Origin of the sequence: Streptomyces sp. NPDC052225 (assembly GCF_040679615.1) — a bacterium.
Classification (GTDB): domain Bacteria; phylum Actinomycetota; class Actinomycetes; order Streptomycetales; family Streptomycetaceae; genus Streptomyces.
This window is the reverse complement of sequence record NZ_JBFAVD010000018.1, coordinates 55,057-108,930: the sequence shown is the minus strand read 5'-3', so window position 1 is coordinate 108,930 and position 53,874 is coordinate 55,057. Positions and strand designations below refer to the sequence as shown.

The following is a 53,874-nucleotide window of genomic DNA, read 5'->3' as shown; positions in this document are numbered from 1 at the left end:
CCTCGTCCTAGAGGGCGCAAGTCGCGGATGCCGGAAATGGCCCCGCGTTCACGTTTCTCGCAGAACTACGGGAATGCGATGTTCGTCAGGATAGATGCGGAAAGTCCGAGAGGGGTTCCGAGCCGGGTGCGGCGCATGATGCGCGGCCCGCGCCCGGAGTCCGTACCCGCCCTGATCGCCAGAGCCTGCATCCTGGTCGGCCTCCTGGACATCGCGGCCGGTGTCTTCCCGCGGTTCCGGCACAGCCGGATGCACACCCTCGCCGAAGTCCTGCCGGGCACGCTCGGCCCGTTCGCCGCCGCGCTCGCGCTGAGCAGCGGCGTCCTGCTGCTCCTGCTCGCGCACGGCCTGCGCCGCCGCAAGCGGCGCGCCTGGCGGGCGGCCGTGGTGCTGCTGCCCTTCGGCGCCTGCGCCCAGTTCGCGTACCGGCACTCGTTCGCGGGCGTCGTCATCCCGCTGCTCCTGCTGTGGCTCCTGGCCCGGCACCGCGGCCAGTTCGACGCGCTGCCCGACCCGCGCAGCCGCTGGCGCGCGCTCGCCAACTTCGTGCTGATGAGCGCCGGTTCGGTCCTGCTCGGCCTCGCCATCGTCAGCGCCCACCCGAACAAGCTCGTCGGCAGCCCGAGCCTCGCCGACCGCCTGGAGCACGTCCTGTACGGGCTCCTCGGCATCGACGGACCCCTCGACTACGCGGGCCGCACCTCCCACACCGTCGCCCTCTCGCTCGGCGCCCTCGGCATGGTCACGGCCCTGACCACGATCTACCTCGCCTTCCGGCCCGAGCACCCGGCCGCGCGCCTCACCCCGGACGACGAGGCCCGGCTGCGCGCCCTGCTCGACAAGCACGGCGCCCGCGACTCCCTCGGCCACTTCGCGCTCCGCCGCGACAAGGGCGTCGTCTTCTCGCCGAGCGGCAAGGCGGCCGTCTGCTATCGCGTCGTCTCCGGCGTGATGCTCGCCGGCGGCGACCCCGTGGGCGACGTGGAGGCGTGGCCCGGCGCCATCGAGCGCTTCATGGACGAGGCCCGCGCCCACTCCTGGACGCCGGCCGTCATGGGCTGCTCCGAGACGGGCGGCGAGGTGTGGACCCGCGAGACCGGCCTGGCCGCGCTTGAGCTGGGCGACGAGGCGGTGGTGGACGTCGCGGATTTCTCCCTGACCGGGCGCGCGATGCGCAACGTACGCCAGATGGTCAAGCGGATCGAGCGCGCCGGTTACGAGACGCGGGTGCGGCGCGTACGTGACCTCTCCCCCGGCGAACTGGCGCGCATCCGCCGCGCCGCCGACCACTGGCGCGGCACCGACACCGAGCGCGGCTTCTCCATGGCGCTCGGCCGCATCGGCGACGAGGCGGACGGAGCATGTCTGATCGCCACGGCGCACAAGAGCGGCGCGGAGGACACCGGCCCCTACGGAGACCTCAAAGCGGTCCTCCACTTCGTCCCCTGGGGCACCGACGGCGTCTCCCTCGACCTGATGCGCCGCGACCGCTCCGCCGACCCGGGCCTGAACGAACTGCTGATCGTGGCCGCCCTCCAGGCCGCCCCGAGCCTCGGCATCAGCCATGTCTCGCTCAACTTCGCGATGTTCCGCGCGGCGCTGGCCCGCGGCGAGAAGATCGGCGCGGGCCCGGTCCTGCGCGCCTGGCGCGGCCTGCTGGTCTTCCTGTCGCGCTGGTTCCAGATCGAGTCGCTCTACAAGTTCAACGCCAAGTTCCGCCCCCGCTGGGAGCCCCGCTTCGTCGTCTACCGCTCCTCCAAGGACCTCCCGAGGATCGGCTGGGCCGCGATGCAGGCGGAGGGCTTCGTGACCCTGCGCCTGCCGCCCCCGCTGCGCCACAGGGCGCCCGAGCCCCGCCCGTGCGCCCACGACCGCCGAGAACGGGAGGTACGGGCGGCGTAGGCATCCCCGTCGCGGCCCTACGCTGGACGCATGAGCACGTCGCAGGCCTCCCGTGGCCACGTAGCCCACCTCCCCGTCTGGGACCGCTGCGCGGTCATGGGGGTCGTCAACGTGACACCCGACTCCTTCTCGGACGGCGGCCGCTGGTTCGACACCACCGCCGCCATCAAGCACGGCCTCGACCTGGTCGCCCAGGGCGCCGACCTCGTGGACGTCGGCGGCGAGTCGACCCGTCCCGGCGCCACCCGCGTCGACGAGGACGAGGAGCTCAAGCGCGTCATCCCCGTCGTGCGCGGCCTCGCCTCCGAGGGCGTCACCGTCTCCGTCGACACCATGCGCGCCAGCGTCGCCGAGCAGTCGCTCGCGGCCGGCGGCGCCCTGGTCAACGACGTCAGCGGCGGCCTCGCCGACCCGGAGATGGTCCCGGTCGTCGCCGCCGCGGGCGCCCCCTTCGTGGTCATGCACTGGCGCGGCTTCCTGGAGGGGGGCAACGTCCGGGGGGTCTACGAGGATGTCGTCTCCGAAGTCGTCAGCGAGCTGCACGCGCGCGTGCAGGCCGTCATCGAGGGCGGCATCGCCCCCGACCACATCGTCGTCGACCCGGGCCTCGGCTTCTCCAAGGAGCCCGAGCACGACCTCGCCCTGCTCGCCCACGTCGACAAACTGCGCGCCCTCGGCCACCCGGTCCTGGTCGCGGCGTCCCGCAAGCGGTTCCTCGGCCGCGTCCTGGCCGCGGAGCAGGGCGCCCCGCCGCCCGCGCGCGAGCGCGACGCCGCCACCGCCGCCGTCTCCGCGCTCGCCGCGCACGCGGGCGCCTGGGCGGTCCGCGTCCACGAGGTCAGGGCCACCGCCGACGCGGTCCGCGTGGCCCGCGCGGTCGAGGGAGCCAAGTGACCAGCACCGACACCCAGGCCGTCGACACGGCCAACCGCTCCTTCTACGAAGCCATGGAGCGCGGCGACTTCGAGGAGCTCACCTCGCTGTGGCTGGCCCCCGAGGACGTCAGCTACGCCGAGGACGCCGATCCGGACGAGGCCGAGGACACCTCGATCAGCTGCGTGCACCCCGGCTGGCCGGCCCTCACCGGCCGCGGCGAGGTGCTGCGCTCGTACGCGCTGATCATGGCGAACACCGAGTACATCCAGTTCTTCCTGACCGACGTGCACATCAGCGTCGTCGCCGACACCGCCCTGGTGACGTGCACGGAGAACATCCTCAGCGGCGGCCCCGCCCCCGAGGACAGCGACGAGCTCGGCCCGCTCGTCGGCCAGCGCGTCGTCGCCACGAACGTGTTCCGGCGCACCCGCGACGGCTGGAAGCTCTGGTCCCACCACGCCTCCCCGGTGCTCGCCGAGTCGGATGACGAATCCGACACCGAAGGCAACCCGGACGACGACGGGTCACCCGCCTGAGTGGGCAGGCGCGCCTGAAAGGGCCGGGATTCCGGGCCGGGGGTTGGTTCGACGATCGTCTGGGTATGGGCGGCTACCAGCCTCGAGCCCTTGTGTCCATAGCCCCCGCGGGCGAGCGATGTCAGTGCTCGCAGGTAGATTCGATCGAGGCCGGCACACCGACCGCACATCGGTGGGACCGGCCTTCACCGACGACTGCAGGAGTGATTCGCGTGGATCGTGTCGCGCTGCGCGGCCTCAAGGCCCGCGGGCACCATGGCGTCTTCCCCAAGGAGCGCGAGGAAGGCCAGACCTTCATCGTGGACCTGGTACTCGGCCTGGACACCCGAGCGGCGGCGGCCGACGACGACCTGGCGAAGACCGTGCACTACGGCATCGTGGCGGAGGAGGTCGTGGCCGTCGTCGAGGGCGAGCCCGTCGACCTCATCGAGACGCTCGCCGAACGCATCGCCCGGACGTGCCTGAAGCACGAGGGAGTACTGGAGGTCGAGGTCTGCGTCCACAAGCCGGACGCACCGATCACCGTGCCCTTCGACGACGTGACCGTCACCATCACCCGGAGCCGAGCATGAACCCGACTCAGTTCGACCCCACCGTCCAGCCGGTTCCCTCCTCCGTGGTGGAACAGGTGGACGCGGCCGACACCACCCTCTCCAACCCCAAGCGCGCCGTCCTCTCCCTCGGCTCGAACCTGGGCAACCGCCTGGAGACCCTCCAGGGCGCCATCGACGCCCTGGAGGACACCCCCGGCGTCCGCATCAAAGCCGTCTCGCCCGTGTACGAGACGGAGCCGTGGGGCGTCGAGCCCGGCAGCCAGCCCTCGTACTTCAACGCGGTGGTGGTCCTGAAGACGACTCTGCCCCCGTCCTCGCTCCTGGAGCGCGCCCACGCGGTCGAGGAGGCCTTCAACCGCGTACGGGACGAGCGCTGGGGCCCGCGCACCATCGACGTCGACATCGTTGCCTACGCCGACGTCGTCTCCGACGATCCGGTCCTCACGCTCCCGCACCCGCGCGCCCACGAGCGGGCCTTCGTGCTCGCGCCCTGGCACGACGTGGAGCCCGAGGCCCAGCTGCCCGGCCGCGGCGCCGTCGAGGCGCTGCTCACCGCCCTGACCCGGGACGGCGTCGCGCCGCGCGCCGACCTGGAACTTCGGCTGCCCGAGTAGTCGTTAGGGTCTAGGCCGTGTCCGCAAAGTCCCTCCGTTCGCCCGGAGGGCGCGCCGCGCGGCGTCTGGTGCGTGCTCTCGGCGTGCCGGGTGCAAGGCCTCGTACTGGATGTACCTGGCCTTACGCCCGGTGCGGCGAGAGTGCGTGCCAGGCGTCGCGCGGCAGGAGGGACTTTGCGGACACGGCCTAGGGCCTAGCGGGCAGATCCGAACACACCAAGAGGGGCGACCAACGGGGATGAAGCAACTGCGCATCAGGACACTGGCGGGCCTGTTCGTCGTCGCCGGGATCCTGTCCTGGGCGGGCGCCCGCCTGTGGAACTCGATCGGCACGCTGCCGCGGGTCCCGCTGGCCGCCCCCATCGTCCTCGCGGTGATCGCCGCCGTCCTTCTCGCGACGGCGCTGTCCATCCGCGCCCGGCTGCGCGCCCAGCGCGAGCGCCGCCCCGGCGCCAAGGGCGTCGACCCGATGATGGCGGCCCGCGCCCTCGTCTTCGGCCAGGCGAGCGCGCTGGTCGCGGCCCTGGTCGCCGGCATGTACGGCGGCACCGGCGCGTTCCTGCTGGAGTTCCTCGACGTACCGGCCCGGCGTGATCAGGCGATCTACGCCGGGTTCTCGGTCCTCGCCGGTATCGCGGTGATAGCGGCCGCCCTCTTCCTGGAGCGCGTCTGCAAGCTCCCCGAGGACGACGACACCGAGGGCACCGCGACCGCCTGAACGGGGTGCCTCAGCGCCCGATGATCAGGCTCATCGCCTCGTTACGGGTCGCGGGGTCGCGCAGCTGCCCGCGCACCGCCGACGTGATGGTCTTCGCTCCGGGCTTGCGCACCCCTCGCATCGTCATGCACATGTGCTCGCACTCCACGACGACGATGACGCCGCGCGGCTCCAGGATCTCCATCAGGGAGTCCGCGATCTGCGTCGTCAGGCGCTCCTGCACCTGAGGACGGCGGGCGTACACGTCCACGAGCCGGGCCAGCTTCGACAGCCCCGTGATCTTCCCGTCGGCGGACGGGATGTACCCGACGTGCGCGACACCCACGAACGGCACCAGGTGGTGCTCACAGCTCGACTGCACCTCGATGTCCTTCACCAGGACCATCTCGTCGTGCCCCAGGTCGAACGTCGTCGTCAGCACGTCCTCGGGCTTCTGCCACAGGCCGGCGAATATCTCCCTGTACGCGCGAGCCACGCGCGCCGGGGTCTCCCGCAGTCCCTCGCGGTCCGGGTCCTCGCCGACCGCGATGAGCAGTTCACGCACGGCGTTCTCGGCCCGCTTCTCGTCGAACTCGCCGATCGAGCCCTCGCCGTCCAGCGTCACCGGGTCGGTCATCTGCTGCCTCTTCCTGTACGTACATCCGCGCGGCAGCGCAAAACGCCGCGTCCCCCACACCGTAAAGCGTGGGGGACGCGGCATGCATTCCGGGTCGGAAGGGACCCGCGGGTTCAGCTCTCGGGACGCTCTTCCTTCACCGTGTCCACCGGGGTGGTGGTCTCGATGGCGGGCGCCGATCCGTTCGCCCCGTTCGTCAGTGACAGCTCCTTGGGGGAGAGCACCGGCGGGCGGGTCGAGGGGGTGCGGCGGGAGGAGCCGGTCCAGGCGGGGCGGGCCGGGCGCTTCACGATCGGAGCGAAGATCTCGGCGATCTGCTCCTTGTTCAGCGTCTCCTTCTCGAGCAGCGCGAGGACCAGGTTGTCGAGAACGTCGCGGTTCTCGACGAGGATCTCCCAGGCCTCGTTGTGCGCCGTCTCGATGAGCTTCTTGACCTCTTCGTCGACGAGCGCGGCGACCTCTTCCGAGTAGTCGCGCTGGTGACCCATCTCGCGGCCCAGGAACGGCTCGGTGTTGTCACCACCGAACTTGATCGCGCCGAGTCGCTCGGTCATGCCGTACTGCGTGACCATCGCGCGGGCCGTACTGGTGGCCTTCTCGATGTCGTTCGCGGCACCCGTCGTCGGGTCGTGGAAGACGAGCTCCTCGGCCGCGCGGCCGCCCAGCATGTAGGCGAGCTGGTCCAGCATCTCGTTGCGCGTGGTCGAGTACTTGTCCTCGTCCGGCAGGACCATCGTGTAGCCCAGAGCACGGCCTCGGGAGAGGATCGTGATCTTGTGGACCGGGTCGGAGTTCGGAGACGCCGCCGCGACCAGGGCGTGACCGCCCTCGTGGTACGCGGTGATCTTCTTCTCCTTGTCCGACATGATCCGGGTCCGCTTCTGCGGGCCCGCGACCACACGGTCGATCGCCTCGTCCAGCATGTGGTTGTCGATCAGCTTCAGGTCCGAGCGGGCCGTGAGCAGCGCGGCCTCGTTCAGGACGTTGGAGAGATCGGCACCCGTGAAGCCGGGCGTACGGCGGGCGACGGCCGCCAGGTCGACGTCGGGCGCGACCGGCTTGCCCTTCTGGTGAACCTTGAGGATCTCCAGACGGCCCTGCATGTCCGGACGGTCGACCGCGATCTGGCGGTCGAAGCGGCCGGGACGAAGGAGCGCCGGGTCGAGGATGTCGGGCCGGTTCGTGGCGGCGATCAGGATGACGCCGCCCTTCACGTCGAAGCCGTCCATCTCGACGAGGAGCTGGTTGAGCGTCTGCTCGCGCTCGTCGTGACCGCCGCCGAGGCCGGCGCCGCGGTGGCGGCCGACCGCGTCGATCTCGTCGACGAAGACGATCGCCGGAGCGTTCGCCTTGGCCTGCTCGAAGAGGTCGCGGACACGGGAGGCACCGACACCGACGAACATCTCGACGAAGTCGGAACCGGAGATCGAGTAGAACGGGACCCCGGCCTCACCGGCGACGGCGCGCGCGAGGAGCGTCTTACCGGTACCGGGCGGGCCGTAGAGCAGCACGCCCTTGGGAATCTTGGCGCCGACGGCCTGGAACTTGGCCGGCTCCTGGAGGAACTCCTTGATCTCGTGGAGTTCCTCGACGGCCTCGTCCGAACCTGCGACGTCGGCAAACGTCGTCTTGGGGGTGTCCTTGGTGATGAGCTTGGCCTTGGACTTCCCGAAGTTCATGACTCGGGAGCCGCCGCCCTGCATCTGGTTCATCAGGAACAGGAAGACAACGACGATGAGAACGAAGGGCAGCAGCGACAGCAGGATGCCGACGAAGGCGTTCTGCTTGGTCGGGGAGACGGTGTACCCGTCCGGGATCTGCTTGTCCTCGAACTTGGCCTGGAGATCCTTGGCCACCTCGACGCCCTGGTCGCCGATGTAGCTGGCCTGGATCTTGCTCGAGCCCTCGACCTTCTGGCCGTCCTTGAGCTCGACCTTGATGGTGTTCTCATCGCCGGTGGTCAGCTTGGCCGACTGCACCTTGTTGTCGTCGATGGCCTGAATGACCTGGCCGGTGTCCACCGTCTTGTAGCCGCCGGACGAACCGACGACCTGCATCAACACGACCACGGCAAGGACGGCCAGCACGATCCACATGACCGGCCCACGGAAGTATCGCTTCACGTCCATCCATACGGAGCGAAGTCGCCCCGTCCCTCCTGCCATAGTGAGTTTGATAAGGCTGTTTGAAGCTGTTTGAAGAACTGTTCTTCGGACGGTACCCCAGCATTGTGACCCGAAGCCGCAGGGGACGGCCGACAATCTGCCCTTCGCATGCTCCAACGGCGGGAAACCCGTGAGGGTTCCCCACCGCTGTGACGGGCAATCAGCCGCCGTACACGTGCGGCGCGAGCGTGCCGACGAACGGCAGGTTGCGGTACTTCTCGGCGTAGTCCAGGCCGTACCCGACGACGAACTCGTTCGGGATGTCGAAGCCGACCCACTTCACGTCGATCGCGACCTTGGCGGCCTCCGGCTTGCGCAGCAGCGTGCACACCTCGAGGGAGGCGGGCTCGCGCGAGCCGAGGTTGCTGAGCAGCCACGACAGCGTCAGGCCCGAGTCGATGATGTCCTCGACGATCAGGACGTGCTTGTCCTTGATGTCGGTGTCGAGGTCCTTGAGGATCCGCACGACGCCGGAGGACTGGGTGCCGGAACCGTACGAGGACACCGCCATCCAGTCCATCGTGACGGGGGTGGACAGGGCGCGAGCCAGGTCCGCCATGACCATCACGGCGCCCTTGAGGACCCCGACGATGAGCAGGTCCTTGCCCGCGTACTCCGCGTCGACCTTCGCTGCCAGCTCGGCCAGCTTCGCGTCGATCTCTTCCTTGGTGATGAGCACCGACTTGAGGTCGGTGCCCATGTCTTTCGCGTCCACCCGCATCACTTTCGGTCGTCCCACCGGCCGCCGCGACGTGAGCCGCCGGATCAGCCTTGCCGGATGACCAGTCTGCCACCCTGCCGCTGGGCGACGACTTTGCCCGGGAGATTGATCTCTCCCTGACCGCGCCAGCCGGTGATCAGGCGGTCGACCTCTTCGATGTGGCGGGCGAACAGGGCGCCGGCGGGGGCGCCGGCCTCGATGGCGGCCTTGCGCAGGATGCGGCGGCGCACGGCGGGCGGCAGCGCGTAGAGCTTCGCGCATTCGAGGAGTCCGGCGGCGTCCCGTACGGATTCGGCGGCCTGCTGCGCCCAGGTGTCCAGCGCGTCGGCGTCGTCGCGGGACAACTGGGCCGTACGGGCGAGAGCCTCGACGACTCCTTTGCCGAGCGCCTTCTCCAGGGCGGGCAGCCCCTCGTGGCGCAGGCGCGAGCGCGTATAGGCCGGGTCGGTGTTGTGGGGGTCGTCCCAGACGGGCAGGTGCTGGACGAGGCACGCCTTGCGGGCGGTCTGCCGGTCGAGCGCGAGGAAGGGGCGGCGGTAACGGCCGCCGGCCCCCGAGACCGCGGCCATGCCCGACAGGGAGCGGATGCCGGAGCCGCGCGCGAGGCCGAGCAGGACGGTCTCGGCCTGGTCGTCGCGGGTGTGGCCGAGCAGGACGGCGGCGGCGCCGTGGCGCTCGGCGGCATCGTCCAGGGCGGCGTAGCGGGCGTCGCGCGCGGCGGCTTCGGGGCCGCCCTCGCGGCCTACTTCCACTGCGATGGATTCGGCGGGGGCCAGACCGAGGGCGGTCAGGCGCAGCACGACATCCTCGGCGCGGGTGTCGGAGCCGGGCTGCAGACCGTGGTCGACGGTGATGCCACCGGCGCGGATGCCGAGTTTGGGGGCTTCGAAGGCGAGGGCCGAGGCGAGCGCCATGGAGTCGGCGCCGCCGGAGCAGGCGACGAGGACCACGGGCGCGGGGTGTTCGGGGGCTTCGGGGTGTTCGTTGAGGATGTCGTGGAGGACGCGGCGGACCGCCAGGCGTATCGCCGCGACCGCAGGATGGGGACCCATGTCCGGTTCCCTTCATTCCGTTGTCTGGGGGGTGGGTGCGCCAACTAGGAATCAACTAGAACGGCTCAGTCGCTCAACGGTGACTCGGTGATTTCGGTCACGCAGAGTGTGTCGATGGTGACAGAGCCGAGCCGTTCCCTGAGCATTGCACGCCTACCCACGGCCTACGGTCCCTCGGATGGGTGATCCTGAGCAATTCAGGGCGTGGCTTACGGGGTGTCGTGAGCGCCGTCCGTCTTGTTGTGCACCCGCGCGACCCAGTCCGCCGGTTTCGCGATCTCCGCCTTGGTCGGCAGCGTGTTGGGCGACGTCCAGACGCGGTTGAAGCCGTCCATGCCGACCTCGTCGACGACCGCGCGGACGAACTTCTCGCCGTCGCGGTACTGGCGCAGCTTGGCGTCGAGGCCGAGGAGCTTGCGCAGGGCGAGGTCGAGCCGGGAGGCGCCCTTCTGCCTGCGCTGCTGGAACTTCTCGCGGATCTCGCCGACCGAGGGGACGACCGCGGGTCCTACGCCGTCCATCACGTAGTCCGCGTGGCCTTCGAGCAGGGACATGACGGCGGTGAGGCGGGCCAGGATCTCGCGCTGGGCGGGCGACTGGACCAGCTCGACGAGCGAGCGGCCGCCGTCGGCCGCCTCGCCGTCCTCTCCCTCCGGGCGTCCGCCGGCCAGCGACTGGGCGGCTTCGCGGATGCGCTCCAGGAACGTCGTCGGGTCGACCTCGGTCTCGGCGAGGAACGACTGGATTTCGCCCTCCAGGTGGTCGCGCAGCCAGGGCACGGCCGTGAACTGGGTGCGGTGGGTCTCCTCGTGCAGGCAGACCCAGAGCCTGAAGTCGTGCGGATCCACGTCGAGTTCGCGCTCCACGTGCACGATGTTCGGCGCTACGAGCAGGAGCCTGCCGCCGCCGTTCGGCGCGGCCGGGAGGTCGCGGGTGGCGGGGGCGAAGGTCTCGTACTGGCCGAGGACGCGGGAGGACAGGAACGACAGGAGCATGCCGAGTTCGACGCCGGTGACCTTGCCGCCGACCGCGCCGAGCATCGCCGGTCCCGGGCCCGAGCCGCGGCGCTCCTGCATCTTGTCGAGCAGGGGCTTGAGGAGCTCGCGGAAGCCCGCGACGTTGGCCTTCACCCAGCCGGGCCGGTCCACGACGAGGATCGGGGTGTCGTGGGCGTCCTCCGTGCCGAGGCGGGTGTACGCGCGGACGTGCTCCTCGGAGGCCTTGGCGTGGCGCCGCAGTTCCGAGACGACGGCGCGGGCCTCGTCACGGCTCACCTCCGGGCCTGGTCGTACGAGTCGGGTCGCGGTCGCCACCGCGAGGTTCCAGTCGACCATCCCTGAAGAGGCAGCACCGCCGATGCTCGTCATGCGTCAACGGTACGTGACCCTTCGGGTACGCGGAGGGGGTTGAACCCGGAGGAAACCCTGACCTTCAGCGGCAGCCGCAGTTGGCGACGGAGGAGGCGAGGCGGTCGAGTGCCGCCTGGGCCGAGCCGGGGATCGCCGTGCCCTCCGTCATGAACGCGAAGATGAGGAGGCGCCCGTCGGCGTCGACGACCGTGCCGGCGAGGGTGTTCACGCCGGTGAGGGTGCCGGTCTTGGCGCGTACCAGGCCCGTTCCCGAGGCGTCGGCCTCGTCCTCGTAGCGGCTGCTGAGCGTGCCGGTGAAACCGGCGACGGGCAGGCCCGTGAGGACGGAGCGCAGTTCGGGGCGGGTGGGGTCGGCGGCCTTGGTGAGCAGGGCGGTGAGCAGGTCGGCGGAGACCTTGTCGGTGCGGTCGAGGCCGCTGCCGTCGGAGAAGTGGGCGCCGGAGAGCGGCAGTTGGAGCGTGTCCAGCTGCTTCTTGATCGCCTGGCCCGCGCCGTCGAAGTCGTGGCTCTCGCCGGCGGCGATCGCGACCTGGCGGGCGAGGGCCTCGGCGATGTCGTTGTCGCTGTGCGTCAGCATCCGCTCGACCAGGGCGGACAGCGGCGGCGACTCGACCTTCGCGACGTCCTCGGCCCGGCCGGAGGCCTTGCCGGGTCCCGGGGTGCCCTTGGTCTTGATGCCGCGGTCGTGGAGCAGGTCGGCGAACTTTCCGGCGGCGGAGGTCGCCGGGTCGGCCGCGCGCGGGGCCGGGCCGCTGCTGGAGTCGTCGGTGCGGGCCTCGTCGACCATCAGGGCGCTGACCTGCGCGAGGTTCTCGTTCGGGCCGATGGGGTGGGTCGTCGGTCCGGAGTAGAGCGAGGTGTCGTACGAGAGGGTGACCTCGGTGGTGCCGTTCTTCTTGAGCGATGCGGCGGTGTCGTCGGCGAGGGTGCGCAGGTCGGCGGCACCGTAAGGATTCTTCTCGCGGGCCGTGAGGGTGGGGTCGCCGCCGCCGACCAGGACGAGCTCCCCGGAGTCGGGCTCCAGGGCGGTGCGGGTGGCGATGCGGTGGTCGGGGCCCGCGGCGGACAGCGCCGCGACCGCGGTGGCGAGCTTCGTGGTGGACGCCGGGGTGAGGGCGTCGCCCGCGGACTTTCCGTAGAGGCTCTTTCCGGTGACGGCGTCGACGACCGCGGCGGTGCGGTGGGTGCCGAGCGACGGGTCCTTCAGGAGCGGGTCGAGGACGTCGGCCAGGGCGCGCTTCGTCGGGCCCGGTACGGACGCTCCGGGGGCGGCGAGCACGGCGGGCGCGCTGGGTGCGGCGGACGGGGCCCCCGGGGACGTACGGCCGTGATCTGCGCCACCCCCGCCGCCCCGGGAAGCCGCCCGGACCACCTCGGCCTTACGCTGACCGGAAGAGTCCCAGGGGCCCGCCGTCGCCACCACGACAGCGGCGAGGGCCAGGCCCACGGCGGTGGCACCCACCGTGACGTGCTTGGTCTTGGACTTCGCAACAGACTGGGCAGCGGTCTTCGCCATCCCTGTCAGACGCTGCGAAGGCTTCGGCTCCGGCACCGCGGACCAGCCCCTTTCGCGATCACACACCTGCGTAGGGGACACTTAACCACCAGACGTTTGTGTTGATCATGGAGGAGCCACCGGTGGAGTTCGACGTTCTGATCGAGATCCCTAAGGGATCGCGGAACAAGTACGAGGTCGACCACGAGACCGGTCGCATCCGCCTCGACCGTCGTCTGTTCACGTCGACGGCCTACCCGACGGACTACGGATACGTCGAGAACACCCTGGGCGAGGACGGCGACCCGCTGGATGCCCTGGTCATCCTGGACGAGCCGACGTTCCCGGGCTGCCTCATCAAGTGCCGCGCGATCGGCATGTTCCGTATGACGGACGAGGCCGGCGGCGACGACAAGCTGCTGTGCGTCCCGGCGACGGACCCGCGGATGGAGCACCTGCGCGACATCCACCACGTCTCCGAGTTCGACCGCCTGGAGATCCAGCACTTCTTCGAGGTCTACAAGGACCTGGAGCCCGGCAAGTCCGTCGAGGGCGCCGACTGGGTCGGCCGCACCGAGGCCGAGGCCGAGATCGAGCGTTCCTACAAGCGCGCTCAGGACCAGGGCGGTCACTGACCCCGGTTGTTCCCGCACGGGCCGCACGACTCCGGAAGGGGTCGGGCGGCCCGTTCGCGTATTCGTGCGCATACTGAGGCGTACGGGAGGTAGACGCATACGCAGTCGCACGAAAGGCCAGAGGTGACGGAGCGGGAATCCGAGTCCGCCGAGGACCGCAAGCCGCAGTCCGACGAGGCGCGCAGTGCGTTCACCCAGCCCATCGGCGTCGTCTCCGCGCCCCCGGTGGTGGACGAGGAGTCGTCGACCACCTCGGAGTTCGCGCTCCCGCAGGGGCTGAGCGTGCAGCCGCAGGACGCCGCGGAGTCGGAGGGCTCCGCGTTCACGCCGCCGAGGACGTACAGCGCCCGGCAGTCGCCGCCCGCCTTCACGCCGCCGCACGGGATCCCCGTGGTCCGGCTGACGAAGGAGGCGCCCTGGCAGGACCGGATGCGCACGATGCTGCGGATGCCGGTCGCCGAGCGGCCCGCGCCGGAGCGGGTCCAGAAGGAGGACGACGCCGGGCCCGCCGTGCCGCGCGTGCTCGACCTGACGCTGCGTATCGGGGAGCTGCTGCTCGCGGGCGGTGAGGGCGCCGAGGACGTGGAGGCGGCGATGTTCGCCGTGTGCCGGTCCTACGGGCTCGACCGGTGCGAGCCGACGGTGACGTTCACGCTGCTCTCGATCTCGTTCCAGCCGTCGCTGGTGGACGATCCGGTGACGGCGTCGCGCACGGTGCGGCGCCGGGGCACCGACTACAACCGGCTCGCGGCCGTGTTCCGGCTCGTCGACGACATCAGCGACGAGGACATCGACGTCACGCTGGAGGAGGCGTACCGGCGGCTCGCCGAGATCCGGCGCAACCGGCACCCGTATCCGGGGTGGGCGCTGACCGCCGCGAGCGGGCTGCTCGCCGGGTCCGCCTCGATCCTCGTCGGCGGTGACCTGCTGGTGTTCATCGCGGCGGCGATCGGCGCGATGCTCGGCGACCGGCTCGCGTGGCTGTGCGCGGGGCGCGGATTCCCGGAGTTCTACCAGTTCACGGTGGCCGCGATGCCGCCGGCGGCGATCGGGGTGCTGCTCACCCTCGCCGACGACTACGTCCATGTGGGCGCGTCCTCGGTGATCACCGGTGGGCTGTTCGCGCTGCTGCCGGGGCGGGCGCTCGTGGCGGGCGTCCAGGACGGTCTGACGGGCTTCTACATCACGGCGTCCGCCCGCCTGCTCGAAGTCATGTACTTCTTCGTCGGCATCGTCGTCGGCGTGCTGATCATGCTGTACGTGGGGGTGCAGCTGCACGCGCAGCTCAACCCGGAGGCGGCGCTGAAGGTCGTCGACCGGCCGTACTGGCAGATCGCGGCGTCGATGGCGCTGTCGCTCGCGTTCGCCGTGCTGCTCCAGCAGGAACGGTCCACCGTGCTCGCGGTGACGCTCAACGGCGGTGTGGCGTGGGTGGTGTACGGCGCCCTGCACGACGCGGGCGGGATCTCCCCGGTCGCCTCGACGGCCGCGGCGGCGGGGCTCGTCGGCCTCTTCGGCCAGCTCTTCTCGCGCTACCAGTTCGCGTCGGCGCTGCCGTACGTCACGGCTGCCATCGGCCCGCTGCTGCCGGGTTCGGCGACGTACTTCGGACTCCTGGCCATCGCGCAGAACGACGTGGACGCGGGGCTCGTCTCCCTGTCCAAGGCGGCGGCGCTGGCGATGGCCATCGCGATCGGCGTGAACCTCGGTGGCGAGATCTCCCGCCTGTTCATCCGCTCCCCCGGGGCCTCGGGCCGCCGGGCGGCCAAGCGGACCCGAGGGTTCTAGAGGGCTCCGCAGAGAGCTCTCAAGGCCGCTACCGCTTGGCGTGGCGGCCGCGCTGGGAGCCGGCCGGCGGCGGGACCGTGCCCGGGTCGGCCGGGGCCGCCTTCTTCGACTTGCCGCGGGCGCGCAGGAACTCGATCGCGATCGGGACCACCGAGACGAGGACGATCAGGATCAGGATCGCCTCGATGTTCTTGTGCACGAACTCGATGTTGCCCAGCCAGGAGCCGAGCAGCGTCACGCCGGCGCCCCAGAGCACACCGCCGATCACGTTGAACGTGAGGAACGAGCGGTACTTCATGCCGGAGACGCCCGCGATGATCGGCGTGAACGTCCGGACGATCGGCACGAAGCGGGCCAGGACCAGCGACTTCGGGCCGTGCTTCTCGAAGAACTCGTGCGCCTTCTGCACGTTCTCCTGCTTGAACAGCTTGGAGTCCGGGCGCTTGAAGAGGGACGGTCCGACCTTCTTGCCGAACATGTAGCCCGCCTGGTCGCCGAGGATGGCGGCCGCGCAGATCAGCGCGATCGCCGCCCACAGCGGGAAGTCCAGCTGGTTCGACGTGATCAGCAGGCCGCAGGTGAACAGCAGCGAGTCACCCGGCAGGAAGAAGCCGATGAGCAGGCCCGACTCGGCGAACACGATCAGGAGCAGCCCCCAGATGCCGAACGTGTTCAGCAGATGGTCCGGGTCCAGCCAGCTTGGTCCGAGAGCAAGCGTCATCACGGGTCCGGGCTCCTGAGGGGTGGTGGGGCAGGCAAAAGGCAACGGCGGTGCAAAGTTATCAACGCCGGTCCGCCGTGCCAGGTTCCAGTGGCCCTCTCAGGATGCACTGTGCGTCAACTGTGGCAAACCTGTCCGTATGGGTATCGAAGAGTTCGGCAGCGGCCAGAACCCGCAGTCCGACGTGCTCGTCGTCACCACCAACGACGTGCCGGGCTACCGGGTGCAGCAGGTGATCGGTGAGGTGTTCGGGCTGACCGTGCGGTCGCGGCACCTCGGCAGCCAGATCGGCGCGGGCCTGAAGTCGATGATCGGCGGCGAGCTCAAGGGGCTCACGAAGACGCTGGTCGAGACGCGGAACCAGGCCATGGACCGGCTGATCGAGCAGGCGCGGGCGCGGGGCGCCAACGCCGTGCTCATGTTCCGCTTCGACGTGACCGAGGCGATGGACGGGGCCGCCGAGGTGTGCGCGTACGGGACCGCCGTCGTCATCGCCCAGGAGCCCATGGTGTAGCGGCTGTGGGCGGTGTCACGCTTCCTGGTGACGGGCCGCGTTCGCGCGGATCGCGTCGCGCAGGTGCTCGGCGACGCCCTCGCCCATGGAGTCGTAGTACGCCTTGAAGCGCTCATCGGCCACATACATGTCGCCGAAACAGATGTGCATCTCGTACGGGACCTCGAAGAACCAGCGCGTCACATGAAGGCGGTGTTCCTCGGCCATGTCCATCGCCTCGTCCGAGGCGGGCTCCGTGCCGGCCGCGACGAGGGCGGCGTAGCGCGTGCCCCAGTCGTCGACCTCCTCCTTCATGCGCGCCCAGTCGGCCTTGCTGTAGGTCGCGGCGCGGCGCTGCGACTCGGCGTACGCCTCGGTGCCGCCCCAGCGTTGCTCGGCCTCCTCGGCGTACTGCTCGGGGTCCTTGTCCCCGAAGACCTCGAACCGCTCCTCGGGGGTGAGCTGGATACCCATCTTCTGTGCCTCCATGGCGTGTTCGACGGCGTCGGCCATCTTCTGCAGTCGTTCGATACGGGCGACCAGCACGTCGTGCTGGCGCTTGAGGTGGGCGCGCGGGTCCGTCTGCGGGTCGTCGAGGAGGGTCTGGACCTCGTCGAGCGGGAAGCCGAGTTCCCGGTAGAAGAGGACCTGCTGGAGCCGGTCCAGGTCCTGTTCGCTGTAGCGGCGGTGGCCCGCGTGGTTGCGCTCGCTCGGCACGAGCAGGCCGATCTCGTCGTAGTGGTGCAGGGTGCGCACCGTGACACCGGCGAATCCGGCCACCTGGCCCACGGAGTAACTCATGGGTTCAGCTTGGGTCCTCACGTCACGTGAGGTGCAAGCCCCGGACTCTCCGGGTGTTATGTGGCGTATGTCCGCTTAGGGTGACGCCGTGAGTACTCCCGTCGACGCCGCGACGCCACCGGCTCCGCCCCCCGCCCCGCCGCCCGCGTCCGCGCGCACGCTGCTCCCGCTCGTCGTGCCCGCGATCGTGGTCGGCGTGGTGTGCAGCCTGCTGTTCCTCGCCCTGAGCTGGATTGCGGAGCGGCTCCAGGACGTGCTGTGGGAGCACCTGCCGGACGCGCTCGGCATCGGCGGCTACTCGGCGCTGTGGATCATCGTCATGCTCACCCTGACGGGCGTCGCGGTCGGCCTGATCATCTGGAAGGCGCCCGGACACGCGGGCCCCGACCCGGCGACGATGGGCCTCGGCGGCGAGGAGCCGCTGCCCCCGTACGTCCTGCCGGGTCTCGCCGTCGCCGCCGCCCTGATGCTGGCCGGCGGTCCGAGCCTCGGCCCCGAGAACCCGATCATCGCCGTCAACGTGGGCCTGATGTTCTGGCTCGGCCGCAAGCTCCTGCCGAAGGCGCCGGGCGCGCTGTGGGCGAACCTGGCGTCGGCCGCGACCATCGGCGCCCTGTTCGGCACGCCGATCGCCGCCGCGCTGCTCGTCTCCGAGATGCTCGCGGGCCGCCCGCTGCCGATGAAGGGCTCGCTGTGGGACAACCTCTTCGGGCCGCTGCTCGCCGCCGCCGCGGGCGCGATGACCACCACGCTCGTCGCCTCGCCCTCCTTCGACCTGGGGCTCCCGCCGCTCGCCGAGCCCGACTGGAAGGACGTCCTCGCGGCGATCGTGGTCGCCTGCGCGGGGGCGGTGCTCGCCATGGCCGCCGTGTACGCGTTCCCGTACGTGCACGCCGCCTTCCGCCGGCTGCGGCACCCGATGCTGATGCTGCCGCTCGGCGGTCTCGTGCTCGGCCTGCTCGGCGTGCTGGGCGGTGAACTCACGCTGTTCAAGGGCCTGGAGGAGGTCAAGGAGATCGCCGAGGACCCGGACGGCCGCTCGGCGGGGTCCTTCGCGCTGCTCGCCGTGGTGAAGCTCGCGGCGCTGCTGATCGCCGCGTCGTGCGGGTTCCGGGGCGGGCGGATCTTCCCCGCGGTCTTCGTGGGCGCCGCCTTCGGCCTGTTCGCGCACGCGCTCGTGCCCGGGGTGAACCCGTCGGTCGGGATCGCGGCGGGCGTGCTCGGCGTGCTGCTCGCCGTCACCCGCTCCGGCTGGGTCAGCCTCTTCACGGCCGCCGTCCTCGTCTCGTCCCCCGCGATCATCGCCCTCATGTGCATCGCGTCCCTGCCCGCCTGGCTCCTGGTGACGGGGCGCCCGCAGATGCAACTGTCGCAGGACGGCTCGGCGTTGCGCTGACACCGCGCCCCCTCACCCCCGTCCATGAAGGAGTTACGGCCATGGCACCGCTGCACCAGAGTCCCGCCGACCGGTACGGCAAGCCGGACGAGCGTCCGCTCTCCGTCAACCCCTTCTACGGCGAGGCGAATCCGGCGGCCGGGATGACCGACGCGCCGCCCAAGCACCGGCTGCCGGACGGGCCGCTCGCGCCCGCGACCGCGTATCAACTCGTCCACGACGAACTGATGCTGGACGGCAACGCGCGCCTCAACCTGGCCACCTTCGTCACCACCTGGATGGAGCCGCAGGCCGGTGTCCTGATGGGCGAGTGCCGGGACAAGAACATGATCGACAAGGACGAGTACCCGCGGACGGCCGAGCTGGAGCGGCGGTGCGTGGCGATGCTCGCCGACCTGTGGAACGCGCCCGATCCGACGACCGCCGTCGGCTGCTCGACGACCGGGTCGAGCGAGGCGTGCATGCTCGCCGGGATGGCGCTCAAGCGGCGCTGGGCGCTGAAGAACGCGGACCGGTACCCGTCGCGGGAGGCGCGGCCCAATCTGGTGATGGGCGTGAACGTGCAGGTCTGCTGGGAGAAGTTCTGCACCTTCTGGGAGGTCGAGGCGCGGCAGGTGCCGATGGAGGGCGACCGCTTCCATCTGGACCCGGCCGCGGCCGCCGAGCTGTGCGACGAGAACACGATCGGCGTCGTCGGCATCCTCGGCTCCACCTTCGACGGGTCGTACGAGCCGATCGCCGAGCTGTGCGCGGCTCTCGACGCCCTTCAGGAGCGGACCGGGCTCGACATCCCGGTCCACGTGGACGGCGCGTCGGGCGGGATGGTCGCGCCGTTCCTCGACCCGGACCTGGTGTGGGACTTCCGGCTGCCGCGGGTCGCCTCCATCAACACCTCGGGCCACAAGTACGGCCTCGTCTACCCGGGCGTCGGCTGGGCCCTGTGGCGCGACGCCGAGGCGCTCCCCGAGGAACTGGTCTTCCGCGTCAACTACTTGGGCGGCGACATGCCCACCTTCGCCCTGAACTTCTCGCGCCCCGGAGCCCAGGTCGTCGCGCAGTACTACACGTTCCTGCGCCTGGGCCGCGAGGGCTACCGCGCCGTGCAGCAGGCCACGCGGGACGTGGCGCGCGGCCTGGCCGAACGGATCGAGGCGCTCGGCGACTTCCGGCTGATCACCCGGGGCGACGAGTTGCCGGTCTTCGCGTTCACGACGGCGCCCGACGTCACGGCGTACGACGTCTTCGACGTGTCACGGCGGCTGCGGGAGCGCGGCTGGCTGGTCCCGGCGTACACGTTTCCCGCGCACCGGGAGGATCTGGCGGTGCTGCGGATCGTGTGCCGCAACGGCTTCTCGTCCGATCTCGCGCATCTGCTGATGGAGGACCTGGACCAGTTGCTGCCCGAACTGCGGTCGCAGCCGCACCCGTTCACGCGCGACCGGGACGCGGCCACCGGCTTCCATCACTGACGCGGTGCACGCGGCCTTACGCGTACGGGTTCCTCTCGCCCTCCGCGAGGACGCCCACGAACGGCTCGCCCTCGCCCGCGAAGGTGTACGCGCCGCCCTTGACGCGGGCGATCAGGGAGCGGGTCCACTCCGCGCCGGTGTCGGCCGAGTGGACCCAGTAGTTCATGATCTCGCCGATGTGGCCCAGCTGTTCGGGGCCCTCGGCGGGCGTGTAGTACTCGGTGACCGAGCGCCGCCACTCCTCGACGCGGCGCACCCGCTCCTCCAGGAGCGCCACGACCTCGTCGCGCGGCAGGTCGACCATGCAGCCGAGCGCCGCCGCGAGGTTGTCGGGCCGCTGGTCGTACGAGGTCAGCGCCTCGCGCACCAGGTCGAGGTACTCCTGCCTGCCCTGCTCAGTGAGCTCGTACTCGGTGCGCGGCGGGCCGCCGGCCGTGGAGGGCGCCGTCTCGTGGGCGTGCAGCAGGCCTTGCTTCTCCATCGCCTTGAGCGCGTGGTAGATCGACCCGGGCTTCGCGTTCGACCACTCGTGCGCGCCCCAGTACTCCAGGTCGGCGCGCACCTGGTAGCCGTGCGCGCGGCCGTGCTGGCGTACGGCACCGAGCACCAGGAGCCGGATCGTTGACATGCGCTCCAGAGTATGGCCTGCCGCATCGGCCCGGACGCATGCGTAGGGGATCCCCTACGTTTGACGCGTAGGAAATTCCCTACGTATCGTGGAGTGCATGAACAACGAGCGCACCAACACCATCACTCACGCCTCTTTCATCACCCTCCCCGTCACCGACCAGGACCGCGCCCTGCGCTTCTACGTCGACGTGCTCGGCTTCGAGGTCCGGGTGGACCGGGAGATGCCGCCCGGCCGCTGGCTCCAGGTCGCCCCGGCCGGGGCGCAGACCGTCTTCACGCTCTCCGGGCCCGGGATGGGGAATTCCGTGCCGGGCACGGCACAGGGGATCATGTTGGTGACGACCGATGTCGACGCCGACTGCGCGCGCCTCGCCGCGGCCGGGGTGGAGGTCACCGGGCCCGACGAGATGCCCTGGGGCCGGATGGCCGGCTTCCGCGACCCGGACGGCAACGGTCTGATGCTCATCACAGAGAAGGAAGGCGCCTGACCGCCATGGCCACCGCGAGCGCGCGCACGTCCGAGTCCGCCGCCGGGCAGGACCGGCTCTTCGCCGCGCTCGCCAACGGCACCCGCCGTGAGGTCCTGCGCCTGCTGCGCGAGGCGGGGCCGCAGCCGGTGCAGGCGATAGCCGACCGGTTCGACATGGCACGCCCTAGCCTCTCGGAGCACCTCAAGGTGCTGCGGGAGGCCGGCCTCGTCAGCGAGGAGCGGGCCGGGCGGCAGCGCATCTACCGCCTGGAGGCCGCGCCGCTCGCCGACGTGCAGGACTGGCTGCACCCCTACGAGCGGTTCTGGCGGCAGAAGCTGATGGGTCTCGGGGATGTGCTGGACTCCATGCCCGACGATGATCCTTCATGAGCCCCAGTGACGCCGATGACATCAGCGGCCTCGGTGAGAGCGGCGATCTCACCACCATCACCGTCGACCAGTTCTTCCCTCATCCGCCCGCCAAGGTGTGGCGCGCGCTGACCGAGCCCGAGCTGATCGCCCGCTGGATGATGCCGGGCAGCGAGGACTTCCGGCTCAGCGTCGGGCACCGGTACGCCATGACCGCCGTACCGCGGCCGAACACCGGCTTCTCCGGGACGGTCGACGTCGAGGTTCTCGCGTACGAGGACGAACGGATGCTCAGCGTCCGGTGGGCCGACCGCTCCCCCGCCAACTCGGCCGACTGGACGATCACTTGGACGCTGGAGCCGGAAGGGCGCGGGACGCGTCTCATTCTTGTGCACGAGGGATTCGATCCGGACGATCCGGCACAGGCGATGGCGCGGAAGATCATGGACGGCGGGTGGCGTTCGCATGTCATGGGCGCGCTGGGGCAGGTGCTGGCGGAGCTGTAACCGGAGGACCACCCCGCGTGCACGTGCATCTGCCCATGCATCTGCATATGAACGCAGCTATGATCCTGGACAGTTGGGCAGTTGATCTCTGCTGAGTCGATCCCTGCTCTCGCATCTGCCCCAGGGCAAGTTCACCGTCACAGCACCACCGGGAGCGAACCGTGCATCACGTGTACAACGGCATGGCGGCCACGGAGCTGCACGGCGTGACCTGGCAGAAGAGCAGGCACAGCAACTCCCAGGGTTCTTGCGTGGAGTTCGCCAAACTGCCCGGCGGGCGGGTGGCCGTCCGCAACTCGAACTTCCCCGACGGGCCCGCGCTCGTCTACACGCCGGCCGAGATCGAGGCCATGCTGCTGGGCGTGAAGGACGGGGAGTTCGACCATTTGATAGCCACCTGACCCGTCGTCAGGTGGCTTACGCGCGTAGATTTTCGGTGCGCGCGTGCTGTGCAGATCAGAGCGCGAACAGCGCCCAGACCACCTTGCCGCTCAGTGTTCCCGCCAGCGGATGCCAGCCCCAGCTGTCGCTGAACGAGTCGACGAGGAAGAGGCCGCGGCCCGACTCCGCCGAGAAGTCCTCCTCCACGGCGCCCCCGTCCGCGTACCGGTCCACCGGGCTTTCGTTGCTGGGGTCGCGCACCGCGCACACCACGCGCGACGTCCAGCGCATCAAGTGCAGCCGCACCGGCGGGTCCTGGTCGTAGGGGGTGTCCGCGGGGAGCGCGTGGCGCAGCGCGTTCGTCACCAACTCCGAGACGACGAGACAGATGTCGTCGAAGCGCTCCGGGACGTCCCAGTCGGCGAGCGTGCGGCGCGTGAACTCCCGTGCGCTGCCCACCGCTTCGTATCGCGCGGCCAGTGCGCACGATGCGGCGCTGGAGACGGCCGAGGGGTCGAGTGGGGGCAGGCCCTGCCTTAACGGCTCGAGCATGGTCGATCCATTCGTCCCCATGCGAGGCACTCCCCAGTTTCGCGTACGTAGCGAGCGGTGGTGGCGACCATCGTTCCGAATGCGTACAACGGATGCAAGGGCAGATGCACGTGCACGCGCCCGACTTGGAACCGCCCGTACCACTTCTTGACCATTTCTTCCTACGACTTCTTGCGCAGCCCTTTCGTGATCTTTCCGTTTCTGTAACCGAACGAGTACGGGCTGGAGCGTTTTAATGGCAGACTTCGGCCCTTGAACCGATGGGGAGGATGAAGAGACGTGACCGCTGGGGAGTCGAGCGGCTCGGTGGTGCGGCGCATTCTGCTGGGCTCGCAACTGAGGCGCCTGAGGGAATCGCGCGGCATCACGAGAGAGGCTGCCGGCTACTCGATCCGCGCCTCCGAATCGAAGATCAGCCGCTTGGAGTTGGGACGGGTGAGCTTCAAGGCGAGGGACGTCGAGGATCTGCTGACGCTGTACGGGGTCACGGACGGGGCCGAGCGCGAGGCCCTGCTCTCCCTCGTGAAAGAGGCCAACGTCGCGGGCTGGTGGCACAGTTACTCGGATGTGCTGCCGGGGTGGTTCCAGACGTACGTGGGTCTGGAGGGCGCCGCTTCGGTGATCCGGGGGTACGAAGCGCAGTTCGTGCACGGGCTGTTGCAGACCGAGGCGTACGCCCATGCCGTCGTCGCCCAGGGCATGCGGGGGGCCGCCGCCGAGGACATCGACCGGCGGGTCGCGCTGCGTCTCGCCCGGCAGAAGCTGCTCGTCTCCGAGCGGGCGCCCGACGTCCATATCGTGCTCGACGAAGCCGCGTTGAGGCGTGTGCAGGGTGGGGCCGAGGTCATGCGGGGGCAGCTCGAGCATCTGGTCGACGTCGCGCAGTTGCCTCATGTGACCTTGCAGGTCATGCCGTTCAGCCATGGGTGGCATGCCGGTGAGTCGGGGACCTTCACCATGTTGACGTTTCCTGAGTCCGATCTGTCCGATGTTGTTTTTCTTGAACAGCTCACCAGCGCCCTGTACTTGGACAAGCGGGAGGATGTCGCTCAGTACGAGAAGGCGATGGAGGACCTGCGGGGGCAGTGTCCGTCGCCGGAGGAGAGTGTCGTGCTGCTGCGGAGCGTCATGCGCGAATTTGGTTGAATGCAGCGGGAGTTGATCGGCTTCCTGCTGTAAGTGCCCAGTCTCGGACGTACGATGACGTCTCATCAGGTGACCGGCGCTGCAGCAAGGGATCTCCCCATGACCTCACAGTCCGCACACGCGTACTTCACGGAACTGGACCGGCAGTTCATCGACGGCTCGTGGCGCCAGGGGCGCGGGTCGTGGGACATCATCGACTTCAACCCGTACAACGGCGACAAGCTGGCCTCCATCACCATCGCCTCGCTGGATGAGGTCGACGAGGCGTACCGGGCCGCCGAGCGGGCGCAGAAGGACTGGGCGAAGACCAACGCGTATGCGCGGCGGGTCGTCTTCGAGAAGGCGCTGCGGCTGATCGAGGAGCGCGAGGAGGCGATAGCCGAGGCCATCGTCGACGAGCTCGGCGGGACGCGGGTCAAGGCCGGGTTCGAGCTGCACCTCGCCAAGGAGTTCCTGCGCGAGGCCGTGCAGTTGGCGCTGCGGCCGCAGGGGCGGGTCATTCCCTCACCCGTGGACGGCAAGGAGAACCGGGTCTACCGGGTGCCGGTGGGGGTGGTGGGTGTCATCTCGCCGTTCAACTTCCCGTTCCTGCTGTCCCTTAAGTCTGTTGCGCCTGCTTTGGCGTTGGGGAACGCCGTCGTACTCAAGCCGCATCAGAACACGCCGATCTGCGGTGGGTCGCTGGTTGCGAAGATCTTTGAGGACGCCGGGTTGCCGGGTGGGCTGTTGAACGTCCTCATCACGGACATCGCCGAGATCGGTGACGCCTTGTTGACGCATCCCGTGCCGAAGGTCATCTCGTTCACCGGGTCCGACAAGATCGGGCAGCATGTCGCGACCGTCTGCGCCTCGCAGTTCAAGCAGGCCGTGCTCGAACTGGGCGGGAACAGCGCGCTGACCGTGCTCGACGACGCCGACATCGACTACGCCGTCGACGCCGCCGTCTTCAGCCGGTACGTGCACCAGGGGCAGGTCTGCATGGCCGCGAACCGGATCCTCGTCGACCGCAAGGTCGAGAAGGAGTTCACGGAGAAGTTCGTGGCGAAGGTGAAGACGCTGCGGGCCGGGGATCCCCGCGATCCGGCCACCGTGATCGGGCCTGTCATCAACTCCGCGCAGGCCGAGGCGATCTCGGGCGTTGTCGAGCAGGCCGTCGCGGAGGGGGCGACCGCGTTGGTGCGGGGGTCTGTGGAGGGGAATCTCGTGGAGCCTGTGGTGCTGAGTGGGCTGCCTGCTGATTCTGATGTGCTGCGGCAGGAGATCTTTGGGCCCGTTGCTCTTCTTATTCCGTTCGACGGGGACGAGGAGGCGGTGCGGATCGCCAACGACACTCCGTACGGGCTGAGCGGGGCCGTGCACACCGGCGACATCGAGCGGGGTGTGGCCTTCGCCCATCGGATCGACACCGGGATGATCCATGTGAACGACGGGACCGTGCACGACGAGCCGCTCGTCGCCTTCGGCGGCGAGAAGCGGTCCGGACTCGGGCGGTTGAACGGTGAGGCGACCGTTGAGGCCTTCACCACTCAGAAGTGGATCTCCGTGCAGCACGGGCGGAGTCAGTTCCCGTTCTGAGCCGCCCCCTGTGTGAAGTGGGGCGGGGCCGCGGCGGGGTGCCTCCTCGGCCGGATGGGTGTCGTCGTCTCCGGACGACCGAAGTCGCGCATCCGGCGCTGAGTTCCTGCGGTGTCCTGCGGGGGCACCCCGCCGCGTCCCCTCGCGTTCGTTCGTGGCTGCGGGTGCGTGGTCTCAGGCTTCGGGTTGCAGGAACGTGTCGAAGGCCGGGGTTTGCTTCAGGTGGCGCCACGCTGTCTTGCCTTGTGCGTACTCCGCGTCCGTCAGGAGGCAGGAGTGCAGGAGTTGATCCAGGGCTTCGCGGTCCAGGCCCGGTGATGTGAAGACCAGGTGCTGGCAGCAGTCGCCGTGTTCGGGATGCCAGTCGAGGGCCGCGGCTGCTCGGCGCATGGGCGGGACCATGTCCCACGCGGCGTCGGGCAGCGCCTTGAGCCAGGGGCCCGCGCTCTCCACGCACAGGGCGCCGCCGGCCGCGTCCCAGTGCAGCAGGGTGTCCGGGCGGTCGGCCAGCCAGAAGCGGCCGCGGCTGCGGGCGGCCGCGCAGGTGAGGTCCTCCAGGGCCGCGTAGAGCCGCTCGGGGTGGAACGGGCGTCGGGCGTGCCACACCATCGTCGCCACGCCTGCTTCGTCCGCGTCGGTGGGCAGCAGGGCGCAGGCCGGGTGCTGGGCCGCTGCCGCCGCCTCCACGTCGAAGCTTCCGGTCAGTGCTGCCGGGGCCAACGTGCCGCTGCCCAGGCGTACTTGGTGGGCCGTGGGGTGCAGCTGGGTGAGCAGGGCGCGGTCCTCGTCGTCGGCCTCCGGTGAATCCGCGACGGCGAGTACGGGTGCGTACTCCAGCTGGCGTGCCCAGGTGTCGGCGACCGTGCGCTGGTCGGTGGCGGCCGCGGCGAGACCGGCGTCCATGAGGTCGTCGCCGTTGCCCAGGTAGGGCAGGAGCAGCGCCGGGTCCACCGCGGTGATCACGGTGGCGAGGGGGAGGTGTTCGCCGCCGTGGCCGGTCACCACCTCCGCCATCGCCTTGGGCTCCACCGAGTCCCAGAGTTCGACCACGGCCAGGCGGGTGAGTCCCGCGTCGGCCAGGCGTTCCAGTTCGGGGACCAGGTCCTCGCGCAGGGCGCAGCACGCGCAGTCGTTGACGAGGGGGGCCTCGCCGGTGGTGAGGACTCCGGTGGCGTCGCGGAGGGCTCTGACGACCGTGCCTTGTACGGCGGTGGAGAGGTCGTGGTGGAGGGCGACGCTGCCGGGAATGGATGTGAGCAGCTCGTCGACGGCGGCCCGCCGCGCATCCGCGTGCAGGCCGCCGACGATCACGACGGGCAGTCGGTTCACCGGCCCGACTGCTTCTGGCCGGCCTGCTTCCCGAACCGGCGCTCGAAGCGCTCCACACGGCCCGCGGTGTCCAGGACCCGCTGGTTACCGGTGTAGAAGGGGTGGCTGACGTTCGAGATCTCGACGTCGACCACGGGGTACGTGTGTCCGTCCTGCCATTCGATCGTCCCGCTCAGCCGGTCGCTCGTCATTGTCGAGCGGGTCAGGAAAGCGTGGTTCGCGGCGCGGTCCCGGAAGACGACGGGACCGTACGTGGGGTGGATGCCGTTCTTCATGAAGCTCAGCGCTCCTCTCGGAAGTCGACGTGGCGGCCCGCTACGGGGTCGTACTTGCGCAGGGTCATGCGGTCGGGGTCGCTGCGGCGGTTCTTGCGCGTCACGTACGTGAAGCCGGTCCCCGCGGTGGACCTGAGTTTGATCACCGGTCGGAGTTCGTTGCGTGCCATGTGGCTAGTATATGAAAATGGCTGTCGTTTTCAATAGCGGCTGCTCCGTTCCTGACGAGAGGTGCATCACTGTCATGTCCGCGCACTGCATGCTGACCGGGGCCTCCCCCGGCTTCGGCAACTCCATCTCCCACTCCCACCGGCGCACCTCGCGCCGCTTCGACCCGAACGTCCAGCGCAAGCGGTACTGGCTGCCGAGCGAGGGCCGTCACGTGCGGCTGCGGCTCAGTGCCAAAGGGATCAAGACCGTGGATTCCATCGGGATCGAAGCTGCCGTCGCCCGGATTCGGGCTCGCGGCGTGCGTGTGTGAGGGGCTGGATCGTGGCTAAGAAGAGCAAGGTCGTGAAGGACGAGCGGCGGCGGGCCGTCGTCGCCCGGTATGCCGTACGGCGGGCCGCATTGAAGGCTGTGGTGCGGCGGGCGAGCAGTACCGATGCCGAACGGGCCGCAGCCGTGGCCGAGTTGGCGCGGCAGCCCCGGGACGCCAGCGCCACCCGCGTACGCAACCGGGACAGTGTGGACGGGCGGCCCCGCGGTTATCTGCGGGCCTTCGGGCTGTCGAGGATCCGGGTGCGTGAGCAAGCGCACGCAGGATTCCTGCCCGGCGTCCGCAAGTCCTCCTGGTGACTGCTGGTAACTTGCGGGGCGTTTCCGCCCGGGCAACAGCAGTGACGTAGGGGGATGTCGTGCACATCAGGAACGTACGGGTCGTCGCGGGGGCCGCCGCTGTCGTGGCCGCGCTGGCCGTCAGCGGGTGCAGTGGGGATGACGGGGGCGGCGGCAAGGACAAGGAGTCGAAGACGCCGAGTTCCTCGTCCGCCCCGGCCGACGGCGGTGGCTCCGTCGGGTCCGCGAAGGATGCCGAGGGGATCTGGAGCGCCACCACCGACGGGCAGGCCGTCGTGCTCGTCGTCGGCGGCAAGCAGGCGTCGCTGAGCACCGGCGACGGGCATCTGTGCACCGGCAGCGTCGCCGACACGGGCAAGCTGACGTTCGCGTTGAAGTGCGCCGACGGGAACACCGAGCGCAACACCGGCACCGTCCAGTCCGGCGACGGTACGACGATGACGGTGTCCTGGGACGGCGGGGCGAAGGACACGTTCACGAAGTCGAAGGACGGGAAGCTGCCGGGCGGGCTGCCGAGTGCCCTTCCCAGTGGGCTGCCCACCGGCTGACGGGTCCTGCGGGCCGGGCACGGGTTTTACGGGCCGGGCTTCTCCGCGTCCGCCGGCTTGACCGTCATCGGTGGTACGTCGTGGTCGAGGGCGTCCGAGAGGTCTTCGAGGGTCTCCAGGAGCAGGCCCGCGCCGCGGCGGACCACCCGGTCGGGGACGCCCTCGCCGTCCCAGGCGTCGAGGGCGTCGCGGACCGGCTTCCAGCGCGGGACCCGGCGTTCGCGCAGGGCCCGGGCGCCGTCGGCGGTCGCCGTGCGCAGGGCGTCGGCGAGCGCCGCGGCCGCCGGGACCGGGGTGGCGTCGCGGTCCGGCAGGTGCGCCTCCATCAGCATCGCCACGCGGCCCAGGTGATGCAGGGCGTCGGCGGCGTCGTCGGCCGCGGCGCGGGACAGGCCGCGGTGGCGTACGGGCTCCGTCTTGGCCCGCGCCGCCGCCTCCAGCCAGGCGATGTGGGCGGCCCGGGCCTTCAGCAGGGCCTCGCGGACGTCCGGGCAGGCCTTGCCCTCGGGGCGGGCGTAGTGGCCGACGACCGCGGCCGCGTACTCGCCGAGCGCGGCCAGCCAGTCGGCGAGGCGGGTGCGCAGGCGCGGGGTCTCCCAGGCCGGGTAGAGGGCGTACGAGAGCATCGCGAGCAGGCCGCCGACGAGGGTGAGGACGACGCGTTCGGGGACCGTCTGGTCCCAGGCCTCGCCGCCCATGCCGAGCAGGAACACCACGTACATGGCCACGCAGGCCTGCGCCGCGAGCTGGCCCGTGCGCATGAGCAGGTACATCAGGCCCGCGAAGACGACGGCGAGCGCGGCGGACAACGTCGTTCCCGGGTCGGCGAGCTGGACGATGCCGGTGGCGACGGTGACGCCGACGAGGGTGCCGCCGAAGCGGGCCACCGCACGGGAGTACGTCTGCGAGAAGTCCGGGCGCATGACCATCACGGCCGACATCGGCGCCCAGTAGCCGTGGCCGAGCGGGAGGGCGTTGCCGATCAGGTAGCCGGCCACCGCGACGGTGCTGACCCGGGTGGCGTGGCGCAGGATCGGGGAGCCGGGCCTCGCCTCCTTGCGGATCGCCCGCACGGCGACCGGCAGGAGCTGGATCAGCGTGGGGCGGCTGAGCGGTTTCGCCTGGGGCGGGGGCGCGGGCTGAGGTACGGGGCGGGCGCGGCGGAACGGGTGGGCCCAGGTGGCGGCCGGGGTCTCCTCGACGCCGCCCGCCGTCTCCACCACGTCGCGCAGCAGTGAGCCGAGGCGTTTGGCCGCCCGCGCCGGCGGGCCCGCGAGGATCGCGCCCGTGTCCGGCGTGCGGAACGCGGCGATCGCGCCCGACGGGATCGTGACCGGGGTGCCGTGCCGGATCGCGCGGGCCGCCGCGTCGAGGATCGAGCCCGCCGCGGCGAGGAGTTCACGCACCCGGTCGCGTTCCGGACCGTCGGCCGGGACGCCCACCGCCGGGTCGGCGAGGGAGGCGAGGACCGGGCGGATCCGCTCGGCGATGCCGCGGGTGCCGTGCAGCTGGGCGGGGCGGGTGCGGGCCTGGCGCGGGGTGAGCGCGGCGGCGCTGCGGGCCAGCATCAGCGGCTGCGGGTCGAACGGCGCGACCGGGTCGTGCCGCAGCCGCCGCGCGTAGTCGGCCTCGGCGGCGAGCGCGTCGGCCAGCGCGTCGCGGTGCGCTCCCCATCTCCGTACGGGAAAGAGGATCACCAGCGTCGCCTGCACCAGGCCGCCGAACGCCATCATCGCCGCGTGGCCCGCCGCCTGGCCGATCGACGTCGGCAGGGTGATGGTGACCAGCATCATCGCGACGTTCGACGAGGCGATGATGCCGATCGTCGGGCCCGCCGCCCAGGCCAGGCCAGCCAGGAACGTCCACACCGCGAGCAGCGGCAGGAAGAGGAAGAGGTGCGAGCCGGTGAGGTAGCCGAGGAACGTGGAGAGGCCGAGGCTCGCGCCGGAGGCGATGGCCAGTTCGGGGCGGGGGCGCCAGCTGCGCTGGAACGTGGCGATCGCCGCCTGGTACGCGCCGAACGCCGAGCCCGCCGCCACCGCCGGGCCGAACAGGGTCAGGGCCACGGTGAGCACGATCGCGAGGCCCGCGGCGCCGCGCAGGGCGATCAGGGGTTCCAGACGTTTGCGCTCGACCGTCAGGCCCGAGCGCGTGGTGTCCTTCAGCGCCCGGAACCAGCTCACCTCGCCAGAATACGGTCATACGCCGTTAAATCGGCCAGCCGGGCTCGCGCCCCGCGGTCCGGCCCGCGCTCAGGCCTCGTCGCGCAGGACCAGGTCGAGCAGGCCCGGGAAGCGCTCGCCGAACTCCTCCTCGCGCAGCCGGTTCAGGCGGCGCGCCCCCGCATCCTTCTGCTCCAGGAGCCCCGCCTCGCGCAGCACCGCGAAGTGGCGGCTCAGCGTGGCCTTCGTGACCGGGACGTCGAAGGTGCCGCAGGTCCGCTGCCAGGGGCCGGACGCGGCCAGTTCCCGTACGAGGGTGCGGCGGACGGGGTCCGCGAGGGCCAGCAGGGCGGACTCCAGGGAGACCTCGCGGGGGTGGACGTGGGTGGGGGCCGTGCGATGGCCGGCGGGGGCCGGGGTCGGGGTCGGAGCAGGGGTCGCGGTCTCTTGGGCCGTCATCGTGGGGGCTTCCCTTCCGAGGTGGAGTCCGGGGCGAGTCCGAGGTCCGAGGTGGGGTCCGGGCGTGCGGCGCGGGCCGTGGAACTCATCGAGCGCTGGGCCGATCCATGGAGCACTCAGTCGATCTTGCAGAGTGTTCGATGGCGTGCGTACACTCCCCGCATCTTGTGTTCGTCGTACGTCGAACACCATACCGCCTGCTGTCGTACCGCCCCCGAGGAGCCCGCCATGCCGTCGTCCCCGCAGCCACCCGTCCGCGTCGGCATCGTCGGCCTCTCCGCGCGCGGCGGCTGGGCCGCCCGTGGCCACCTGCCCGCGCTGCGGCAGCTGGACGGGTTCGAGGTGCGCGCGCTCTCCGCGAGCAGCGCCGCCTCCGCGCGGCAGGCCGCCGAGAAGTACGGGGTCCCGCACGCGTTCGGCTCGGCCGCCGAACTCGCCGCGTCCGACGAGGTCGACCTCGTCGTCGTCACCGTCAAGGTGCCCGACCACCGGGAGATCATCGAGGCCGCCCTCGCCGCGGGGAAGGCGGTGTTCTCCGAGTGGCCGCTCGGCACCGGACTCGCCGAGGCCGAGGAGCTGACCGCGCTCGCCGCGCGGCGCGGGGTGCGCACCTTCACCGGCCTCCAGGCGCGCTCCGCGCCGCTCGTGCGCTACCTGCGCGACCTCGTCGCCGACGGGTACGCCGGCGAGGTGCTCTCCACCAGCCTGGTGGCCTCCGGGCGGGGCTGGGGCGCGCAGTTCCCGCAGGGCGCCGCCTACCTGCTCGACCGGGCCGCGGGCGCCAACATGCTCACCATTCCGTTCGGGCACACCCTGGACGGGCTGACGTCGGTGTTGGGCGACGTCGATTCCGTGAGCACGGTCACCGCGACCCGGCGCCGCGAACTCAAGGACCCGGGCACCGGCATCGTGCACCGGCCCGACGTCGCCGACCAGGTCGTGCTCGGCGCGGTGCTCGCCTCCGGCGCGGTGGCCTCCGTGCACTACCGGGGCGGCCTGACCCGCGGCACCAACTTCCACTGGGAGATCAACGGCACCGACGGCGACCTCGTCGTCACCGGCGACCACGGGCACCTCCAGATGGGCGAGTACGTCCTCACCGGGGCGAGCGGCCCCGAGGCGAGGGAGCTCGCCCAACTCCCTGTCCCCGACCGGTACTTCGAGCCCGGCCTCGCGGCCCTGCGCGGCACCGACGCGTACAACGTCGGCGCCGCGTACGCACAGATCCGCCGCGATCTGGCGGACGGCACGTCCGTGGTGCCGGACTTCGCGCACGCCGCGCGCCACCACCGGCTGCTCGAACGGATCGAGCGGGCGGCAGGACGCGTCTAGGGCTTGTCGATCCGGGCCCGCCGGCCCGCCGCCGTGCCCTCGTCCCAGCCCGCCTCGTCCGTGACGCCCCTCATCCGCGTCGTCACCGTCTCGGGGAACATCTCCTCGGTCCGGTCCGCCACCGCGACGTCCCGCGCCGCCAGGACCGGCAGCACCTCCCCCGTCGCCGCGGTCACTTCACCGGCCACCGCGGTGAGCCGGGCGCCGACGCGATGGGCGTACGCGGCGAGGAACGACTGCCGGAACGTCTTCGTACGCTTTCTGCCGCCCGCCCGCTGCTCCGCCTCGGCCCGCGTCATCGCGGCGTCGCCCTGCACGAGCAGTGACGTATAGAGCAGCTCCACGATCTCCAGGTCCGACGCGAAGCCGACGACCGTCGAGAAGCCGAACGCGCTGTTCCACACGGCACGGCAGCGGTTCGCCGTCGACACCGCGTCGAGCAGCACCGCCTTCGCCGTCTCGTACGGGGCGTCGACGCCGATCCGGCACGCGGCCGGCGCGTCCTTCGCATGCGTACGGGACGCGAGCAGCGCCTCGTCGACCGCGTGCCGGGCCATCAGCTCCTGCGCCTTCGCGGTCAGCGCCTCGGCCTCCGGCGGATACCCGGTCGCCTCCGCCTTCGCGAGCAGCGCGCGGATCCGGGCGAGAGCGCGGGAATCGCCCGCCACCGGCGCCGTCACCGACGCCCCCGGCACCGGGCCGACCGGCTCGATCGGCGGCAGCCGCAGCAGCAGCCGGTACAGCTCCAGGGCGCGGGTCGCGGCGGAGAACCGGTCCGTGGGCGCGGGGGCCTCGTCCGGCAGCTCCGCGAGCTGGGCGGACCAGCGCGGCGGCAGGGTGTCGTAGCGGGCCGTCTCGGCGCGGATCAGCCGGGCGGCCAGGCGTACGTGCGCCGCGTCGAGCCCTTCCTCCCGTACGACCATGCGGATCACGTCGGCCGGCTGCCAGCCGCGCTCCCACGCCCGGCGCACGAACTCCCGCCCCCGGGCGTCGAGTTCGGCGTCCGCGGACGGGTCGGCGGCGAGGAGGGAGGCGCCGGTGTCCGTGCCCTGCGCCCGGGTGTCGTCTTCGGCGTACAGGGCGGCGGCGAAGGCACGGTCGACCGTGGTCTCGGTCATGCCCGGTCGGCCTCGTCCCAGGCCGCGCGGGAGGCGGCGATGGCCGGCTTGTGCGCGCGGGACCAGTCGGCGAGGCCCTTGATGAGGTGCGTGAGGCTGTGGCCCGTCTCGGTCAGCTCGTACTCGACCTGCGGCGGGACGGTGGCGTACACGGTCCGCCTGAGCAGTCCGTCGCGCTCCAGGCGGCGCACCGTCAGCGTCAGCATGCGCTGCGAGATGCCGGTGACGGCGCGCTGAAGCTCCCTGAACCGCCGTACGCCCGAAGCGAGTTCGACGACGACGAGCACCGACCACTTGTCGCCGAGCCGGTCGAGGACGTCGCGGATCCCGCAGTCGTCGTGGTCCTCACAGGTGACGACCGGGTCCGGAGTGGTTACCCCGGTGTGCCCTACTGACATGAAACTGCCTCCTTCCGCGGCCGCTCCCGCGCCCCCACGATGGTCTCAGCACCGACAAGGCACTCGACGAGGGGGATCTTCCATGCTGCTGGTCACAGGCGCCTCTGGCGAACTGGGCACGCTGATCGCACAGCGGCTCGCGGGCCGCGACGACGTTCTGTTCGGGACCCGCGCGCCCGCGGACGCGGAGGGCCTGCGGCGGATCGACTTCGACGACCCCGCGTCCCTGACGGCCGGGTTCGACGGGGTGACGACGCTACTGCTGATCTCGGCCGGTTACGGGGAGGACGACGCCGTCATCGCCCGGCACGACGCGGCGATCACGGCGGCCGAGAAGGCGGGCGTGCGGCACGTCGTCTACACGAGCCTGTCCGGCGACGGCGACCACCTCACGTACGCGCTCGCCCACCGCTGGACCGAGCGCCGGCTGCGCGAGTCGACCCTCCCGTCCTGGACGGTGCTGCGCAACGGCCTCTACGCCGAGCTCCTCTCCTTCCTCGCCGCGCCCGACGCCGACGGTGTGATCAGCGCGCCGCTCGGCACGGGGCGGCTCGCCGCCGTCGCCCGCGCCGACCTCGCTGAGGTCGCCGCCCGGGTCGCCCTCGATCCCGCGGCGCACGCGGGACGCACGTACGAGCTGATCGGTGAAGTGGCCGTGGGCGGCGCCGAGTTGGCGGCGGCGAGCGGGGCGGCGTACGCGCCGGGCACGCTCGCCGAGGCCCGTACCCGGATCGCCGACTCCGGCGCCCTGGCGTTCCAGGTGCCGATGCTCGTGGGCACGTACTCGGCGATCGCGGCGGGCTTCATGGACGGTTCCGGGATCGCGGCGGGCGAGCGGTCGGCGCTGCGCGAGCTTCTGGGGCGTGCGCCGCGGCCGGCGATCGAGGCCTACGCGGAGGCTTTGGGTCGCTGACGGTCAATCGGCTGGTGGGCGAGGCCTACACGGAGGCCTTGGGTCGCTGACGGTCAACCAGCCGGCGGGCGAGGCCTACACGGACGCTTGGGGTCGCTGACGGTCAACCGGCTGGCGGGCGAGGCCAGTTCGGGCCCGTACGCGATCCGCCGTCGGCGCGAGCAGTACGGGCAGCAGCAGGTACGCGGCCGCAGAACACCGCGCCCGTCACCGCGCCGCCCACGACGGCGCCCCGGTGCAGCGCCGTCCCGCGCGGCAGCAGTCTGGTCGCCGCCCCCAGACCGGCCACGGTGACCGCGACCAGGCAGGCGGACGTGGCGTGCAGCAGGGCGGCAAGGGGGACCGCGCCGGCAGCGCTGGCGAGAGTGACGGCGGCCGAGACGGTGGCGAGCGCGGCGAGACCGACCCGCCGCGACCCTCCGACGGCGCGGGGCAGCAGGCCCTGTCGGCCGAGGCTCGCACCGAGCCGGGAGGCGCGCTGCGCAACCGGGGCGTCATCACCGGCTACCGCGCGACCGTCGACCTCGCGGCCCTCGACCGCCGCGTGCAGGCGCTGATCTTCCCGCAGATCCGCCCGCTGAGCCGCGAGGTCATCGAGAGCATCAAGAGTTACGTGGCCGGGCTCCCGGAAGTGCTCACGGTGTACGTCGTCGCGGGCGGCGACGACCTCGTGGCACACGTCGCCGCGCAGGACGTGGACCAGCTCCACGCCCTCCTCACGAACCGGTTCAGCCCGCGCCGCGAGGTCGTCACGTTCCGCAGCTCGATCATCTACCAGCACGAGAGCACGCCGGTGGTGGCACCGCTCAGCCGAGGGCCCCGGTGATCAACTCGGCTGCGCGGGCGACCAGTCGACTGTCCGGCCGGGCGTTCTTGTCGGGCTTGGTGGTGAGGACGGAGAGGACGACGGGGTCCGCATGACGGGAAGTGTCCGCGGCGGGCTTCCACGCGATCCCGACGTCGTTCGCCGTGCCGTACGAGCCCGTGCCGGTCTTGTCGCCGAGCACCCAGCCGTCGGGCAGCCCGGCACGGAAACGCTCCCCGCTCGTGGTGTTGCCGAGCAGCCAACCCGTCAGGCGGGCACGGTCGTCGGGCGCGAGGAGGCGGCCGGTTCCGCGGCCGCCTCCGCCGCCGTATCCGCCGCCATGTCCGCCGCCGAGGACGATTGTGGCGTACGTGGTGCCGATGGCGCGCGGGGTGGTGGTGTCGGTGACGCGACCCGGCTCGGCGGAGTTCAGCTCCGGTTCCCAGCGGTCGAGCCGAGTCACGCGGTCGCCGGCCGAACGGGCGAAGCGGGTCACCGCGGTGGGGCCGCCGAGCGCGCGCAGGAGCAGGTTCGCCGCGGTGTTGTCGCTGAAGGAGACAGCGGCGGCGCAGAGCTCGGCGACCGTCATGCCGTGCGCCAGGTTCTCCGGCCTGCCGGTGACGGGCGCGCCGCCCGCACGGTCGATGTCGGCCTGCGAGTAGCGCACGCGCCGGGCGAGGAACTCACCGCGCCGGTCGAGATCACGCAGCGCCGCGGCGACCGCGAGCGTCTTGAAGGTGGAACACATCGGGAACCGCTCGTCGGCCCGGTACCGGACGACCGCCCCGGTCCGCACGTCGTACGCGAACACGCCCAGCCGGGCGCCGTGGTGCCGCTCCAGGGCGGCGAGGCGGCGGGTGAGGTCGCCGTCACGGGCGGCCCGCGCGGTCCCCGAACCGACGGCCAGACCGCCGGCGAGGACGGCGGTTCCGGTGAGCAAGCCACGACGGTGGATCGGCAAGACAGGCCTCCAGCCGGGCGCCCCTGACGGACACCGAGAACAGACGGTACGAGCCACCCACGATGCACCAACGACACCCTGTCCCCGGGGAACACGGCCACCCCGAAGGTCAAGATGCCGCCGCAGGCCAACCCTGCGAGGCTCGGGCACATGAGAGTGGCTCTGGCACAGACCGACTGCGCGCTGGGTGACGTCGACGCGAACCTCGCCACAGCCCGCGAACACATCACCCAGGCCGCGGCCCAGAACGCCGACCTCGTCGTCTTCCCCGAGCTCAGCCTCCACGGCTACCACCTCGGCGCCCTGAACGCGGACACGTCGATCACCGCGGACGACCCCCGCCTGCTCACCCTGACCGCGCCGGACACCGGCCCCGACGTCCTGGTCGGCTTCCACGAACACACCAGCCTGCGCGCCCACAACACCTCGGCCTACTACGCGGGCGGCGCCCTCCTCCACTCCCACCGCAAGCTCTACCTGCCGAACTACCTGGCCTGGGAAGAACGCAAGCACGTCAGCCCCGGCCAGCACCTGCGCGCCTACGACCTGCCCGGCGGCCACGGCCGCGCCGCGACACTCGTCTGCAACGACGCCTGGCAGCCCGTCCTGCCCTGGCTCGCCGTGCAGGACGGGGCCGAGGTCGTCATCGTCCCCGCGAACAGCGCCGCCACCCTCGACCCCGAAGCCATGGACACCGGCCTGTACTGGGACACGCTGCTCGCCTACACGGCGAAGATGCTCCAGTGCTGGGTCGTCTTCGTGAACCGCGTCGGCAACGAGAACGGCGCCTCCTTCTGGGGCGGCTCCCGCGTCGTCGACCCCCGCGGCACCGTCGTCGCCCAGGCACCGAAATGGGAGCCGGGCCTCGTCACCGTCGACATCGACGTCCACGAGGCGCGACGACAACGCAGAGCGGTGCCCCTGGTCGCGGAGGCCCGACTCGGGCTGATCGACCGGGAGGTACGGCGGCTGATCGAGGAGGGCGGGGACAGCTGAGGGAGGGCTTTTCTCTGCTGAGGGGGGGCTCCCCTCCCCCCCCCTGCCCCCCCGCCCCTCCCTTCCCCGCCCCTCCCGCTTCAGCCGCGATGTCAGTGCCGAATGTGACACTCGGCCACGTGAACGAACGCTGGGCCCTGGCCCCCACCGAGCACGGCGGCGCCGACCTCGTGCCGCTGGGCCCGGACGGCCTGCCCGCCGGTCCCGTCGTCCGCGAGCCCGACCTCGCCGAGTCCGTCCGCTCCCGGCCCGACGTCACCCGCTGGGTCTGGCGCGAGACCCACGCCGTCTACCCCCGGCTGCTCGCCGCCGGCCTCACCGTCCCGCGCTGCTACGACATCGAGGCCGCCGAGAACCTCCTCATCGCCCACGCGGGTCGGCACGGTGAACCCCGGTCCGCCGCCGCGGCGCTGGCCCGCCTGCGCGGCGGACCCGTCCCGCAGGACCCGCCGCCCCGCGTCGCCGCCCCCGGCTCCCAGTCCTCCCTCTTCGAACCGCGCCCACCCGTCGACGTACCCCTGACCGACCTCGTCGAGGTCTACGCCGACCAGCAGCGCCGCCACGACGCGACCGGCCTGCCCGACCGGATGCGGCTGCTCACCGCCTCCGAGTCGGCGGGCATGCTCGTGGCCGCCGAGATGCACGCCGCGGGCCTGCCCTGGCGGGCCGACGTCCACCGCGCCCTGCTCCAGGAACTCCTCGGCGACCGGTACGCGGGCGGCGGCGAACCCCGCCGCCTCGCCGAACTGGCCGACGAGATCTCCACCGCCTTCGGCCGCCGTGTCCGGCCCGATCTCCCATCGGACGTCGTGAAGGCCTTCGCCCAGGCCGGCGTCAAGATCACGTCGACCCGGCGCTGGGAGATCGAGTCCGTCGACCACCCGGCCGTCGCGCCCCTGATCGCGTACAAGAAGCTGTACCGGATCTACACGGCGCACGGCTGGTCCTGGCTCCAGGACTGGGTCAGGGACGGCCGCTTCCGCCCCGAGTACCTCCCGGGCGGCAGCGTCTCGGGACGCTGGACGACGAACGGCGGGGGCGCGCTGCAGATCCCCAAGGTCATCCGCCGCGCCGTGGTCGCCGACCCCGGCTGGCGCCTCGTCGTGGCCGACGCGGACCAGATGGAGCCGAGAGTCCTCGCCGCGATCTCCCGCGACCCCGCGTTCATGGAGGTCGCGGGACAGGCCGCCGACCTGTACCAGGCGATCTCCGACCGCGCCTTCTCCGGGGACCGCGACCAGGCCAAGATCGCCGTCCTCGGCGCCATATACGGGCAGACCTCCGGCGACGGCCTGAAGAACCTGGCCCTGCTGCGCCGCCGCTTCCCGCAGGCCGTCGCCTACGTCGACGAGGCGGCCCGCGCCGGCGAAGAAGGCCGGCTGGTGCGCACCTGGCTCGGCCGCACCTGCCCGCCCGCCGTCGGCACCGCCGACCAGGACTTCGGCGAGGCCGGCCTCCCTCAGGCCGACCCCGATCAGCAGTCCGTGGACGGCACAGGCGGCACGGGCGGCTCCGGCGGGGCAGGTGGCACGGGCGGCTCCGGCGGCGACTCCCCGTACGGCTACGCGTCCTCAAGCTCCCGCGCCCGCGGCCGCTTCACCCGGAACTTCGTCGTGCAGGGCAGCGCCGCCGACTGGGCCCTGCTGATGCTCGGCGCGCTGCGCCGCTCCCTCACCGACCTCGCGGCCGAGCTGGTCTTCTTCCAGCACGACGAGGTGATCGTGCACTGCCCGCAGGAGGAGGCGCAGCAGGTCGCCGAGGCGATCCGCGAGGCCGCGGATCTCGCGGGGCGCCTGACGTTCGGCGAGACACCGACGCGGTTCCCGTTCACCGTGGCGGTCGTGGAGTGCTACGCCGACGCCAAATGAACGGGCCCCGCCCGGTCCGCTATCCGCGCCAGGCGTCCGACAGGGCTATCTTCTTCAACTCGGCCATCGTCAGAGCGGGTTCGGCCCGTGTCGCGTCCTTGACCTGCGAGCCCGAGTTGAACGCCGATATGACGACCCTGAACCCGTCCTTGCGCAGGGTGTCGACGGTCCACTGCACCATGCCGGCGCCCCCCTTGTCGTCCCCGTTCCCCTTGCGCTCGCGCACCTTTGTGCCGTCCGGCAGGGTCTGGGTGTCGTCCCCGTAGAGCTGGCCGCCCCCATCGCTCATGTGGGGCTGCACATTGATCTGGACGAGGCTCTCGCCCTTGCCGTCGTCGACGACGACATACACGTACTCGGACTCCTGCCCGCCCTCGCGGACCACCTTCGCCCGCTGCGGCAGCTGCGACTTCAGCGTCTTGAGCAGCACGTCCTTCTCGGTGCCCTGGGCGATCGGCGGCGCGGCCGCCTCGGCGGGCGCCTCACCGAGGGCGTCCATCACGGGCTGCCACTTCGCCGAGCCGACCACGGCCTTCAACTGAGCGATGCTCAGCGGCGGTTGGGGCCGGGTGGTGGCGGAGTCCTTCTCCGTCGGCGCGTTCCACTCACTGACGCTGACCGTGTAGCCCTTCGGCGTCAAAAGGAAGGCGCTCCACAGCTTGGTCTTCACCCGCAGGTCCGGGTACTCGTATCCGCGGTACAGCAGGACCCGCGAACCGTCGGCCAGCGTCTCGGTCGTGCACGAGTCGAAGTTCGTCATCGCCTTGTCGGGGCAGGTCAGTTGCTCCTCGACCGTGGCCCCGTGCGGGTCGACGGCGCCGACGCTCGCCGAGATCGCCCCGGCCCCCTTCCCGTCGTCGAACACGAGCGTGGCCAGCGGTCCGGGCTGGTCGGACGTCCCGCGCCCGTCCTGCCCGCTGACCTTGCCGTCCGGCAGCAGGCCTTCGAGGATCTTGATGACGTCCGCCTTGGAGACGGCCGGGCCGTCCCCGTGCGCGGCCTTCTTCTTGTCGACCGGCTTCTCGCCCGGCTTCTCGCCCGGCTTCTCGCTCGCGGCGGGCGTCGGCTTTCCGGCGACGCCGCTCTGCCGGTCGGCGGAGCCGTCGCCTCCGATGGACCCGGTGGCGTACGACGTGCCGAATCCGACGAGGGCCAGCGCGGCCACGCTGCCGGTCACCGCGCCCACCCTCCTGCGCAGCAGCCGACGGCGGCCGCGCAGCACTCCTCCGTCAACCAGCGCCCGCCCTTCGGCGGTGAACCCCTCCCCGGTGCGCCGCAGCGCCTCTTCGAGTCCGTCCTCGAACCCGTCCCGGCTGTCACCGTCCGCAGCGGACATCCCGACCACCTTTCTCCACAGCTGTATGCACGGTCAGTTGTTTGTACGGTCAGTAGGTACCGGCGCCGGTCAGCGCCCGGCGAACTCCCCGATCGTGCCGCCCAGTTGCTCGCGCAGCCGGGCCAGCGCCCGGGTGCTGCGCGTGCGCACCGCGGCCGAGCTGAGGTGCAGCACGTCCGCGGTCTCCTCGACGGACCGGTCCTCCCAGTAGCGCAGCACCACAACGGCCCGGTCCGTGGGCGCCAGTTGGCGCAGCGCGTCGAGCAGGGTCAGCCGCAGGGACGCGTCACCGGCCCCCGCCGCCGCCGTCTCGGGAAGCTCGTCAGAGGGGCGTTCGCCCGCGGAACGGCGACGCTGGTGCGCCAGGAAGGAACGTATGAGCACGGTCTGTGCGTACGCCGCAGGGTTGTTGAGCCGCGCCGTCCGGCGCCCCCACACGATGTACATCCGGCCCAGGGTCTCCTGGACCAGATCCTCGGCCAGATGCGTGTCCCCACTGGTCAGCAGACACGCGGAGCGGAACAACTGCCCGCTCCTGGCTTCGGCGAACTCACGAAACGCCCCCTCAAGCGACCGCCTCATCCGCGGCACCCTCCCCCTCGTCTCACCTACACCTGTTAGATGCGGTGGCCCCCGGGAAATGTTTCACGCGTCGCAGCCGGGGACGGCGTGCGCCGGGTCGAGGGCGTTGAGCGCGAACCGCAGCGCCGCGAACCGCAGCACCGCGGGGTGGCGCTCGATGGTGCCGTGGAGGGCGAAGTCGAAGTCGAAGACGCAGGCGTCCTGGACCAGAGGGTTGCGCACCACTTGCGGCGAACTGCCCGGCAGGAATTGCGACTTGTACGGCCTCACGACGAGGTCGTTCTTCGTCGCGGCGACGCGTACGTGACCCGGGCAGCGTCATCCGGTCGCCGACCACGCCGTCGAGGCGTGTCAGGACCGGCCGTGGCGGCCAGCTCACGGGCCCGCCCGACGGCTCCCGGCTCAGGACAGACCGGAGCCGCGAACCCGCACACCAACAGACCGGACAGCCGAGCAACCCGGCGACCAGCGCCGAACGCACCCGGGACGTACGACGGCGCGGGCCGCGAGGAGACGAGGCGGAGTCGAGGAGGAGTCGAGGGGGAGCCGAGAGAGACATACCTCACGCCCTCCCACCCAGCGTCCGCACCCCGCGCCCGCGCCCCGCGCCACACGCGCACATCGGGCACCGCCCGCCGAGCGGCCTACCAGGTCTGCCCGGCCGGCTGCCGCGTCGTCGCGTTGAGCCGGTTGAAGAGGTTCGTCACACCGACCATCAGCGTGATCGCGGCGAGCTGCTTGTCGTCGTAGTGCCGCGCCGCCTCGTTCCACACGGCGTCCGGCACCGGGTCGCTCCGGTCGGCGAGCCGGGTCGCGTGCTCGGCCAGATCCAGCGCCGCCCGCTCGGCCGCACTGAAGAACGGCGCCTCGCGCCACGCGGCGACCGACGCCAACTGCTCCTCGCTCACCCCCGCCTTGCGCGCGCTGACCGTGCCCCCGAACACGCACACACTGCACCCGTTGATCTGGCTGGCCCGCAGATGCACCAACTCCAGCGTGCTCCCGTCGACCCCACCCTTGTGGACGGCCTTGAGCAACCCGAGGATGTGCGGCATGGCCTCGGGGATGAGCGCTGCGGGGCTGTCGATACGGGCCTCGATCGTGGTTTCCGTCGTCATGGTTCCGCTCCTTGTCGCTGCTGCTGCCGTCGTTTCACTGCACTGACGGAGCGCGGCGCGAAAGTGTGACAGCCGCCCGGGGGAATTCACCGCGCCGCAAGTCGTCGATGATCGTCGGGCGTTCGAGAGGGTGCTGAAGCGTGTTCATCCTGCTGATGTACGGCGCGTTCCTCGCCGTCCCGCTCTGGGGCGTCGCGGTGCTGGTGAAACTGGTCTCGGTCGCTCTTCCCGGACGCCGTGCCGCCTGGGGCCGGGACCTGTTGCGCTGGTGCGCGGTCATGGCCGCGGCCGCGGCTGTGCTCGTTTACGTGATCGGGCTCGGCCTGGTCCAGTGGGCCGCCACGGAGGCGGCGTCCGGCGCGAACTCGGCGCCCGCTGAACCGTGCCGCCACTTGGGCTCCGAAACACTCGGCCACCTCGCCGGACACGAACCGTCGTACCTTCCTCTGGGCTTCGACTGCGTGCTGGACGACGGGACATTGGTCGCGGGCAGCGGCGGCTACCTCGGGTTCAACGCCGTGGCCGCCGCCTTCGCTCTGACAGCCGTACTGCTGTTGATCGGGATGGGGTTCTGGGACGAACGCCGGGCGCGGGCCCGGATGAAAGCGACTCAGGAGGCGGAGTTCCGCTGCGCGGATTCCGTATGACCGCGGTCGCGGTAATTCGTTCGCCGCCCGAGGCGATCCCTCCTAGCCTGCGGCACGTGATGACCGCTGAAGAAGTGCTGTCCGTCCTGGCCCGGTTGCGACAGGCAGGGACAGACGTCTGGATCGGCGGAGGCTGGGGAATCGACGCTCTGATCGGCGAACAGACCCGAGACCATCGCGACGTGGACCTCATGCACCGGCAGGATCAGGAGCCCCTCGTGATGAGCGTTCTCTCCGAGGCGGGTTTCGAGGAGAGCCTCGACCACAGGCCCATCCGATGCGTCGTCACCGCTTCGGACGGCCGGGAGATCGACCTTCATCCGCTCGTCTTCAGCGACGACGGCTCTGCGGTGCAGGCGTCACCGGAACCGGAGCGCCCCTTCGTCTACCCCGCGTCCTGCTTCACGACCGGCACCGTCGCAGGAACGAGCGTCCCCTGCCTGTCCGCCGAGCAACAGGTCTACTTCCACCAGGGGTACGAGCCCACAGACCGCGACCGGCACGACATGGCACAACTCCGCCGGGTCTTCGGGATCACCACCCACTTCTGAGAAGCGACCACCGCCGTATCCACCAAAAGCAAAAGCCCCAGGTCACGGCGAGTGAGTCCTGGGGCTTCCACAGAGCCGCCTTCGGGATTCGAACTCGAGACCTACGCATGACGAGGGCCTGCAAGATCGTGACGGGTGGTGATCCGGGATCATGTGCAGTCCGGTTTTGCCTGCTCAGACACTTGGCGAGCCCTCAGGCACGACATCCGATTCCACCACGTGATCACCCGTCCGCTCACGCAGCGCTCACGCATGGGACTGTCCCCGCGGCCCGTCAGCACACCCGGTCAGCACATCAATCTGCTGATCACTCATCGTGGTGGTCCGCTCATCAACGCAACACCTTAGGCCCGCTCCTGGCGTTCCCGATCTCGGCACATACACCGCCGAAAAGGAGCCGCTCATGACCAAGCTCTTCACAGCCCGAACCGTCGCAACTCTTGCTGCGACGGCGGCACTCGCCCTCTTACCTGCGTCGGAAGCCCATGCCACCGCCATCGGCTCCACCCCCGTCGCCACCTTCGACTATCAAGTCGGAGGCGTCACCATGAAGATCCCGACAGGCTGCGCGTTCACCCACATCATCCGCGGCGACGGCAAGCGCATCACCTACCAGAACGCCGGCGTCGACTGCGGTTTCGTCGGTGCCCTGAACAGCGGCTTCTGCAACTGGCGCATCGACTTCACGTACTCGGACACCAACAGCAGGACGTACCGCACCTCCAGGGGCAGGACCCACACGGAGTGCAAGATCGACCCGATGCGCAACAACGCCCCGCAGAAGCTCCCCCATTACGGCAAGGCGTGCGCTCACCTCTATGTCAACGGTGTCCGGCGAGTCAGCCAGTGCCACCACATCACCAAGTGAGCCGCACATGACCCCCGAGACCTCGTCCCAGGACCCCGCCCAGGAAGCGAAGCACCGCCGCGCCGGCATCATCGCCTTCGCCATCGGCGCCGCCGCCTCGCTCACCTTCTTCGCCTTCTTCCCCGGCCTCCCCCACGTCATCGACTGGGGTGCCATCCTCGTCTCCCTCGTCGTCGGCGCCCTCACCCGCTGGGCCTGGCAAGCTCGGACCCGAAGGAAGCGCTCCAGCGTGGGGTAGTTCGTCGCAGCCGCTCCCACTACAAACGCTGCTACGGGCGCGGGCGCCTGTCGAACCAATGCGCATCAAGCCAGACCCGATGTTCAGTTCGCAGCTGCACCGCCACCGCCTGGCCGTGCAGCTGCGCATCACATTGAGGGTCCCGGAAGCCGCGTCCACCGCAATGTCCAAGATCGAAGAGCCTGCGGGATGTCAAGGCCGACATGCATTCCCATCCGCGCCTCCCCACAGGGGCCGGACAGCCGCAGTCATGTCCTGAACAGGCCCTACCTGCCCGGCTGCACCCGGGAGGGAAGTAGTGCTCGTGCGGCGGCCATCGCCCCGGTGCGACCAGCCGAAGGCGAGGCGAACGCTCAAGGCCAAGGCCAGGGAAAAAGCCAAGCGTCAGAGGCCCAAGAAGCAGGTCCCGGGCGCCCCGCTCACGCAATCAGAGCCACGACACCTCGGCCGCCCGACCCGCCATGCCCCAAGCAACAGAAAACCCCAGGTCACGGGAATGTGACCTGGGGTTTCTCTGAGCCGCCTTCGGGATTCGAACCCGAGACCTACGCATTACGAGGTCTTTTAGGGCTCCTCTGCGACCTGCCACAAGACGCAATCATGGCCCTGACCTGCGGAAATACCATCCTTCCGCTTCTCGGCCTATCCCTGCGTGTCTGGGGTTCACCCGTACTGAATGTGTACGGCGACTTCACTCGACCCTGTTGCACGTAAGAACCAACCGCTGCTAACGTGTACCACGCAAGCCGGAAAACAGAACGGCCCCCGACGGTGCTGGAACACCGACGAGGGCCTTACGGAACAACCTGCTGACACAGGAGTCCGCTGTGAGCCATGCTCTCACCTCTCGCAAGCGTCACGTCAACGCCGCCCAGTCCATCGACGTCGGCGTCCTCTACTCCACGATCTCGGCCGGCATGATCCTGGCCCGCCGGTACCTCACCGGCCGCGGGATCGACCAGGACTTCGCCGACCGCTACGGCTCCGCCTTCGGCCGCACTACCGCCAAGGCGTACCGGACCGCGCACGGCGCCGAGCCGCGCAAGGCGTGGTCGCTCGTCTCCGGGAAGTGGCGCCGCGTCAACGGCTACCTGCCCGCCGACGTCGACGTCCTCGACGAGGCCTTCGACACCTACCCCCGCACCCGCGACTACGTCGTCGCCCAGTTCGTCGCCGGCCGCACGCAGGTCGAGGAATGCCGGATCCCGGACTGCAGCGGTGAGGACCACCTCGACAACACGTGCGTGGCCCGACTCCCCGAGGTCGCGTTCGACGCCGACGCGGACGTGGTCCTGGCGGCGGAGTTCCTGTCGGAGAACGGCGGCGCCCCGCACATCGTGCCGTTCGTCTTCAACATGACCAGCTTGGAGACGCGCCGCGACCTGCGCGACCAGGCCACCGCCCGAAGCTTCGTCGACCAGCTGCGCGCCCTCGCCGACGCCATCGACAAGGCGGCCGTACACCTGCCCGCCTGACGGGCCCACGACCTTTCACCCCTGGCCCCCACAGACGTGGGCGGCCCCGGCAGGAGCTCTCACCTTCCTGCCGGGGCCTGTGGCCAACCCCCTCACCAACAGGGAGAAGACCATGAGCACCACCGTACAGACGGCTGCCGAGACCGTCGCCGCGATCGTCCCGGACCGCACCATCACGTACCCGCTGCGCAACGGCTCGTTCCTGGCGCACCGGTGCCCCGACTTCTGCACCGCCGACCACGAGAGCGACCTCGACGGCATGCTGATGCCGGCGGACCTGTACCACGAGGGCGACGCGATCTCCCTGGACTTCGACACGATCGAGGGGTCCCGTCAGCCGGTGCTCGTCGCCCGGATCCGCCAGTACCCGTTCGCCCACGACGGCAGCGAGGTCCCGCACATGGAGCTCGTCCCCGAGGGCGACTCGGGCGAGTCCACCGGCTGCCTCTCCCCCGTGGACTTCCAGGCCGAGATCGGCCGGGTCCAGCGGCACCTGGCGAAGCTGCTCCACCTGAACGAGCAGCTGGCGCAGGCACGCGCCGAAGCGCATGCGGAGTGGATGGCGGCGCCCGGACCCAACGGCCGGTCTCGTGCGCCCTGGCTGTCGATCGACGACGACGACGTGAAGACGATGCCGGTCGACTACCTGGTCCGCGTGTTCGGCGTGACCGTGGTCGAGGTCGACGACGACTCCCGTCGGGCCGATCACCTGGCCATCGTGTCGGGCCCGTTCGGCGACATGACGGTCAGCTTCCTGCGGAGCGTTCCGCAGGTCGTGCGCGAGGAGCTGCTGCGCGAGGAACTGCTGAAGCTGCGCGGTGCCCTGTGAGCGGCGACCTGACCCCGTACCAGCCCACGCTGGTCACCGGGGCGGATGAGCCGGGGGTGCGGGCCGTCGTGCACTGTGCCCTGGCTCTGTCCCGGGAGCAGCTGATGGCGGCCCTGTCGGTCGGCTACTCCGAGCGCAACGACGGCCGGCCGCTGGCCGAGCTGTCCGAGGTTGAGATTCAGGGCGAGGTCGAGGGCTACCTCGGCGCGCAGGCCTACCTCGACCTCGACCAGCAGACCCGCACGGACATCGCAGGCGCGTACCGGCCGCAGATGCAGGGCCTGACCGCGGAGTTGGGGCAGGCCGTAGACCGGGCCTTCCCCGCCCCTCGCTCCCGCCCCGTGGAGCAGGTGCAGCGGCCCCGGTACGGGGACGGCATGGTCACCCTGCAGACGCTGGACGTCGGCGAGGTCACCATTCCGGAGCCGGGCTGGTGCCGAGGCCACGGCGCCCAACTCGTCGGGTACCAGCGCGATATCGCCCACGCCTCGGAGCGCACCAGGTCCGGGCTGCTTGAGGTCTTCATCAGCTGGGCGCCGTTCATTGAACCGGCCCTGGTCGTGTCCCTTGTGTTGGATCCGGACGACACCGACGGCGACTACCAGCCCGAGGAGATCGCCACGGTCGTCGCGGACCTGCGCACGGCCGCCGATCAGCTCGAGCGGGTGGCTGCCGACGCGATCCGGCTGCGGGGTGCGTCATGACCGACATCGACTTCGCGACTCGCTTCTCCGGGCTCGACAGCGACGCCCTGTTCGCCCTGGAGTACCCGCGAGGCCAGGACGGGCCGTCGGACTGCGACGCACCGCAGGAGTACGTGGAGCAGCTGCTCGTCGTCCTCGCCGACTGGCGGGCCCGGCTGCTGGCCGGCTCCCGTACCGACGTCGACGACTACCAGCGGTGCCTGACCGCGGTCCGCGAGGCGTGGCTGCAGTACAGCTTCCGCTGGGTCGGAGGCCCGAACCTCCCCGACACCTTCGAGCTGCCGCAGCAGGTGACGCCATGAGCGCCTCGACGATCTGCCGGCCGACGGAGCGGGCGGCCATGTCCGGGCTCGGCAAGTACGGACGCCCGTTGCCGCCACTGGCTCACCTGCTGACCGGCCGCCTGATCGCCCGTCTCGTGGGTGACCGGCACGGACTTCAGCTCTTCGATCACGCGATAGCCCGCCTCGGCGGAGAAGGGGGCGAGTGACGTGACGATCTCGCTCGAGCGACCCGTAGACCTGCCGCGCACGCGGCAGCTGCCCGCCTATCCCGCGACCCGGGTGACGAACGCGCAGGAGGTCGGCGAGACCCGCCGCGCGGTCCTGGCCCTGCATGTTGCTGTCGACCGGGACATGCTCGCCGCCGCCCTGGATCTGGCCTGCTACTCGTACCCAGACCCCGACTCGTGGTCCCTCGTATTCATCCGCGACAGCGTCGAGAGGCAACTCGCCCTCGATGGCGCCTTCCATCTGTGGCACGACTCCCGCGGCTTCGCCGACCTGCTCGATGACCCGTCCGTCCATGAGCGGATCGAGGCCGAGTACCGGGCCATCGACCGCGCCTACCCCTCTCTTGAGAGCTGAGGTCCGCCATGTTCGAGACCCGCCGCCAGGCCAGGGCGGAGCGCCTGCGTCACGCCCGGCTGCTCCTCGCCGCCGAGAAGGCCATCAGCAGCCACGTGCTGCGCCACCAGGGCATGCACCCCGCCCCCGCCGTCGTCGTCGCCCTGGCGTTCGCGCTGTACGCGATCCGCCTGGACGAGGACGAGGCCCGTGACTACCTGAACGCCGCCCTCGCGGAGCGCGGCTACCCCCTGCTCGACGAGGCCAGGACGGACGAGGGGGAGGACGACTGATGGGGCTGCGTGACCGCGTCCGTGAGGCCCTGTACGGGGCGATGACCAACGACGACGGCTCCCCGGCCTCGGCCCGCCGTGCCACTCAGGTCGCCTCGGTGACCGCCCAGATCGCATCCGAGCACGGGCACAGCGGCACCGCCGCCGCCGTGGCTGCGGCCGGCGCCGCCGCCGTCGCGGCCGAGGGGGCGCTGACCAACTACGTCTACCCGCCCGGCGACTACGCCACGTTCAACGAAGATCAGAAGCGAGACCAGCGATGAACCGCACGCTCAACGCCTGGCAGATCGCCGTCCTGTCGGTCGCGACCGTTCTCATGGTCGCGGTCGGCGGGTTCGGCGGCTGGGGCACCTACTCCAACGTTCAAGCCCAGTTCCACCGCGGGGCGACCGCGGCCGGCGTCGTCGCCGCGGGCGAGGGCCTGGCCCTCGTCTTGGCCTTGGTGCTGCTGTGCTTGACCATGCTCGGCCAGTCCTCCCCCGCAGTCGTCCGCGTCGGGCTGTGGCTCGCCCCGGTCGGCGCGTGCGCCACGGGCGTGATGATCGCCCGAACGACGGGTGAGGCCGTCGTGTACGCACTCACGCCGATGGCCATGTCCGGCGCGGCCGAGGGCCTCGGCCTGATCGCCCGCCGGGTGAACATCTATCGGACCGGCATCGACGCTGAGGCGCAGGCCCGCAACGCCTCCCTGGTGCAGCAGATCGCCTATCAGCGGGCCGCCGCCGAGAACCACCCCGACGAGGATGTGCGGGAGTCGGCGCTGCGCAAGAGCTGGACCCTCGCCAAGAAGGCAGGTCGCGGTGACGCGCAGTTGGGCGCCGACCTTGTCGGCGTGCAGCGGGGGCGTCTCACGCAGGGCGCCGACCGTGCGCTCGCCGGCATGTATGGCGGACAGACCTCCCCGAAGGAGGTCAGTCGGGATCGGTCGGCTCAGGCGGTGCTGCGTGCCAAGTTCGCCGAGATGGACCCGGTCGATGCGGTGCGGATCGTCCGCGATGCGCTGCCTGATGCGACCCCGGCGCAACTGGCCGCAGACCTGACCGGCTACGGCCTGCCGATCGACGCCGTGCAGGTCGCGCTCGTCCTCGGCGAGCGGCCTGCCGAGTACCGGATCGACCGACCTGATGCGGGTGTTGCGCCCAAGGTCAGCGAGTTGGACGCCCTGAATCTGCAGGGAGCGATCGAGGAAGCCGCAACAGCCATCGGTGACGACGCTTCACCCCGGCTGATCGCCGAACACCTGGAGCAGAACCGGCGGCTGCTCGTGCCGGAGAACCACATCCGTACTGCCCTGTCCCGGGCCGCGAAGAAGGCCGAGCCGGAGCAGCCCGCGACCGACTGCAACACCGACATGGAGGGCGGCTACGCATGATCCGGATCCTGTTCGGTCTCGTCCTGGCGCTGCTGATGGCCGTCCCGCAGCTGCTCGACATCACCATGGCCGCGGTCGCCTGGACGCTCGGCACCCCGTCCGTCCTCGCGTTCGCCGCCGGCGTCCTCGCCTGGCCCCGACTGGCGCGCACGGTGAGGAAGTTGGCGCAGTGACTGAGCACGTCTACCGGCAGCAGATCGGCTACGACCTCGCCGGTAACCCCATGTACGCCCCGCCGACCCTGCAGCAGGCTCCGGTCGTGCAGTTGGCAGCGCCGTTGGAGGACATCAAGGCTCACCCGTGGGGCGCGTATGCGGCGGCCGGCTGCTTCGGCCTGCTGGCCCTGACGGTCGTGGTCGTCCTGGTCCTCTTCGTCGCATTCGGCCTGACGATCCTGGCGACCGGCCTGGCCCTGGCGATGGTCTGCCTGACGATCTGCACTCTCGTCCTGCGCTCCATGTGGCGCGACTACCAGCGCGGCAAGTAACCCCAACCCATTTGACCTGCAGAGGAGTTCGACATGAGTGTCCGTAGCCGCGCTACCCGTGAGCGCAAGGCCCGCATCGCCCGCATCGCCCGGCACCTCAGCCGGGAAGCCGGATCCGTCCGCTGCCTCGACGTCGTCGAGATCGCCGTGGGCTGCGGGATGAAGACGTCCCCGGCCGAGGTGAAGACCGTCCTCGCCCGTCTGCGCCTGCACCGCTGACGGCCCTTCGGTCCTCCGTCAGGAGGCTGATGCCCACCTAGCTACACCCCGGGGCGGCGTCCAACGACCAAGCCGACCGCCGCCCCGGGCCCACCTAACCCCAGAAAGAGGCAGGTAGACCCAGCATGACCGACACCATCGCCCCCGCACAGCCCGATCCCGCCAACGCGCCGCCCGCAGAAGCGGAAGCAGGCGCCGAGCAACCGGCCCCCCGACCGGTCGACAGCCCGGACCTGGCCAAGCCGGGCGTCACCGAGGAGAAGCGGCGGCCGATCCTCCCCGACTGGCGGAAGGACAAGGCCGACTTCAAGGCGACCGCCAAGCACACGGCCGGCCGCGTCGGCTACGCGTCGCTGTACCACGGGCTCCGACTGCCTTGGTACAGCGTGCAGTTGGCAATGATGTCGCCGCGCGGCACCTGCCGGTTCATCGCCTCCACGAACCGGTGGCTGTGGGACCGCGAGGCCGCTCCGTTGCGCGACTACTCGGTGCGCACCGAGGACGTCGCCGACTATCTGCACCTGGCCCGACTGCGCGGTAACCGGGTGCGCCTGCGCGGCCTGGTGACGGTCGTCGCCGCCGCGTTCGGGCTTGGCTTCGCCCTGTTCTTGTACGTCGTCGCCCCCGCCTATCTGTGGGTGTTCGCGGCCGGCGGGGTCCTGACGCTGGGCTACTTCGGCCAGCAGCCCGACGCTCCGGTCATCGGCCCCGCGGTGATGCGCACCGAGCTGCAGAAGTTGACCGGCACGATCGTGCTGCGCGCCCTCGACGCCATCGGCAACCCGAAGATCGCAGCCGCCATCAAGAAGGGCGGCGACATGGACGGGATGCGCTTCACCAGCGAAATCACCCGTGACGGGCCCGGCTACCGTGCCGACCTCGACCTGCCCTACGGCGTCACCCCGGATGACGTCATGGAGAAGCGGGAGGCGCTCGCATCCGGGCTGCGCCGCAAGGTCGGCTGCGTGTGGCCGTCCGGCGACGAGAACGAGCACGAGGGGCGCTTGGTCCTGTGGGTCGGCGACAAGCCGATGAACGAGACGACGAAGCCCGCCTGGCCGCTGCTGAAGGACGGGCAGGTCGATCTGTTCAAGCCGATCATCTTCGGCAACGACCAGCGCATGCGGTGGGTCGAGGTCACCCTCATGTTCGCCGCCATCATCATCGGCGCCATCCCGCGCATGGGTAAGACTTTCCTGCTCAGGCTGTTCCTGCTGATCGCCGCCCTCGACCCCCGCGCCCAGCTGTTGCCGTTCGACCTCAAGGGAACGGGCGACCTCGGCGCCCTCGAGCCGGTCGCCCACCGGTACCGGGCGGGCGAGGAAGACGAGGACATCGAGTACATCCTGCATGCCTTGCGGGAGATCAAGGCGGAGCTGCGGCGTCGCGCGAAGGTCATCAAGTCGCTGCCGCGCTCCCGCTGCCCCGAGTCGAAGGTCACGCCTGCGCTGGCCAACGACAAGAGCCTCGGGCTGCACCCGATCGTCATCGGCATCGACGAGTGCCAGGTGCTGTTCGAGCACGACAAGTACGGGGCCGAGCTGGAGTCCATCTGCACGGACGTCACGAAGCGCGGGCCGGCGCTCGGCATCGTCGGCATGTACGCCACCCAGCGGCCCGACGCGAAGTCGCTGCCGACCGGCATCAGCGCGAATGCTGTCCTGCGGTTCTGCTTGAAGGTCATGAACCACACGGCGAACGACCTCGTCCTCGGTACCGGCTCCTACAAGGCCGGGATCAGGGCCACCATGTTCAGCCGTAAGGATCTCGGCATCTGCTACATGGCCGGCGAGGGCGACGACCCGCGCATCGTGTCCTCCGCGTTCATCGACGCACCCAAGGCCGAGCAGATCGTGACCCGGGCGCGCAGGATGCGCGAGGAGTACGGGAACATCACCGGCCACGCCCTCGGCGAGGGGCCCGCGCAGACAGTCGGCCTCGACATCCTCGGTGACGTCCTCAAGTCCGTTGGCGTCGACGAGAAGGCCGCGTGGTGCGAGCGCATCGCCACCCGCCTCGCCGAGCTGCGGCCCGACGTCTACGGCGAATGGAAAGGCGAGAACGTCACGGCCGCCCTCAAGCCGTGGGGCATCAAGACGGGCCAGGTGTGGAGCCAGACCGACGAGGGCGAGAAAGCCAACCGGCGCGGCATTCAGCGTGCCGACGTCGCCGCCGCCATCACTCGCCGTGACGCCGACAGGGTCGCCGCGTAGCCCAGCACGGCCGCTAGACCTAGCAGCCCACCTTGCTAGGTCTAGCACCCCCGCTAGCACCACATCCCGCCCCTGAGCAGGCACCTAGCGTCTAGCAGGGGCGGGCCCAGGAAACGGGAAACACCCACTTCAGCAGGAGGACACCCATGTTCTGGCTCGCTATAGCCCTCGGCCTGATCGGCTGGGCTGGCGGTTACACCGTGTTGTGCTGGGCGCGGCCGTTCGCCCCGTGCCGCAAGTGCGAGGGCATCGGCAAGGTGCAGCGCCGCGGCAACCTCCGCATGTGCCCGCGTTGCCACGACGCGAAGCTGCGGCTGCGCGTCGGCCGTCGCGCCCACAATGCCTGGCGCCGTACTCACCAGGCCGGTACCCGGCCGACTCCGAAGGGCGCGATCCGTTGACCGCCCTCTTCGAGTCGCCCGCCCAGTCGCTCGGTGACCACATCGACAGACTCGCCACGATCGAGGCGACCGCCGAGACTGTGCGCGCCTGGCAGCCGATGCTGATCCCGGGCCTGCTGCAGACCTACGCCTACGCCGTCGCTGCCATCCAGGCACACGCGCCGGCCCTGCCGCTCGAGACCGT

At 70.7% G+C, this 53,874-nt stretch carries 65 protein-coding genes and 1 pseudogene (1 of these 66 only partly in view); 44 read left to right on the top strand and 22 right to left on the bottom strand.

Translation table 11 applies throughout. From position 1 onward, the window contains the following. Positions 1-135 precede the first annotated feature (135 nt). The 6 genes from AB0L37_RS25105 (at position 136) to AB0L37_RS25080 (ending at position 5,200) form a co-directional block, all read left to right on the top strand. Positions 136-1,902, top strand: a complete 1,767-nt coding sequence (locus AB0L37_RS25105) for a phosphatidylglycerol lysyltransferase domain-containing protein (RefSeq protein WP_365509555.1) — start codon at positions 136-138, stop codon at positions 1,900-1,902. 30 nt (positions 1,903-1,932) lie between these two features. Further along, on the top strand, positions 1,933-2,796 hold the full coding sequence (gene folP / locus AB0L37_RS25100; protein ID WP_365509552.1) for a dihydropteroate synthase: 864 nt from the start codon (positions 1,933-1,935) through the stop codon (positions 2,794-2,796). 53 nt (positions 2,797-2,849) lie between these two features. Then, on the top strand, positions 2,850-3,314 hold the full coding sequence (locus AB0L37_RS25095) for a nuclear transport factor 2 family protein (RefSeq protein WP_365509718.1): 465 nt from the start codon (positions 2,850-2,852) through the stop codon (positions 3,312-3,314). A gap of 212 nt (positions 3,315-3,526) precedes the next feature. Beyond that, positions 3,527-3,886 (top strand): dihydroneopterin aldolase, encoded by a 360-nt coding sequence (gene folB / locus AB0L37_RS25090; protein WP_365509549.1) that lies wholly within the window; start codon positions 3,527-3,529, stop codon positions 3,884-3,886. Then, the gene (gene folK / locus AB0L37_RS25085; protein WP_365509546.1) at positions 3,883-4,482 is read left to right on the top strand and encodes a 2-amino-4-hydroxy-6-hydroxymethyldihydropteridine diphosphokinase; all 600 of its coding nucleotides are present in this window, start codon (positions 3,883-3,885) and stop codon (positions 4,480-4,482) included. Before folB ends, folK begins: the two co-directional genes overlap by 4 nt. A gap of 238 nt (positions 4,483-4,720) precedes the next feature. Next, entirely contained in the window at positions 4,721-5,200 is a 480-nt protein-coding gene (locus AB0L37_RS25080; protein ID WP_365509543.1) for a DUF3180 domain-containing protein, read from the top strand. Positions 5,201-5,210: 10 nt separating this feature from the next. On the opposite strand, the gene folE is transcribed toward AB0L37_RS25080, so the two are convergent. The 6 genes from folE to dacB all read right to left on the bottom strand — a co-directional run bounded on the left by folE (position 5,211) and on the right by dacB (position 12,640). Then, on the bottom strand, positions 5,211-5,816 hold the full coding sequence (gene folE / locus AB0L37_RS25075; RefSeq protein ID WP_338698928.1) for a GTP cyclohydrolase I FolE: 606 nt from the start codon (positions 5,814-5,816) through the stop codon (positions 5,211-5,213). A 113-nt stretch (positions 5,817-5,929) separates the two neighbouring features. Continuing rightward, positions 5,930-7,945 (bottom strand): ATP-dependent zinc metalloprotease FtsH, encoded by a 2,016-nt coding sequence (gene ftsH / locus AB0L37_RS25070; RefSeq protein WP_365509539.1) that lies wholly within the window; start codon positions 7,943-7,945, stop codon positions 5,930-5,932. Between the two features lie 196 nt (positions 7,946-8,141). Continuing rightward, on the bottom strand, positions 8,142-8,702 hold the full coding sequence (gene hpt, locus AB0L37_RS25065) for a hypoxanthine phosphoribosyltransferase (protein ID WP_365509715.1): 561 nt from the start codon (positions 8,700-8,702) through the stop codon (positions 8,142-8,144). 44 nt (positions 8,703-8,746) lie between these two features. Then, on the bottom strand, positions 8,747-9,754 hold the full coding sequence (gene tilS / locus AB0L37_RS25060) for a tRNA lysidine(34) synthetase TilS (RefSeq protein WP_365509537.1): 1,008 nt from the start codon (positions 9,752-9,754) through the stop codon (positions 8,747-8,749). Positions 9,755-9,963: 209 nt separating this feature from the next. After that, positions 9,964-11,121: a zinc-dependent metalloprotease gene (locus AB0L37_RS25055; protein ID WP_365509534.1), complete on the bottom strand. Its 1,158-nt coding sequence runs from the start codon at positions 11,119-11,121 to the stop codon at positions 9,964-9,966. A gap of 64 nt (positions 11,122-11,185) precedes the next feature. Beyond that, entirely contained in the window at positions 11,186-12,640 is a 1,455-nt protein-coding gene (dacB, locus tag AB0L37_RS25050) for a D-alanyl-D-alanine carboxypeptidase/D-alanyl-D-alanine-endopeptidase (RefSeq protein ID WP_365509531.1), read from the bottom strand. Positions 12,641-12,762: 122 nt separating this feature from the next. On the opposite strand from dacB, the gene AB0L37_RS25045 reads away from it, so the two are divergent. After that, entirely contained in the window at positions 12,763-13,254 is a 492-nt protein-coding gene (locus AB0L37_RS25045) for an inorganic diphosphatase (protein WP_188338262.1), read from the top strand. 123 nt (positions 13,255-13,377) lie between these two features. Continuing rightward, positions 13,378-15,042 carry a threonine/serine exporter family protein gene (locus AB0L37_RS25040; RefSeq protein ID WP_365509527.1) on the top strand — a complete coding sequence of 555 codons (1,665 nt, stop codon included), beginning with the start codon at positions 13,378-13,380 and terminating at the stop codon, positions 15,040-15,042. Between the two features lie 97 nt (positions 15,043-15,139). On the opposite strand, the pseudogene AB0L37_RS25035 reads toward AB0L37_RS25040, so the two are convergent. Further along, positions 15,140-15,766 (bottom strand): annotated as a pseudogene (locus AB0L37_RS25035) (VTT domain-containing protein); the annotation flags it as partial. A 136-nt stretch (positions 15,767-15,902) separates the two neighbouring features. On the opposite strand from AB0L37_RS25035, the gene AB0L37_RS25030 reads away from it, so the two are divergent. Continuing rightward, positions 15,903-16,277 carry a YbjQ family protein gene (locus tag AB0L37_RS25030; protein ID WP_338698913.1) on the top strand — a complete coding sequence of 125 codons (375 nt, stop codon included), beginning with the start codon at positions 15,903-15,905 and terminating at the stop codon, positions 16,275-16,277. Positions 16,278-16,292: 15 nt separating this feature from the next. On the opposite strand, the gene AB0L37_RS25025 is transcribed toward AB0L37_RS25030, so the two are convergent. Next, complete coding sequence (locus AB0L37_RS25025; RefSeq protein WP_365509524.1) at positions 16,293-17,057, bottom strand: MerR family transcriptional regulator; 765 nt, start codon at positions 17,055-17,057, stop codon at positions 16,293-16,295. An 88-nt stretch (positions 17,058-17,145) separates the two neighbouring features. Between AB0L37_RS25025 and AB0L37_RS25020 the strand changes: the two genes are divergently transcribed. After that, complete coding sequence (locus AB0L37_RS25020) at positions 17,146-18,453, top strand: ion channel protein (RefSeq protein ID WP_365509521.1); 1,308 nt, start codon at positions 17,146-17,148, stop codon at positions 18,451-18,453. A 41-nt stretch (positions 18,454-18,494) separates the two neighbouring features. Then, positions 18,495-19,922 (top strand): glutamate decarboxylase, encoded by a 1,428-nt coding sequence (locus tag AB0L37_RS25015; RefSeq protein ID WP_365509518.1) that lies wholly within the window; start codon positions 18,495-18,497, stop codon positions 19,920-19,922. A 16-nt stretch (positions 19,923-19,938) separates the two neighbouring features. Here AB0L37_RS25015 and AB0L37_RS25010 read toward each other — a convergent pair whose 3' ends face one another. Next, positions 19,939-20,550 carry a PadR family transcriptional regulator gene (locus tag AB0L37_RS25010; RefSeq protein ID WP_365509515.1) on the bottom strand — a complete coding sequence of 204 codons (612 nt, stop codon included), beginning with the start codon at positions 20,548-20,550 and terminating at the stop codon, positions 19,939-19,941. A 97-nt stretch (positions 20,551-20,647) separates the two neighbouring features. Between AB0L37_RS25010 and AB0L37_RS25005 the strand changes: the two genes are divergently transcribed. The 4 genes from AB0L37_RS25005 (at position 20,648) to AB0L37_RS24990 (ending at position 22,297) form a co-directional block, all read left to right on the top strand. Beyond that, positions 20,648-21,040, top strand: a complete 393-nt coding sequence (locus AB0L37_RS25005) for a VOC family protein (protein WP_365509513.1) — start codon at positions 20,648-20,650, stop codon at positions 21,038-21,040. Positions 21,041-21,045: 5 nt separating this feature from the next. Then, positions 21,046-21,411 carry a metalloregulator ArsR/SmtB family transcription factor gene (locus tag AB0L37_RS25000; RefSeq protein ID WP_365509510.1) on the top strand — a complete coding sequence of 122 codons (366 nt, stop codon included), beginning with the start codon at positions 21,046-21,048 and terminating at the stop codon, positions 21,409-21,411. Beyond that, positions 21,408-21,896, top strand: a complete 489-nt coding sequence (locus AB0L37_RS24995) for an SRPBCC domain-containing protein (protein WP_365509508.1) — start codon at positions 21,408-21,410, stop codon at positions 21,894-21,896. The genes AB0L37_RS25000 and AB0L37_RS24995 overlap by 4 nt, the downstream gene beginning before the upstream one ends. Positions 21,897-22,057: 161 nt before the next feature. Further along, positions 22,058-22,297 carry a DUF397 domain-containing protein gene (locus tag AB0L37_RS24990; protein ID WP_365509505.1) on the top strand — a complete coding sequence of 80 codons (240 nt, stop codon included), beginning with the start codon at positions 22,058-22,060 and terminating at the stop codon, positions 22,295-22,297. Between the two features lie 55 nt (positions 22,298-22,352). Here the strand turns inward: AB0L37_RS24990 and AB0L37_RS24985 are convergent, their stop codons facing one another. Then, on the bottom strand, positions 22,353-22,850 hold the full coding sequence (locus tag AB0L37_RS24985) for an ATP-binding protein (protein ID WP_365509502.1): 498 nt from the start codon (positions 22,848-22,850) through the stop codon (positions 22,353-22,355). Positions 22,851-23,108: 258 nt separating this feature from the next. Between AB0L37_RS24985 and AB0L37_RS24980 the strand changes: the two genes are divergently transcribed. Next, complete coding sequence (locus tag AB0L37_RS24980) at positions 23,109-23,975, top strand: helix-turn-helix transcriptional regulator (protein ID WP_365509499.1); 867 nt, start codon at positions 23,109-23,111, stop codon at positions 23,973-23,975. A gap of 99 nt (positions 23,976-24,074) precedes the next feature. Further along, complete coding sequence (locus AB0L37_RS24975) at positions 24,075-25,550, top strand: aldehyde dehydrogenase family protein (protein ID WP_365509496.1); 1,476 nt, start codon at positions 24,075-24,077, stop codon at positions 25,548-25,550. Positions 25,551-25,724: 174 nt separating this feature from the next. Here AB0L37_RS24975 and AB0L37_RS24970 read toward each other — a convergent pair whose 3' ends face one another. From AB0L37_RS24970 to rpmG, 3 genes are read right to left on the bottom strand one after another with little or no spacing between them, the layout of a single operon-like run. Next, a complete protein-coding gene (locus AB0L37_RS24970; RefSeq protein WP_365509493.1) occupies positions 25,725-26,879 on the bottom strand; it encodes a GTP-binding protein in 1,155 nt (384 codons plus the stop codon). Continuing rightward, positions 26,876-27,154: a type B 50S ribosomal protein L31 gene (locus AB0L37_RS24965; RefSeq protein ID WP_365509490.1), complete on the bottom strand. Its 279-nt coding sequence runs from the start codon at positions 27,152-27,154 to the stop codon at positions 26,876-26,878. Before AB0L37_RS24965 ends, AB0L37_RS24970 begins: the two co-directional genes overlap by 4 nt. A 5-nt stretch (positions 27,155-27,159) precedes the next feature. Continuing rightward, positions 27,160-27,324 (bottom strand): 50S ribosomal protein L33, encoded by a 165-nt coding sequence (gene rpmG, locus AB0L37_RS24960; RefSeq protein ID WP_057612397.1) that lies wholly within the window; start codon positions 27,322-27,324, stop codon positions 27,160-27,162. A gap of 74 nt (positions 27,325-27,398) precedes the next feature. On the opposite strand from rpmG, the gene rpmB reads away from it, so the two are divergent. The 3 genes from rpmB to AB0L37_RS24945 are packed head-to-tail and all read left to right on the top strand — an operon-like array spanning position 27,399 to position 28,500. Beyond that, positions 27,399-27,635, top strand: coding sequence for a 50S ribosomal protein L28 (gene rpmB / locus AB0L37_RS24955; protein WP_365509486.1), 237 nt, complete (start codon positions 27,399-27,401; stop codon positions 27,633-27,635). Between the two features lie 11 nt (positions 27,636-27,646). Further along, positions 27,647-27,952 carry a 30S ribosomal protein S14 gene (gene rpsN, locus AB0L37_RS24950; RefSeq protein WP_365509483.1) on the top strand — a complete coding sequence of 102 codons (306 nt, stop codon included), beginning with the start codon at positions 27,647-27,649 and terminating at the stop codon, positions 27,950-27,952. 59 nt (positions 27,953-28,011) lie between these two features. Then, complete coding sequence (locus AB0L37_RS24945) at positions 28,012-28,500, top strand: hypothetical protein (RefSeq protein WP_365509480.1); 489 nt, start codon at positions 28,012-28,014, stop codon at positions 28,498-28,500. 26 nt (positions 28,501-28,526) lie between these two features. On the opposite strand, the gene AB0L37_RS24940 is transcribed toward AB0L37_RS24945, so the two are convergent. Next, positions 28,527-30,683, bottom strand: a complete 2,157-nt coding sequence (locus tag AB0L37_RS24940; protein WP_365509477.1) for an FUSC family protein — start codon at positions 30,681-30,683, stop codon at positions 28,527-28,529. Between the two features lie 69 nt (positions 30,684-30,752). After that, positions 30,753-31,121: a helix-turn-helix domain-containing protein gene (locus tag AB0L37_RS24935; RefSeq protein WP_365509474.1), complete on the bottom strand. Its 369-nt coding sequence runs from the start codon at positions 31,119-31,121 to the stop codon at positions 30,753-30,755. 228 nt (positions 31,122-31,349) lie between these two features. Here AB0L37_RS24935 and AB0L37_RS24930 point away from each other — a divergent pair, with 228 nt between their 5' ends. Continuing rightward, positions 31,350-32,453 (top strand): Gfo/Idh/MocA family oxidoreductase, encoded by a 1,104-nt coding sequence (locus AB0L37_RS24930; protein WP_365509471.1) that lies wholly within the window; start codon positions 31,350-31,352, stop codon positions 32,451-32,453. On the opposite strand, the gene AB0L37_RS24925 is transcribed toward AB0L37_RS24930, so the two are convergent. Continuing rightward, a complete protein-coding gene (locus tag AB0L37_RS24925; protein WP_365509468.1) occupies positions 32,450-33,571 on the bottom strand; it encodes a DUF2786 domain-containing protein in 1,122 nt (373 codons plus the stop codon). The genes AB0L37_RS24930 and AB0L37_RS24925 overlap by 4 nt on opposite strands. Beyond that, on the bottom strand, positions 33,568-33,969 hold the full coding sequence (locus tag AB0L37_RS24920) for a helix-turn-helix domain-containing protein (RefSeq protein WP_365509465.1): 402 nt from the start codon (positions 33,967-33,969) through the stop codon (positions 33,568-33,570). The genes AB0L37_RS24925 and AB0L37_RS24920 overlap by 4 nt, the downstream gene beginning before the upstream one ends. Positions 33,970-34,051: 82 nt before the next feature. On the opposite strand from AB0L37_RS24920, the gene AB0L37_RS24915 reads away from it, so the two are divergent. Then, complete coding sequence (locus AB0L37_RS24915; RefSeq protein WP_365509462.1) at positions 34,052-34,882, top strand: NAD(P)H-binding protein; 831 nt, start codon at positions 34,052-34,054, stop codon at positions 34,880-34,882. Between the two features lie 319 nt (positions 34,883-35,201). After that, complete coding sequence (locus AB0L37_RS24910) at positions 35,202-35,708, top strand: Lrp/AsnC family transcriptional regulator (RefSeq protein ID WP_365509460.1); 507 nt, start codon at positions 35,202-35,204, stop codon at positions 35,706-35,708. Here AB0L37_RS24910 and AB0L37_RS24905 read toward each other — a convergent pair. Continuing rightward, a complete protein-coding gene (locus tag AB0L37_RS24905; RefSeq protein WP_365509457.1) occupies positions 35,689-36,627 on the bottom strand; it encodes a serine hydrolase in 939 nt (312 codons plus the stop codon). The genes AB0L37_RS24910 and AB0L37_RS24905 overlap by 20 nt on opposite strands. Positions 36,628-36,798: 171 nt before the next feature. On the opposite strand from AB0L37_RS24905, the gene AB0L37_RS24900 reads away from it, so the two are divergent. Next, a complete protein-coding gene (locus tag AB0L37_RS24900) occupies positions 36,799-37,644 on the top strand; it encodes a nitrilase-related carbon-nitrogen hydrolase (RefSeq protein WP_365509454.1) in 846 nt (281 codons plus the stop codon). Between the two features lie 119 nt (positions 37,645-37,763). Further along, positions 37,764-39,512 carry a bifunctional 3'-5' exonuclease/DNA polymerase gene (locus AB0L37_RS24895; RefSeq protein WP_365509451.1) on the top strand — a complete coding sequence of 583 codons (1,749 nt, stop codon included), beginning with the start codon at positions 37,764-37,766 and terminating at the stop codon, positions 39,510-39,512. Between the two features lie 19 nt (positions 39,513-39,531). Here AB0L37_RS24895 and AB0L37_RS24890 read toward each other — a convergent pair whose 3' ends face one another. The 4 genes from AB0L37_RS24890 to AB0L37_RS24875 all read right to left on the bottom strand — a co-directional run bounded on the left by AB0L37_RS24890 (position 39,532) and on the right by AB0L37_RS24875 (position 42,548). Further along, on the bottom strand, positions 39,532-40,848 hold the full coding sequence (locus AB0L37_RS24890) for a hypothetical protein (RefSeq protein WP_365509448.1): 1,317 nt from the start codon (positions 40,846-40,848) through the stop codon (positions 39,532-39,534). 69 nt (positions 40,849-40,917) lie between these two features. Then, positions 40,918-41,430 carry a SigE family RNA polymerase sigma factor gene (locus AB0L37_RS24885; protein ID WP_365509445.1) on the bottom strand — a complete coding sequence of 171 codons (513 nt, stop codon included), beginning with the start codon at positions 41,428-41,430 and terminating at the stop codon, positions 40,918-40,920. Positions 41,431-41,493: 63 nt separating this feature from the next. Further along, on the bottom strand, positions 41,494-41,700 hold the full coding sequence (locus AB0L37_RS24880; protein ID WP_365509442.1) for a hypothetical protein: 207 nt from the start codon (positions 41,698-41,700) through the stop codon (positions 41,494-41,496). Positions 41,701-42,074: 374 nt separating this feature from the next. Next, positions 42,075-42,548, bottom strand: coding sequence for a carboxymuconolactone decarboxylase family protein (locus AB0L37_RS24875; protein ID WP_365509439.1), 474 nt, complete (start codon positions 42,546-42,548; stop codon positions 42,075-42,077). 140 nt (positions 42,549-42,688) lie between these two features. Between AB0L37_RS24875 and AB0L37_RS24870 the strand changes: the two genes are divergently transcribed. The 19 genes from AB0L37_RS24870 to AB0L37_RS24780 all read left to right on the top strand — a co-directional run. Beyond that, positions 42,689-43,195 carry a hypothetical protein gene (locus tag AB0L37_RS24870; protein ID WP_365509436.1) on the top strand — a complete coding sequence of 169 codons (507 nt, stop codon included), beginning with the start codon at positions 42,689-42,691 and terminating at the stop codon, positions 43,193-43,195. Positions 43,196-43,254: 59 nt separating this feature from the next. Further along, a complete protein-coding gene (locus tag AB0L37_RS24865; protein ID WP_365509712.1) occupies positions 43,255-43,746 on the top strand; it encodes an amino acid transporter in 492 nt (163 codons plus the stop codon). A gap of 403 nt (positions 43,747-44,149) precedes the next feature. After that, positions 44,150-44,614, top strand: coding sequence for a hypothetical protein (locus tag AB0L37_RS24860; RefSeq protein ID WP_365509433.1), 465 nt, complete (start codon positions 44,150-44,152; stop codon positions 44,612-44,614). Positions 44,615-44,621: 7 nt separating this feature from the next. After that, complete coding sequence (locus AB0L37_RS24855; protein ID WP_365509430.1) at positions 44,622-44,852, top strand: hypothetical protein; 231 nt, start codon at positions 44,622-44,624, stop codon at positions 44,850-44,852. Positions 44,853-45,679: 827 nt separating this feature from the next. After that, positions 45,680-46,327, top strand: a complete 648-nt coding sequence (locus AB0L37_RS24850) for a hypothetical protein (protein WP_365509427.1) — start codon at positions 45,680-45,682, stop codon at positions 46,325-46,327. A 112-nt stretch (positions 46,328-46,439) separates the two neighbouring features. Then, positions 46,440-47,156: a hypothetical protein gene (locus tag AB0L37_RS24845; RefSeq protein ID WP_365509424.1), complete on the top strand. Its 717-nt coding sequence runs from the start codon at positions 46,440-46,442 to the stop codon at positions 47,154-47,156. Then, the gene (locus tag AB0L37_RS24840) at positions 47,153-47,860 is read left to right on the top strand and encodes a hypothetical protein (protein WP_365509421.1); all 708 of its coding nucleotides are present in this window, start codon (positions 47,153-47,155) and stop codon (positions 47,858-47,860) included. Before AB0L37_RS24845 ends, AB0L37_RS24840 begins: the two co-directional genes overlap by 4 nt. After that, a complete protein-coding gene (locus AB0L37_RS24835) occupies positions 47,857-48,162 on the top strand; it encodes a hypothetical protein (RefSeq protein ID WP_365509418.1) in 306 nt (101 codons plus the stop codon). The genes AB0L37_RS24840 and AB0L37_RS24835 overlap by 4 nt, the downstream gene beginning before the upstream one ends. Further along, the gene (locus AB0L37_RS24830) at positions 48,159-48,350 is read left to right on the top strand and encodes a hypothetical protein (RefSeq protein WP_365509416.1); all 192 of its coding nucleotides are present in this window, start codon (positions 48,159-48,161) and stop codon (positions 48,348-48,350) included. The genes AB0L37_RS24835 and AB0L37_RS24830 overlap by 4 nt, the downstream gene beginning before the upstream one ends. A 1-nt stretch (position 48,351) precedes the next feature. Continuing rightward, positions 48,352-48,726: a hypothetical protein gene (locus tag AB0L37_RS24825; RefSeq protein ID WP_365509413.1), complete on the top strand. Its 375-nt coding sequence runs from the start codon at positions 48,352-48,354 to the stop codon at positions 48,724-48,726. A gap of 8 nt (positions 48,727-48,734) precedes the next feature. Next, positions 48,735-48,998: a hypothetical protein gene (locus AB0L37_RS24820; protein WP_365509410.1), complete on the top strand. Its 264-nt coding sequence runs from the start codon at positions 48,735-48,737 to the stop codon at positions 48,996-48,998. Next, on the top strand, positions 48,998-49,261 hold the full coding sequence (locus AB0L37_RS24815; RefSeq protein ID WP_365509407.1) for a hypothetical protein: 264 nt from the start codon (positions 48,998-49,000) through the stop codon (positions 49,259-49,261). Before AB0L37_RS24820 ends, AB0L37_RS24815 begins: the two co-directional genes overlap by 1 nt. Next, a complete protein-coding gene (locus AB0L37_RS24810; protein ID WP_365509404.1) occupies positions 49,258-50,370 on the top strand; it encodes a conjugal transfer protein in 1,113 nt (370 codons plus the stop codon). The genes AB0L37_RS24815 and AB0L37_RS24810 overlap by 4 nt, the downstream gene beginning before the upstream one ends. Next, positions 50,367-50,543: a hypothetical protein gene (locus AB0L37_RS24805; RefSeq protein WP_365509401.1), complete on the top strand. Its 177-nt coding sequence runs from the start codon at positions 50,367-50,369 to the stop codon at positions 50,541-50,543. The genes AB0L37_RS24810 and AB0L37_RS24805 overlap by 4 nt, the downstream gene beginning before the upstream one ends. Beyond that, positions 50,540-50,857 (top strand): hypothetical protein, encoded by a 318-nt coding sequence (locus AB0L37_RS24800; protein WP_365509398.1) that lies wholly within the window; start codon positions 50,540-50,542, stop codon positions 50,855-50,857. Before AB0L37_RS24805 ends, AB0L37_RS24800 begins: the two co-directional genes overlap by 4 nt. Positions 50,858-50,890: 33 nt before the next feature. Further along, on the top strand, positions 50,891-51,076 hold the full coding sequence (locus AB0L37_RS24795; RefSeq protein WP_365509395.1) for a hypothetical protein: 186 nt from the start codon (positions 50,891-50,893) through the stop codon (positions 51,074-51,076). A gap of 125 nt (positions 51,077-51,201) precedes the next feature. Further along, positions 51,202-53,289 carry a cell division protein FtsK gene (locus AB0L37_RS24790; protein ID WP_365509392.1) on the top strand — a complete coding sequence of 696 codons (2,088 nt, stop codon included), beginning with the start codon at positions 51,202-51,204 and terminating at the stop codon, positions 53,287-53,289. Positions 53,290-53,435: 146 nt separating this feature from the next. Further along, positions 53,436-53,690, top strand: a complete 255-nt coding sequence (locus AB0L37_RS24785; RefSeq protein WP_365509389.1) for a hypothetical protein — start codon at positions 53,436-53,438, stop codon at positions 53,688-53,690. Next, positions 53,687-53,874: the beginning of a DUF5753 domain-containing protein gene (locus tag AB0L37_RS24780; RefSeq protein WP_365509387.1), read on the top strand. Its footprint extends 412 nt past the window's final position; 188 of the gene's 600 nt are visible here — the first part of the coding sequence; its start codon is at positions 53,687-53,689; the stop codon falls past the right edge of the window. Before AB0L37_RS24785 ends, AB0L37_RS24780 begins: the two co-directional genes overlap by 4 nt.

Coding starts and splice junctions, on each gene's coding strand:
- AB0L37_RS25105 (WP_365509555.1), top strand. CDS start 136: ATGATGCGCGGCCCGCGCCCGGAGTCCGTACCCGCCCTGATCGCCAGA.
- folP (WP_365509552.1), top strand. CDS start 1,933: ATGAGCACGTCGCAGGCCTCCCGTGGCCACGTAGCCCACCTCCCCGTC.
- AB0L37_RS25095 (WP_365509718.1), top strand. CDS start 2,850: ATGGAGCGCGGCGACTTCGAGGAGCTCACCTCGCTGTGGCTGGCCCCC.
- folK (WP_365509546.1), top strand. CDS start 3,883: ATGAACCCGACTCAGTTCGACCCCACCGTCCAGCCGGTTCCCTCCTCC.
- AB0L37_RS25080 (WP_365509543.1), top strand. CDS start 4,721: ATGAAGCAACTGCGCATCAGGACACTGGCGGGCCTGTTCGTCGTCGCC.
- folE (WP_338698928.1), bottom strand. CDS start 5,816: ATGACCGACCCGGTGACGCTGGACGGCGAGGGCTCGATCGGCGAGTTC.
- ftsH (WP_365509539.1), bottom strand. CDS start 7,945: ATGGACGTGAAGCGATACTTCCGTGGGCCGGTCATGTGGATCGTGCTG.
- hpt (WP_365509715.1), bottom strand. CDS start 8,702: ATGCGGGTGGACGCGAAAGACATGGGCACCGACCTCAAGTCGGTGCTC.
- tilS (WP_365509537.1), bottom strand. CDS start 9,754: ATGGGTCCCCATCCTGCGGTCGCGGCGATACGCCTGGCGGTCCGCCGC.
- AB0L37_RS25055 (WP_365509534.1), bottom strand. CDS start 11,121: ATGACGAGCATCGGCGGTGCTGCCTCTTCAGGGATGGTCGACTGGAAC.
- dacB (WP_365509531.1), bottom strand. CDS start 12,640: ATGGCGAAGACCGCTGCCCAGTCTGTTGCGAAGTCCAAGACCAAGCAC.
- AB0L37_RS25030 (WP_338698913.1), top strand. CDS start 15,903: ATGGGTATCGAAGAGTTCGGCAGCGGCCAGAACCCGCAGTCCGACGTG.
- AB0L37_RS25025 (WP_365509524.1), bottom strand. CDS start 17,057: ATGAGTTACTCCGTGGGCCAGGTGGCCGGATTCGCCGGTGTCACGGTG.
- AB0L37_RS25015 (WP_365509518.1), top strand. CDS start 18,495: ATGGCACCGCTGCACCAGAGTCCCGCCGACCGGTACGGCAAGCCGGAC.
- AB0L37_RS25010 (WP_365509515.1), bottom strand. CDS start 20,550: ATGTCAACGATCCGGCTCCTGGTGCTCGGTGCCGTACGCCAGCACGGC.
- AB0L37_RS25005 (WP_365509513.1), top strand. CDS start 20,648: ATGAACAACGAGCGCACCAACACCATCACTCACGCCTCTTTCATCACC.
- AB0L37_RS25000 (WP_365509510.1), top strand. CDS start 21,046: ATGGCCACCGCGAGCGCGCGCACGTCCGAGTCCGCCGCCGGGCAGGAC.
- AB0L37_RS24995 (WP_365509508.1), top strand. CDS start 21,408: ATGAGCCCCAGTGACGCCGATGACATCAGCGGCCTCGGTGAGAGCGGC.
- AB0L37_RS24985 (WP_365509502.1), bottom strand. CDS start 22,850: ATGGGGACGAATGGATCGACCATGCTCGAGCCGTTAAGGCAGGGCCTG.
- AB0L37_RS24975 (WP_365509496.1), top strand. CDS start 24,075: ATGACCTCACAGTCCGCACACGCGTACTTCACGGAACTGGACCGGCAG.
- AB0L37_RS24965 (WP_365509490.1), bottom strand. CDS start 27,154: ATGAAGAACGGCATCCACCCCACGTACGGTCCCGTCGTCTTCCGGGAC.
- rpmG (WP_057612397.1), bottom strand. CDS start 27,324: ATGGCACGCAACGAACTCCGACCGGTGATCAAACTCAGGTCCACCGCG.
- rpmB (WP_365509486.1), top strand. CDS start 27,399: ATGTCCGCGCACTGCATGCTGACCGGGGCCTCCCCCGGCTTCGGCAAC.
- AB0L37_RS24935 (WP_365509474.1), bottom strand. CDS start 31,121: ATGACGGCCCAAGAGACCGCGACCCCTGCTCCGACCCCGACCCCGGCC.
- AB0L37_RS24930 (WP_365509471.1), top strand. CDS start 31,350: ATGCCGTCGTCCCCGCAGCCACCCGTCCGCGTCGGCATCGTCGGCCTC.
- AB0L37_RS24925 (WP_365509468.1), bottom strand. CDS start 33,571: ATGACCGAGACCACGGTCGACCGTGCCTTCGCCGCCGCCCTGTACGCC.
- AB0L37_RS24920 (WP_365509465.1), bottom strand. CDS start 33,969: ATGTCAGTAGGGCACACCGGGGTAACCACTCCGGACCCGGTCGTCACC.
- AB0L37_RS24915 (WP_365509462.1), top strand. CDS start 34,052: ATGCTGCTGGTCACAGGCGCCTCTGGCGAACTGGGCACGCTGATCGCA.
- AB0L37_RS24900 (WP_365509454.1), top strand. CDS start 36,799: ATGAGAGTGGCTCTGGCACAGACCGACTGCGCGCTGGGTGACGTCGAC.
- AB0L37_RS24890 (WP_365509448.1), bottom strand. CDS start 40,848: ATGTCCGCTGCGGACGGTGACAGCCGGGACGGGTTCGAGGACGGACTC.
- AB0L37_RS24885 (WP_365509445.1), bottom strand. CDS start 41,430: ATGAGGCGGTCGCTTGAGGGGGCGTTTCGTGAGTTCGCCGAAGCCAGG.
- AB0L37_RS24875 (WP_365509439.1), bottom strand. CDS start 42,548: ATGACGACGGAAACCACGATCGAGGCCCGTATCGACAGCCCCGCAGCG.
- AB0L37_RS24865 (WP_365509712.1), top strand. CDS start 43,255: ATGACCGCTGAAGAAGTGCTGTCCGTCCTGGCCCGGTTGCGACAGGCA.
- AB0L37_RS24860 (WP_365509433.1), top strand. CDS start 44,150: ATGACCAAGCTCTTCACAGCCCGAACCGTCGCAACTCTTGCTGCGACG.
- AB0L37_RS24855 (WP_365509430.1), top strand. CDS start 44,622: ATGACCCCCGAGACCTCGTCCCAGGACCCCGCCCAGGAAGCGAAGCAC.
- AB0L37_RS24845 (WP_365509424.1), top strand. CDS start 46,440: ATGAGCACCACCGTACAGACGGCTGCCGAGACCGTCGCCGCGATCGTC.
- AB0L37_RS24835 (WP_365509418.1), top strand. CDS start 47,857: ATGACCGACATCGACTTCGCGACTCGCTTCTCCGGGCTCGACAGCGAC.
- AB0L37_RS24830 (WP_365509416.1), top strand. CDS start 48,159: ATGAGCGCCTCGACGATCTGCCGGCCGACGGAGCGGGCGGCCATGTCC.
- AB0L37_RS24820 (WP_365509410.1), top strand. CDS start 48,735: ATGTTCGAGACCCGCCGCCAGGCCAGGGCGGAGCGCCTGCGTCACGCC.
- AB0L37_RS24815 (WP_365509407.1), top strand. CDS start 48,998: ATGGGGCTGCGTGACCGCGTCCGTGAGGCCCTGTACGGGGCGATGACC.
- AB0L37_RS24810 (WP_365509404.1), top strand. CDS start 49,258: ATGAACCGCACGCTCAACGCCTGGCAGATCGCCGTCCTGTCGGTCGCG.
- AB0L37_RS24805 (WP_365509401.1), top strand. CDS start 50,367: ATGATCCGGATCCTGTTCGGTCTCGTCCTGGCGCTGCTGATGGCCGTC.
- AB0L37_RS24795 (WP_365509395.1), top strand. CDS start 50,891: ATGAGTGTCCGTAGCCGCGCTACCCGTGAGCGCAAGGCCCGCATCGCC.
- AB0L37_RS24790 (WP_365509392.1), top strand. CDS start 51,202: ATGACCGACACCATCGCCCCCGCACAGCCCGATCCCGCCAACGCGCCG.
- AB0L37_RS24785 (WP_365509389.1), top strand. CDS start 53,436: ATGTTCTGGCTCGCTATAGCCCTCGGCCTGATCGGCTGGGCTGGCGGT.